This is a genomic window from Ancylobacter sp. GW821-FHT10E12, assembly GCF_058809335.1.
Genome location: NZ_JBXASN010000025.1, coordinates 1 through 56295 on the forward strand (window position 1 = coordinate 1; position 56295 = coordinate 56295).

Sequence of the window (56295 nt, forward strand, 5' to 3'; positions counted from 1 at the left end):
ACGTCCGACCGCGCCAGCGCCCGCACCTCGCCCCGCGCCGCGCCGCCGCCGCCGGTGGTTCCGGCGTCCGACCGGGCGAGTTCGCGCACCATGCCCCGCCCCGCCCCGCGCCAGCCGCTCGTCATTGCCCCGCCCGACCGGGCGAGCGCCCGTACCGCGCTGCGCACCGACGCGCCGCGCCGCCTGGCCGCCCCAGTCGGCAAGGCCGTGCCCGATGCCCCGCCCAAGGCGAGCAGCCGCGTCGCGCCCCGCCCGCGCAAACCCGAGCCGCCGGCGCCGGCGCCGATGATGGCCCTGCCGCCGCCCGAATCGGCGGTCGCCGCGCCGCTCGACCACCCGAGCATCCAGGAGCTGCACGACGCGCTGCTGCGCGACATCGAGGAGACGCTGCTGATCGCCGGCCGCGAACCGGCAACCGAGGCGGAGATCGCGGAGGCGAGCGCCACCGAGCCGACGTCGGCCGAAGCGACCGCCTCGGAAGCGGCCGCCATCTCGGAAGCAGCAATGGCGGCAGTGTCCTCCGCCATCGAGGCGACAGACCCGGCGCCGGCACGCCCGACCGACGAGGCGCCGCCGGCCGCTGCCGGCGGGAGCACGGCCGACGGCGAGACGCAGGAGGCGCCGCATCAGGAGGCGCCGCATCAGGAGGCCTCGCACCGCGAGGCGCTGCATCGCGAGACGCCCGAGCCGGCCAGCGAACGCTTCACCCCCCGCCAGGGTGCCCGCACCGGCGCCCAGCGGCGGGAGGCGCGCAAGGCCACCGGCTCCGCGGAGGACGCCGAGGATGCGCAGGCCGATCCCGACATCATTCCGCCCAAGCGACCTTCGCCGAAGGCCGCACGGGCCAGGCCGGCGGAAGAAAACACCTCGCGCGTCCAGCGGATGGCGCCGGGCGAGACCGCCAGCGGCCGCATCTTCGACGCCGACGCCTTCCTCGACGGACTGGACGACGACATGTTCGGCGGCTCGATCGGCGGCAAGCCCGGCGGCGCGGGGGCGGCGGGCGGCGGCGCCCGGCCCGGCGGCCGCGGCGGCGGAATGGGTGGCGGCTTCGGCGGCATGGGTGGCGGCGGCATGGGTGGCGGAATGGGCGGCGGCATGGGCGGCCGCGGCTTCGGTGGCGCCGGCATGGGTGGCGGAATGGGCGGCGGCATGGGCGGCTTTGCCGGCATGGGTGCCGGGCGCGCCGGCGGCATGGGCGGTGGAATGGGCGGCGGCCTCGGTGGCGGCGGCCTCGGTGGCGGCGGTCTTGGCGGCGGCGGCATGGGCGGCGGCGGCCCCGGCGGTCTTGGCGGCTTCGGCGGCATGGGCGGCGGGCGCGAGGCGCTGATGGCCGCGCTCGCCGGGCGTGGCGGACGCGGCGGCGGCACCCCGCAGGAGAAGGTCCATCACGACCGGGTCACGCTGTTCAACCCGACACTGCTTTTCGCCCTGCTGGGCGTCGTGTTCTGGCCGATGCGGCTGCTGCACTATGCGCTGTGGCCGGTGCTGGCGCTCGCCATCGCGGTCATCTTCCAGCACGGCACGCTCTATGCGGCCGACCTGCGCGCGCTCGGCTTCACCTGGTCGACGGTGGCGAGCATGCTTATCACCCTGTTCGTCGCCAACCTCACCGCGCGATCGGCGCAGGGAACGGTGATCCGCCATTTCGGTGGCGAGGTGAAGCAGTTCGGCATCGTGATCGAGCTCGGCATCCTGCCGCGCTTCTTCATCGACAAGTCGGCCATCCCGCATCTGTCGCGAAAAGGCCAGCTCTGGAGCTATGGCGCGCCGCTGCTGGCCCGCCTGTGGCTGTTCGCCGGCGGCACGCTGATCTGGCTCGCCGCGCATGGCAGCGGCACCACCACCGCGCAATATGCGCTGGTGATCTCGCAGGCGGCGCTGGTCGAGTTCATCATCATCGCCTTCCCGCTGATGCCGGCCGACGGCATGAACTGGATCACCACCTATTTCGGCGAGCCGAACCTGAAGAAGAAGGCGCTGGCCTCGCTGAAGAACTGGTTCACCGGCAAGCCGCGGCCGCCCTTCGTGCGCGAGGAGGAGGAAGGCGGGCTCATCCTGTTCGCCCTCGGCGCCATCCTGTGCTCGCTGGTGTTCATCTTCGGCCTGCTCACCTATTTCGCCATCACCCTGCAGGTGGAGATCGGCGGCGCCGGCATGGGCATCTTCGTCCTGCTGTGCATCTCCTGCGTGCTGTGGTTCGTCAGCATGTGGCGCCATGGCGGCGGCTCGGCCTGGGTGCCGGCGACCGCCAAGATCACGGCCGAGGGCGCCGCCTTCGCCGGCGCCGGGGCAGCTGCCGGGGTCGGGGCCGCGACCGCCGCCGGCCGGGATGCCGGGGGCAAGGACGGCGCCAAGACCCGCACCAGCTACGCCGCCTGGAGCCGGCTCATCTGGTCGCTGCTGATCCTGTTCCTGATCGGCGTCGCCTGCCTGCCCTACGAGTACGAGACCTCCGGCCCGTTCACCATCCTGCCCAACGCCCGCAACCAGGCCAATGCCCGTACCGACGGCGAGATCATGAAGATCCTGGTGCGCGAGGGCATCTGGGTGAAGGAGGACGAAATCCTCGGCGAAATGTCCAACTGGGACCAGGCCCACGATGTGGCGGTGACGACGGCGAGCCTCGCCTCCGCCAAGGCCAAGCTGGCCCAGCTGCAGGAAGGCGCCAAGACCGAGCAGATCACCGTCGCCGAGAAGCAGGTGGATTCCGCCCGCGCCAGCGTCGCCTTCTCCGAGGCGGACATGAAGCGGCAGGCGGAATTGCAGAAGACCGGCACCGCCTCGCAGGCGGCGCTCGACAAGGCCAAGTCGAAATATGACAGCGACGTCGCCTCGCTCGACGTGTCCATCGCCAATCTGGCGCTGGTGCGCAGCGCCGCCACCCAGAGCGAGATCGACGCCGCCCAGGCGGAGGTCGACCGGCTGTCGGCGGAGCTGAAATACCGCGACGACCTGCTGGAGCGCACCCGGGTGCGCGCGCCGGCGGAAGGCCGCGTGATCACCCCGAACCCGCAACTGCTGGTCGGCAAGTGGCTGAAATCCGGCGAAGCGCTGATGGAGACCGAGAATACCCGCAATGTCGACGCCGAGATCGACGTGCCGGAGGCCGACATCGCGCTGGTGCAGGCCGGCGACACCGTGCGCATCAAGGCCTGGGGCTACAGCAACCGCGAGATCGACGGCACCGTGGTCGCCATCGCGCCCGCCGCCGACAAGCGCGACTACGGCATGGTGGTGCGCGTGAAGGCCAACATCGCCAATGACGACGGCGCCCTGCGCTCCGGCATGAGCGGCTATGCCAAGGTCGACGGCGAGAGCATGATGGTCTGGCAGGCCTTCCTGCGCTTCCTGGTCCGGTTCTTCCAGGTGGAGGTCTGGTCGTGGATACCGTGAGCCGGGTCACACTGCCCGGTAGCCCGATCCGGCATCCTGGATCCAAGGCGTGATACCCTGCGCGTCATGAGTCCTGTCTCCGCGTCGAATGGGGGAGCCGCGCCCCCGATTTTCCTGCTGTCCGCCACCCCGGCCGTGCTGCCGCTCGCCGGGGCGATGCTCGGGCGGCATCCCGCCTGCTTCGGCGCCCCCGAGCTCAACCTGCTCGCCGCCGACAGCCTGGAGGACCTCTCCGTCGCGCTCGCCGACCGCGACAAGGCGCAGTTCCACGGGCTGCTGCGGGTGATCGCCCATCTGCATGCCGGCGAGCAGACCATGGACACGGTGGCGATGGCCGGCCGCTGGCTGCTGCGGCGCAATGCCTGGCCGAGCTGGCGGATCTTCGACGAGCTGTGCGCGCAGGTGGCGCCGCTGCACCTCGTCGACCCCAGCCGTGCCTATTCCACCACGCCGGGCAGCCCGGCCCGCATCCTCGCCAGCGCGCCGGATGCCCGGCTGGTGCATGTGGTCGGCAAGCCGGCAGCCGGCGCCGCCCCGGCGGCGGCGGCCTCGCCGGCGAAGCGCATGGCGGACATGCGCAAGCGATCCGAGCGCGCGCAGGCCGAGCTGGAGGCGTTCCTCGCCGCCCAGCCGGACGGGCGGGCGACGGTGCTGGAGATCGAGGCGCTGTCGAGCGATCCGCGCCCCACGCTCAAGGGCCTGTGCCGCGGCCTCGGCCTCTCCGATGCCGACGAGTGCGTGGAGGCCATGCTGCGGCCGGAGGACTCGCCCTTCGCCGGCTTCGGTCCGGCGGGCGCCAATCTCGGCAACGATCCGGGCTTTCTCGACACCGCGACGCGGCGGCGGCGGTCGACCGAGGATGTCGACGCCGCCACGGGCGTTCCCAGCCCCAGCGCCGCCTGACCCCGTCGCGATACCGAGCCTTATTTTTCGCACGCGGCGGCGCTCTCGTGCCGGGCTCCCGCGCGGCAATCCTGGCGGAAGCGATCCTCGCCGCCGCCAGGGGTTCCGGCGCCAGGAGTGCCGCTTCAGGAATGCCGCTTCAGCCTTGCCCGCTGTCGCGCGGCGCCAGCGTGGCCTGCAGCATGTCGAGTTCCTCGGTAAGCACCTTCGACAGCGCGCCCAGCATGTCGAGGCGGTAGCGCAGGTCCGCCATCCGCGCGCCGATCTCCTCGGCGCTGCTCGACGTCATGGTCGAGGCGTCGCGCAGCTCCATCTTCTGCGAATTGTGCAGGAAATCCTGCAGATGCAGCAAATGCTGCAATTTGCCGCTGCCGATCGGCCCGCCGGTCGGAACCACGTCCTCGGACACGTCGTAAGCGAGGCGCGCGGGAAGTGGCGCCCGCCGGCGCGACGGCGCCGGCAGCGCGCCGACAACGTCCTCGCGCCCCGATACCCGTGGATTTGCCTCGGCCAGCGGAGCGGCGGTCGCCCCTGATAGTTTGCGATCGTTGGAAATGACGCTCACCCGGATGAGAATGCGGCCAAGCCGCGTATCACGCTTGGCGAAGCATACGACACCATGCCCCGCCGATTCGGCAGCACCCCCATGCCTTGCACCCTAGTCTAGCCGCGCCGCACGCCGATGCCCAGTCTTCCCAAGCCCCAGTGTGCGTGATAGGTTTCGTGAATTGACAGGAATATGAAAGTTGCCGAGTTTTCTTGTAGATAATAATGAAAGCTTGGGAACGACTTCAAGTGATGCTGCCGGTACCCCACTGCCCGCACATCCGTTTTCCTGCCAAGTCGATCTCCTGCCCATCCGCCCCCACGTAATCCCTGTGTGACGACAGTCCAGAAGAGCCCCGGCAAATGAAGGTTTTGATGATCGGGCTCGACGGAGCCACTTTCACCTTGCTCGATCCGATGGTTGCGCAGGGCGTGATGCCGTATCTGGGTTCCGTCCTCGCGAAGGGCGCCCGCGCCAACCTGATGTCGACGCGAAACCCGCTGACCCCGCCGGCCTGGACCTCGATGATCACCGGCCACAGCCCGGAAAAGCACGGCATCTACGATTTCCTGCGCCCGGTCACCATGCAGGATGGCGGCGTCTTCCTGAAGATCAACGATTACCGCGACAATCACTGCGAGACGCTGTGGTCGATCGCCAACCGCGGCGGCAAGCGCGCCACCAGCCTCAATTTCTACGGCATGGCCCCCGCCCCGGCGATCGACGGCTATGTGATAGCCGGCTTCGTGCCCTGGCGGCACCTGCGCCACGGCACCCATCCCAAGACGTTGTTCGACACCGTCCGCGCGATGGACAAGTTCGACTATCGCGACCTCGGCATGGATATCGGCGAGGAGAAGAAATGCGTGCAGGGCCTGCACGAGGGCGAGCACATGGACTGGATCGATCTCCAGGACCGCCGCGACACCGCCTGGGCCGACCTCACCACCTACCTGCTCAACACCGACCCGACCGAGCTGACCGCCGTGGTGCTGGACGGCCCGGACAAGGTGCAGCACCTGTTCTGGCGCTTCGTCGACCCGGCGCTGGTCAAGACCGATGCCGGCGAATGGTATGACGAGATCCGCGAGAACTGCCTGCGCTTCTACCGCGGCCTCGACAAGAACATCCAGAAGATGATGGAAGCCGCCGGTCCCGATACCGACGTCATCATCGTCTCCGACCACGGTTTCGGTCCGACCACCGAGATCTTCTACGTAAACGAGTGGCTGTCGCGGAAGGGTTACCTCACCTGGTCGAACTCCGCCCATGACGACGCGCTCGGCCAGCTCACCGCCGAGAAGATCAAGGACCATCTCGGCATGGTGCAGTGGCAGGCCACCAAGGCGTTCTGCCCCACCCCGTCGAGCAATGCCATCTACATCAAGAAGGACCTCGGCTCCGGCAGCGGCGTGAAGGAGGAGGACTACCTCTCCTTCGTGATGGAGCTGCAGCGCGAGCTGCTCGACATCCGCGACCCGGCCACCGGCGAGAAGATCGTGCTCGGCGCCGACCTCAACAAGCTGCGCGGCACCAGCTTCGTCGAGCCCTGCCCGGACATCACGCTGCGGCTGCGCGACGGCGGCTTCGTCTCGATCCTCAAGTCGAAGGAGATCGTGGCGCAGCGGCCGGAAGCCGACGGCACCCACCGCCCGGCCGGCATCTTCATCGGCCACGGCCCGAGCTTCAGGAAGGGCGTCAGCCTCGACGCGCTGAACCTGCTCGACGTCGCCCCGCTGATCCTCACCCTGATGGGCCTGCCGGTGCCGAGCGACCTCGAAGGCCATGTGCCGACCGCGGCGCTCGCCGAGAAGCGCGAGGCGGTGATCGGCGCGGCGACGCAGGTGCAGGGCACGGCGGAGGAGGACCGCGCAGAGCCGAGCGAGGAAGAGCGCGAAGCCCTGATGAAGCAGCTGAAGATACTGGGCTACATGGATTGAACGGGCCTCGGCCCAGAAACGCATCGCGTTGCGCCTTGCCATACGCAACGCCACTCGCGGGAATTCGGAACGCCTATCATGCCGATACTCGCCCTGCCTGATTGGAATGTGCACTATCAGCGCATCGGCGAGAGCGTCGGCTCCAGCCAGGACGTGGTGCTGATCCACGGGCTCGGGGCGAACCTCGCCTTCTGGTATCTCGGCGGCGGACGGCATCTGGCGAATTCCCGCCAGCTTCTGCTCTACGACCTGCGCGGCCATGGCCGCTCCTCGATCCCGGCCGGCAATTACGGCCTCGCCTCCATGGCCGACGACCTCGCCCGGCTGCTCGACCATGTCGGGCTCGAGCAGGTGCATCTCATCGGCCATTCCTTCGGCGGCCGGGTGGCATTGGCCTTTGCCGGGCTCCACCCGCACAAGGTGCGCAGCCTCGTCGTCGCCGACACCCAGATCCGTACGCTGCAGCCCTCGATGCGGCTGCGCGACTGGCCGCACTGGGCGACGTGGAAGGCCCAGCTGATGGAGCTCGGGCTGACCGATCCGCCGAGCGACGATTCCATCATCGACTTCAAGCTGCTCTCCGAGCTGAACAAATATGGCGGCGACCTCGCCGGCACCGGCCGCGCCGGGCCGGCGGGTGCAGGACTGCCGGCAGGGGGACTTCCGACAGGGGGACTTCCGGGTGCGGGACTTCCGGCAGCAGGACTGCCGGCGGCGGGGCGAAGGGCCGGCGGGCGCATGGCGGGCGGCGGCGAGGACGGGCCGCGGCGCATCTCGCTGCGCTCGCGCGAGATGAGCCAGCGCGGCCAGCAATCCTGGAAGGACATGCTGGCCAACACCACCGCCAGCGCCGATTTCGAGAACGAGGCGCCGCTGGAGGGCGACTTCTTCGCCCGCGTCACCATGCCGACGCTGCTGCTGTTCGGCGCGCTGTCGCATTGCCTGCCGACCGCACAGGGCCTGCTGGAGCGCCTGCCGCAATCGCGGCTGGTGGAGGTGCCCGGCGCCGGGCATTTCTTCCCGGTGGTCGAGCCGGCGCGCTTCGCCCGCGCGGTCGAGCGCTTCCTCACCATCAACGAGCGGATCGGCCAGGGCGAGACCCCGCGCGCCATCGGCGGCCCGCGGGCGCGGCTGCGGCGCGCCGCGATGGCCCGGCGCGGCGAGCGGGCAACGGCCGAGCGCGAGCCGGGCGAGCGGCCGCCGGCGGAGCGCCCGTTGCTGGAGCGCCCGTTGCTGGAGCGCCCGTTGCTTGAGCGCCCGCTTGCAGAGCCGCTTCAGATCGACCGCGAGCGGGTCGCCGGTGAACGGGTCGCCATCGAGCGGGTCGCAATCGAGCGGGTCGTGCCCGGCCGGAAGGGCGGCCCGTTGTGACCGTGCCGGCAGGTATCTTCGAGCCGGGTCATGTCAGCGTGGTCACCGGCGGCAGCCGCGGCATCGGCGCCAGCCTCGCCCGGCAATTGGCGATACGCGGCAGCTCGGTGGTCATCGTCGGCCGCGACGCCGGGCGGCTCGACGCCATGCTTGTCGAACTCGCCGCGGCCGGCCCCGGCGATCATCGCGCGCTGGCGCTGGATCTCGGCCGGCCCGAGGAGGTCGCGGCGCTGAAGCACGCGCTCGCCGATTACGGCCGCGCCGATCTGCTGGTCGCCTCGGCCGCGCTCGGCGAAGGCCCGGCGAGCGGCGAGAAATTGGCCCGGCCGACGCGGGACCTCGCGCTCGAAACCTTCCAGCGGGTGATCGACGTCAATCTGCACGGCGTGTTCCTGGCGGTGCAGGCGGTGCTGCCCTTCATGCGGGCGCGGGGGTCCGGCGACATCGTCGCGGTGGGCTCCTCCACCACGCCGAACGGGCTGCGCGGCCGGCCGATGGCGCCGGCCTATTGCTCGTCGAAATTCGCGCTGGGTGCCTTCATGCGCACGCTGGCCGCCGAGGTGGCGGAAGAGGGCGTCAGGGTGCATTCGCTGTTCCCCGGCCCGGTCGAGACGCCGCTGATCGCCAATACCATGCTGCACCAGCCCTTCGGCGGCCAGATGGGCCCGGAGAATTTCGCCCGCGCCGTGCTCGATCTGGTGGCGATCGGCGGACGGCTGCAATGGTACGATCCGCATATATTGCCGATGCCGACCCAGCGCGCGCCGCTGGAAGCCGCCGGCTGAGGCGCAGGGACGAAAATGCCGGGAGGGGCAAGCGCATGACCGACCACTGGACCGGCAAGACGGCGATCGTGACCGGGGCGTCCGGCGGCATAGGCGGGGCCGTCGTGCGTTCGCTGCTGGCCAAGGGCGCCAATGTCGTGCTGGTCGACCGCAGCGCCGAGCGCATGGCGCCGCTGGCGGAGGCCGGCGGCACGCGGGCGCTGCCGCTGGTGCTCGACGTGGCGAGCGAGGACGACATGGCGCGGATGGCGCAGGAGACGGTGGAGCGGTTCGGCGCCATCGACGCGCTGGTCGCCTCGGCCGGCATCCTGCGCACCAGCGGCCAGCCGCGCGTCGTCGCCGATACCAGCTTCGAGGAATGGCGCACCATCCTCTCGGTGAACCTCACCGGCACGTTCCTGTCCAACCGCGCAGTGCTGGGCGCGATGATGAAGCGGGGCCGCGGCGACATCGTCAACGTGTCGTCCACCTCCGGCCGGCAGGGCCGCCCCTTCGACGCCGCCTATTGCGCCTCCAAGTTCGGCGTGGTCGGCTTCTCGGAATCGCTGGCGGAAGAGGTCGGCCGGCTCGGCATCCGCGTGCAGACGCTGCTGCCGGACGCGGTCGACACGCCGCTCTGGGACCAGAGCGGCACCGCCGCCATCCGCCCGCAGCAATTGCTCTCGCCCGAGCGGGTCGCCGAGGCGATCCTCTACCTCATGGAATTGCCGCGCGACACCTTCATGCTCAACCCGACCCTGTTCCCCTCACGCCAGCGTGCCCGCCGTAAGGCCGCCGGCGATGCGAAAGAGACGGTCTGATGGTTGCTTCCGCCGCGCTCCGCCGTCCGAGCCATTTCCCGGCCCCCGCGCCGGGCCTGTCGCGCGCCGATTTCACCTGCATCGGCCGCGCCGGCCTCGGCGACGGGCATAATAACTACGCCCACTCGATGGCGTGGTTCAACGGCAAGCTGTATCTCGGCACCACCCGCTCCAATCTCGCCATGCTACGCCTGCAGACGGCGTACAAGGAGGTGCCGTTCACCACCTGGCCGATCGAATGCCCGGAAAATCTCGACGAGCTCTACAAGCTCGACCGCCGCGCGCAGATCTGGTCCTACGACCCGGCGACGCGGGAATGGGAGATGGTGTTCCGCGCCCCGCTGGTGGACAGCATCGCCGGCGCCGGCCAGGTGGCGCGCGAGATCGGCTACCGCTCCATGCAGGTGTTCCAGGCGCCGAACGATCCCTCGCCCGCCCTCTATGTCTCGGCCTGGGCGCCGGGACGGGCGCCGGGCGGGCTGATCCTGCGCTCCTATGACGGGCGCAGCTTCGATCCGGTGACGCCCTACGGCATCCTGCCCGACACGCCGATCTCCACCACCCGCACGCTGACCGAGTTCAAGGGCCGGATGTTCTTCGCCCCCACCGCGCGGCGCGGCTCCGACGGCTCGCAGCAGAACACCGCCGGCCTGCCGGTGGTGTTCGAATCCGTCGATCCCGCCGCCGGCCACTGGACCGCGGCCAGCGAATTCGGCTTCGGCGAGGAGGGCAATCTCGGCGTCTTCACCCTCTGCGCCACCCGGGACCGGCTCTATGCCGGCACCTTCAATCTCGACGGCATGCAGGTCTGGGCGACCGACGGCGAGGGCGAGGCGCCGTATCGCTGGAAGAAGGTGCTCGACCGCGGCGGCGGGCGCGGCGGCCTCAACCAGGCGGTCGCCAGCATGGTCGGCTTCAAGGACGCGGTCTATGTCGGTTCCGGCATCCAGGGCGGCGGCCACGACCGGGTGAACAATGTCGGCCCGGCCGCCTCCGAGCTCATCCGCATCAACAAGGACGACAGCTGGGACCTGATCGTCGGCGAGCCGCGCGACACCCCGGACGGGCGGCGCGAGCCGCTCAGCATGCTGCGCTCGGGCTTCGGCAACCTGTTCAACGGCTATTTCTGGAACCTCGGCGTCCATGACGGCTGGATCTATCTCGGCACCTATGACTGGAGCATCATGCTGCGCTGGTCGTCGATGGAACAGGCGGCGCCGACGGTGCGGCGCATGTTCGCCCTGCTCGACCCCGAGAACCTGATCACCTATGAGGGCGGCGCCGACCTCTGGCGCTCCAGCGACGGCGAGAACTGGCTGCCGGTGTGCCGGCGCGGCATGGGCAACCCGTATAATTTCGGCATCCGCAACCTGGTCTCCACCGAGATGGGGCTGTTCGTCGGTATGGCCAACGTGTTCGGCCCGCGCGTCGCGGTGCGCGACGGCGACGGCTGGCGCTACGAGGACAATCCGGGCGGCGGGCTCGAGGTCTGGCTCGGCAGCAAGGAAGCGGCATGATCCAGCGCCACCCCTTCCTGGTCGTCATTCTCACGCTGCTGGTCATCCTGTTCCTGTGGATGCGCCGGCGCCAGCGGCTCGGCCGGCCGTTCCCGCGCTTTCGCGGCTTCGGCCGGCGGCTCGCCTCGCTCAGCGTGCCGGTGCGCGGACGCACCCGCACCGCGCTCATCCAGCCGCCGACGGCACAGAAGGGCGCGCCGCTGCTCATCTGCTTCCATGGCGGGCTCGGCCGGGTCGAGCGGTTCGCCCGCACCAGCGCCCTCGCCGGGCGGGCCAAGGAGCGCGGCTATGCCGTCGTCTTCCCGGCGGCGCCGAACGGCTGGGTCGACGGGCGGCCGGAAAAGGGCCGCGGCACCGAGGATATCGACTTCATGGCGGCGCTGGTCGCGATGATGGTGCAGCGCCACGGCATCGATCCGGGCCAGGTCTTCGTGGTGGGGGCCTCCAATGGCGGCATGTTCGCCCAGCGCCTCGCCAGCGAGCGGCCGGACCTGATCGCCGGCGCCGCCTCCGTCGTCGCCTCCACCCCCGCGGCCATCGCCCGCGAGGTAGGGGCCGGCCCGCCGGTGCCCTTCCTGCTGATGTGCGACCGCAACGACGCCGTCATGCCGTGGGCGGGCGGCGACATCAAGCGCGGGCAAACCGTCGGCGCCGGCGGCCAGGTGGTGCCGGTGGAGGACGCGCTGGCGCTATGGATCGAGCGCAACCATGCCGGATCGCCGACGCCGCCGCGGCACCTGAAGGGCCCCGGCGACTTCCATGCCGAGATCACCGACCATCTGCCGGCAGCGGGCGGCGCGCCGGTGCGTTTCGTCGACGTCACCGGCTCCGGCCATGGCTGGCCGCGCTGGCCCGGCACGCGGGGTGCCGACGCCTTCGACGCCGGCGATACCGTTCTGGAATTCTTCGACGCCATCCGGCAGCACTTTCCACAGCGCCGCCGGTGATATCTTTTGGGGGGAAGGGACTTTCATGGCCAAGATCGAGGTCAACACCACATACGAGCTCTATGCGGACGAGCCGGAATATATCGAGACCAACAAGGCGCTGATCGCGCAGATCGACCTCGACGGCGTCGCGCGCGTCGCCGATCTCGCCTGCGGCACCGGCCTGCTCTCGCGGCTGCTGCTTGAGCGCGCGCCGCATCTCGCCACCTGCGGCATCGATCTCGATCCCGAGCAGATCGGCATCGCCCGGCGCCAGTTCGCCGAGAAGGGCCTGCTGCTGGACAGCCTCGACGCCTGGCGCCGGCCCGGCGCCCATGGCGCGCATTTCCAGACCGGCAGCGCGATGGAACTGCCGCTCAAGGACGGCGAGGCCGACCTCGTCATCATGGGCAATGCCATCCACCTGATGCCGGACAAGGACGTGTTCATGAAGGAGGTCGCCCGCGTGCTGAAGCCGGGCGGGCGCTTCTACTTCAACTCGGTGTTCTTCACCGGCACCTTCCCGGAAGGCAGCGAGCCGCTCTACAACGAGTGGCTCAAGCAGGCCGTGATCGTGCTCGGCGAGATGAACACGGCCCGCGCCGCCAACGGCGAGCCGCCGGTGCCGCGCGTGCGCAACACCCGCGCCGGCGGGCGCGCCTTCAACAAGGGCTGGCTGTCGGCGGACGGCTGGAGCGAGAAGCTGGTCGAGGCCGGCTTCAAGGTGGAGCTGGCCGACCGGCGCGAGATGCTGATCTCGCGGCGCGGCCTGCAGCTGGTCGGCGCCTATGGCGGCCTCGCCGAGGTGCTGATGAGCGGCTATCCCGTCGAGATCGCCTCCGAATGCCTGATCGAGGGTGCCGACCGCGCCTTCGACCTGATGCAGGTCGAGGCGGTGCCGCGCTACTGGCTGGAGGTCAAGGCGTCACGCCTCTAGACATGTCCGTTACCCCGCCGCTCCAGCGCGCGGCGGGTGGTTTTTTCGAGAACGTGCGAACTTTCAATCTACAGGGGGACTAGTCACATGAGCCTTTCGACACGTGCGGATGTCGAGACCACCGTCATCACCGTTGCCAACGACACGGTCAGCGGCTGGGACATCGACCTGCCGGGCGGCATCACGCTCGACACCAAGCTGATGGAGGACCTGTCCTTCGAATCGATCGACGTGGTGCAGTTCGCCGTCGCCATCGAGCAGGCGGTGGATCGCAAGGGCCTGCCCTTCGAGAAGCTGTTCATGAAGGAAGGCGAATATGTCGACGACGTCCAGCTCGGCGAAGTGAGCACGTTCCTGTGCAAGGAACTCGGCGTCGCCTGAGCGGTTAGTCCGGGTGAGGGCGGACCGTGCGGCGGTCCGCCACTGCCGCGACATATTTATTCGATGCCATCGGTGGCGGGCGGCGCGGAACGCGCGCGCCGGAATATGTCGCCCCCCATCGACCTCGCGTCAGACCAACCGGAGGATGAAATGCGCAAGACCCTTACCGTCGGCGGCCTGTTCGCCGCAGTTCTTCTCACCGCCGCTCCCGCCTTCGCCCAGAACGCCGCCAACATGGCGGTGATGCAGAACTGCCGCAACGACATCGCCCAATACTGCCCGAATTCCAAGCCGGGCGACGGCACCATCAAGGACTGCATGAAGGCGAATTTCCGCAGCTTCTCCGACGTGTGCAAGAAATCGCTGCGCGACATGATGGCCGCCAAGCAGGGCCAGTAACCCGCCCCGCCGACGGCGCGGCCGACCCCGGCGACGCGGCCCTCCGGCGGGCGGCGTCGGAGCGGCGGGATCTTTCCGCCGCCGCGGCGAGCGCGCCGTCCGACATCGAGCCGGGCTTTCGAGGCCGCCGCCGTTCATTCGCGTGACGAAGGACGGCTGCCGGCATCGCCCTGCGCCCCGTAACCGACGGCTCGCACGCGCGCCCCGCACTCGTGCCTCGAACTCATGCGCGCGATATGCTACCCGAAGCCGGATTTCCGAGCCTCCGAACGAGCATGAGCGACCCGTGAACGGCAATGCCAATCTCTATGCGGCGATCGAGGCGAGTGCCCGGCGCGCAGCCCTCTCCACCGCTTTCTCCCGGCCGGGACGGCCGCCGGTCACCTATGCCGGGCTGCTCGACCTCGTCGGGCGCTATGCCGACGCGCTGGTGCATCTCGGCGTTGGCCGCGGCGCGCGCGTCACCACGCAGGTGGAGAAGTCGCTCGGCAATGTGGCGCTCTATCTGGCGGCGCTGAAGATCGGCGCGGTGTTCCAGCCGCTGAATACCGCCTACACCGCCACCGAGCTCGACTATTTCATCGGCGACGCCGAGCCGGCGCTGCTGGTCGTCGACCCGGCGAAGGCCGAGGCGCTGCGCCCGGTCGCCGCCGCGCGCGGCGTGCCCCGCGTCGAGACGCTGGACGCCGAGGGCGGCGGCTCGCTGGACGATCTCGCCCGCACCCTGCCGGGAACGACGCCCACCGCCGTCTGCGCGCCCGACGACCTCGCGGCGCTGCTCTACACCTCCGGCACCACCGGCCGCTCCAAGGGCGCGATGATCACCCATCGCAACCTCTCCTCCAATGCGCGGGCGCTGCTGGAGATCTGGGCCTTCCGGCCCGGCGACGTGCTGCTGCACGCGCTGCCGATTTTCCATGTGCACGGGCTGTTCGTGGCGTTGAACACCGCGCTGCTCAACGGCTCGGAGATGATCTGGCTGCCGCGGTTCGATGCCGGCGAGGTGATCGCCGAGCTGCCGCGCGCCACGGTGATGATGGGCGTGCCAACCTTCTACACCCGCCTCATCGCCCATGCGGGCTTCACCCGTGCGCTCTGCGCGGGCATGCGGCTGTTCGTGGCCGGCTCGGCGCCGCTGCTCGCCGAGACCCACCGCCAGTTCGAGGCGAGGACCGGCCACGCCATTCTCGAGCGCTACGGCATGACCGAATGCGGCATGATCACCTCGAACCCCTATGACGGCGCCCGCCTTCCCGGCTCGGTCGGCTATGCGCTGCCCGGCGTGTCGGTGCGCATCGTCGGCGAGGACGGCGCGGCGCTTCCGCCCGGCGAGGTCGGCATGCTGGAGACCGACGGGCCGAACCGCTTCGCCGGCTATTGGCGAATGAAGGAGAAGACCGCGGCCGAGATCCGGCCGGATGGCTTCTTCATCACCGGCGACCTCGCCAGCATGGCGGCCGACGGCCGCGTGACCATTGTCGGGCGCGGCAAGGACCTGATCATTTCCGGCGGGCTGAACATCTACCCGAAGGAGATCGAGATGGAGATCGACCAGTTTCCCGGCGTGGTCGAATCCGCCGTGGTCGGGGTGCCGCATGCCGATTTCGGCGAGGCGGTGGTCGCGGTGGTGGTCCGCAAGCCGGGCACGCCGCTGGAGGCGGCGGCGCTTTCCGGCTGGCTCGGCGGCCGGCTGGCGCGCTTCAAGCTGCCCAAGCATGTCGAGGTGGTCGACGACCTGCCCCGCAACGCCATGGGCAAGGTGCAGAAGGCCGAGCTGCGCGACCGCTTCAGGCGGCTGTTCGCGCCGGTCGAGACGGCTCGCTGACCCCGAGGGAACGCGTCCGGTCCAGCCGGGCAGGTTCCGGCGCGATGTCTTCCGTTCGGCGGTGGCGGATCACCGGCTGGCGAGGAATGGTGGAAGACGCTGGAACGCACGACTTTCCGGTGCGTTCTTGATTCATCGCCAATCACGCAAGGGCCCTCGACGGCCCGACAGGGAGACATGCGCCATGGGCCTCCTATCCCGAGACATCAAGTCGCTCGGCGACCTGCTCGTGCAGGCGCTCGGCGAAGCGCTCTATGCCGAACGCCGCTTCGCCCGCGTGGTGCCGACGCTGATCGTCAAGGCGTCCGACATCCAGCTGCAGGGCGAGCTGAAAGCGGCGCTGGCGGCCAGCGCCGAGAACATCCAGCGGCTGGAGCGGCTGTTCCGCCTGCTCGACCGCGCCCCCAAGGCCACCGAATGCCCGGCGATCGACGGGCTGTTCATCAGCGCCGAGGAGATCAATGGCGAGATCGACGATCCCCATGTCCTCGACGCCGCCATCGCCGCCGCGGTGCAGGATGTCGGCACCTTCAAGGGCGCGCGCTACGCGACGCTGATCGGCTGGCTGCGCCAGCTCGGCCGCAGCGACGGCGCGCGGCTGATCCAGCCGAACCAGCTCGCCAGCCAGCGGCTGTCCGACGCGCTCTTCATGCTGGCCGAGCGGCGGCTGAATCCGCGCGCCGGTGACGGAGGCGAGGCGGACCGGCGGCTCGCCGGCTGACATCCCTCCGATATTCCGCGCGGCTCAGATAGTCTGCGCGAGTCAGACTTTCCGCGCGATTCAGACTTGCCGCGCGACCAGGAAAGGACGGCGGCTCGGCAGGGCCAGCTGCCCCGCGTCCATGCGCAGCGGCGCGCCGTCGAGATCGCACCATTCCCCGTCCCAGCCGGCGTCGAGCGTCAGTACCGCCTCGCCCGGTGCCAGCGGCGACAGGTCCGGCAGCCGCGTCGCCACCGCCACCCGCACCGCCCGCCCCCCGACCCGCCGCTCGAAGGCGAACCAGCGCCAGAACGACGGCTCGGCCTCCAGCGGCGCATAGCCGCCGCGCGTCAGGCAGGGATCCTCGCGGCGCAGCGCGAGCAGGGCGCGGGTCAGCGCGAATTTCTCCAGATCCGCCGGATCGCCCAGCCCTTCGGCACGGGTCAGCGCGGCGGCGCGGGCGTTCCAGTCCACCGGCCGGCGGTTGTCCGGGTCGACCAGCGAGAAGTCCGGGAATTCGGTGCCCTGGTAGATATCCGGCGTACCGGGCAACGTGTGCTGCAGCACCACCTGCGCCAGGCCGACCAGCCGCGCCGCCGGGGCCAGCGCTTCCAGCAGCCGGGCCAGCGCGGCGCGGAACGGCTCGCCCTCCGGCGCGCCGACCAGCGCGGCGGCGAAGGCGCGGGCGGCCTCCTCATAGCCGGTGTCGGGCGTCTCCCAGAACGTGTGGCGCTTGGCCTCGCGCAGCGCCTTTTCCAGATAGGTGGCGATGCGTTGCGCCGAAACCGGCCAGGCCGAGGCCAGCACCTGCACGATCAGCATCTGGTCGAGCGGATCGGGACGGATTTCGCCGTTCTCATGCACGGCGAGCCGGTCCAGCACCGGCTCCACCTGCCGCAGGAAGTCGAACCAGGCGTCCGGCTGGAAGCTCAGCGCATCGAGCCGGGCGCGGGTGTCGGGGCCGCGCTTGGTATCGTGGGTGGCGAGCGGGATGAGGTCGCGCAGGCCGGCGGCGGCGCGTTCGGCCGAGAGCGCATGCAGCTCGGCACGGGTGCGGGCGGGATGCTCCAGGCTACCGCCAACCTCGTTGACCGAGAGCAGCACCGGCACGCGGTAGAGCTCGGTATCCTCGAAGCCCTTGGCCATGGCCGGGCCGCTGAGCTGCTGGAAGCGGGCGCGGAACGCGACGTCGCTCGGTGCCCGCGGATGCTCCAGCCGGTCGAGCAGCAGCGCTGCGGCCGCCGCCGTCAGCGGGTCCTCGTTGGCGGCGATGGCGTCGCGGATGATCGTCCAGACCGCGACATCCTCCGCGCCGTGGCCGCGCGCGGGGGCGTAGGAACGATAGACCGGGCAATGGGTGAGCATCGCCACCACCGCCGCGCGGATCGCCGCCTCGGTGAGGTCGCCCTGCGCCATGGCGGCATCGAGCCCGTCGCGGGCGAGGCGGGCGAGGATGTCGACCTCGGCCTTGAGGCTGGTCTCCAGCACCTGCCGCTTGGCGCTCGCGAGGCGCGCCGGCAGCGCGCCGACCAGGATGCGGCGGTAGCGCAGGTCCTCCTCCAGCGCCTGATAGCCGCGCGGATCGACGAACAGGCCGTTGATGTCGTTGAGCCGCTCATAGCCGGTGGTGCCGTCGACCGGCCAGTCGCGCAGCCGCTCGCCGGGCTGCAGGATCTTCTCGACGAGGATCGGCACCCCCTCCCCGGCCGCCGCGCGCAGGCGCACGCAATAGGAGGCCGGGTCGACGAGGCCGTCGATATGGTCGACGCGCAGTCCGTGGATGAGGCCGCGCCGCAGCAGGTCGAGCGGCAGGCGGTGGACCAGCTCGAACACCGCCTCGTCCTCGACCCTGACGCCGACCAGATCGGTGATGTTGAAGAAGCGGCGATAGTTGAGGTCGTGCGCGGCGGTGCGCCACCAGGCGAGGCGCCAGTGCTGCGCCTCCATGAGCGCCGGCAGGTCGGCACGTTCGAGCGCCGCGTCGAGCGCCACCCGCCCGGCGATGCCGATCCCCCGCAGGCCTTCGCGGGCGGCGGCGAGCGCGGCCGGCGCGGGCGCCTCCCCGAGCGCGCGCCATGCCGCCGCCAGCGGCGCCAGCGGCGACCGGATGCCGGCGGCCGCCTCGATGAGGGCGGCGACGCTCGCCGGGCAGAGCGGAAAAATGTGGTCGGCATGGGCGACCACCACGCGGCCGCTGTCGAGATCGGCGCGCAGCGACAGCGAGCCGGCCTCCAGTGTCGCCTGCAAGGGATCGCCCAGCACCGGCAGCAGCAGCCGGCCGGAATCCCAGATGACGTCGAAGATGCGGGCGGCGGACGAGGCCGGGCCGAGCTCCAGCATCTCCAGCCAATAGGGATTGTGGCCGGAGGCGGCCATGTGGTTCGGCACGATGTCGACCAGCATGCCCATGCCGTGTGCGGCGAGGGCCTCGGCCAGGCGCTCGAACCCGTCCTCGCCGCCGAGCTCGGGATTGATCCGCGTCGGGTCGGCGACGTCGTAGCCATGGGTCGAGCCCGGCACCGCGAGGGTGATCGGCGAGGCGTAGAGATGGCTGATGCCGAGCTCTTTGAGATAGGGCACCAGCGCCTCCGCCGCCGCGAAGGGGAAGTCGCGGTGGAACTGCATCCGGTAGGTGGCGCGAAGATCCGGCGGGTGCGCGGCGAGGTTCATGGCGCGTCTCCTGCGGGCAGGCTCCAGAAGGCGGCGGCGAAGGGAGCGAGGGTGAGGCGGCCATCGCCGGCTTCGGCGCCGCCGACGGTCGCGTCGGGCGGCGCGGCGGCCGGCGCCGCCAGCCCGGCCTCGCCCCCGGACGGGTTGAGCGCCATCGCCAGCGTGCCGGCGGCGTAGCGCCAGCGCGCGAGGATCGCCGGCCCGTCGCGCTCGCCCGTCGCGCCGAGAAAGGCGCCGGCGGCCAGAGGCCAGACGAGGCGGGCGCGGGTGGCGGCAAGGGTGCGGAACGCCTTCAGCGCCGCCTGCGCATCCTGCGTCTCATAATCTTCAGGCGCCAGCACCGCGGAGCGGAACGTCGCCTCCTGCAGCGGATCGGGGAAGTCGGCGTCGCTGCGTCCGGCGAAAAAATCCGCGAACTCGCGGCGGCGGCCATTGCGCACCGCCGCGGCGAGGTCGCCCTCGAAATCGCAGAAGAACGGGAACGGGGTCGGCAGCAGCGCTTCCTCGCCCTGGAACAGCAGCGGGATCTGCGGGCAGAGCATCAGCACGAAGCGCAGGAAGGCGAGGCGTTCAGGGGAAAGGGTGGCGGCGAGGCGGTCGCCGAGCGGGCGGTTGCCGATATGGTCGTGGTTCTGCGCGAAGCTGACGAAGGCATCGGGCGGCAGGCCGGCGCAGGGCGTGCCGCGCGGGTGCCCGTCGGCGCCGGGATAGGGCTCGCCCTGGAAGACGAAGCCCTCGGCCAACGCGCGGGCGGCTCCCCCGACCGGATCGCCCGCATAGGGGGCGTAATAGCCGCCGCGCTCGCCGGTCGCCAGCACATGGAAGACATGGTGCCAGTCGTCGTTCCACTGGGCGGTGAACAGCCCGTCCTCGCGGGTCATCCAGCCGGAGACGTTGTCGTGGTTCTCCAGCACCAGCCAGGCATCCGGCCGCACCGCGCGGCAGGCGGCCGCGATCTCGCGCAGGAAGGTCTCGGCGCCATCGGTCGCCAGCGCGTGCACGGCGTCGAAGCGCAGGCCGTCAAAGTCGAAATCGGTGAGCCAATAGGCGGCGTTCTCGATGAAGAAGGCCCGCACGGCGGGATTCTCCAGGTCGATGGCCGGCCCCCACGGGGTGGCGACATCCTCGCGGAAGAACGATTTCGCGTAGGCCGGCAGGTCGTTCCCGCTCGGGCCGAAATGGTTGTAGACGACGTCGAGCATCACCCCGAGGCCGCGCGCATGGGCGGCGCCGACCAGCGCGCGCAGCTCCTCCGGCGTGCCATAGGCGCGGTCGGGAGCGTAGAGCAGCACGCCGTCATAGCCCCAGTTGCGCCGTCCCGGAAAATCGGCGACCGGCATCAGCTCGATCGCGGTGAAGCCGGCGTCGCGGTAATGGTCCAGCCGGTCGATCAGCGCGCGGAACGTGCCCTCTTGCGTCGCGGTGCCGACATGCAGCTCGGCGATCACCGCCTCGTGCCAGGGCCGGATCGTGCCGGCGGAGGCGGCGGGCGGAGCCTCCACCAGCACGCTCCAGCCATCGGCATCCCCGGCCTGCATGCGCGAGGCCGGGTCCGGCACCTCCAGCCCGTCGGCCCGGAAGCGGTAGAGCGCGCCGGGCGCCACCCCGGCGACATCGACGGCGAAGAAGCCCTCCGCCCCGCGTACCATCGGCAGCGGCGGCGCGCCCCGGACGACGAGCTCGACATGGCGCGCCGAAGGGGCGTAGAGGCGGAAGGTCACGCCCCGTTCGGTGACGAGCGGACCGAAGCGGCGGGCCGGCGTGCTCATGCGCGCCATTCCCACACCACGAGGGTGCGTGCCGGCATGGCGACGGTCTTGCCCGATCCGACGCGCGCGCCTTCGAGATCGTTGCCGGTGGCAAGGATCGCCTCCCAGCCGCCGGACTGCACCGGCGGGGCGAGGAAATCGACGTCGACATGCGAGGCGTTGAGCATGACGAGCAGCGAATGCTCGCCGTCCAGCGCCGGGGCGAGGCGCACGGTGATGCATTTGGAATGCGGATTGTCCCAGTCCTCCTCGCTCATGCGGCCGCCGCCATTGTTGAACCAGGCGACATCGGGCTGGCCCATCTCGTTGCGGGCGCCGGTGAGGAATTCCGGGCGCGACAGCGAGGCGTGGCGCTTGCGCAGCTCCGCGAGGCGGGCGACGAATTCCGGCAGTTCCGGGTCTTCGTCCGACCAGTCCACCCAGCCGATCTCGTTGTCCTGGCAATAGGCGTTGTTGTTGCCGCCCTGCGAGTTGGAGCGCTCGTCGCCGGCCAGCAGCATCGGCACGCCCTGCGACAGGAACAGGGTGGCGATGAGGTTGCGCTTCTGCCGGCGGCGCAGCTCGTTCACCCCTTCATCGTCGGTCTCGCCCTCGACGCCGCCGTTCCAGCTCTTGTTGTCGTCATGGCCGTCGCGGTTGTCCTCGCCATTGGCCTCGTTGTGCTTGTCGCTATAGGTGACGAGGTCGTGCAGGGTGAAACCGTCATGCGCGGTGATGAAGTTCACGCTCGACCACGGCCGGCGGCGGCCTTCCGAGAAGATGTCCTGCGAGGCGGCGAAGCGGGTGGCGAAGCTCGGCAGCAGCCCTTCCGAGCCGCACCAGAATTCGCGCACCGTGTCGCGGTAGTCGCCGTTCCATTCCGAGAAGCCGGGCGGGAAGGCCCCGAGCTGGTAGCCGCCCGGCCCGACATCCCACGGCTCGGCGATGAGCTTGAGGCCGCCGAGGACGGGATCCTGAAGGATGGCGTTGAAGAAGGCGTGGCCGGGATCGAAGCCGGTCGGCCGGCGCCCGAGCGTGGTGGCGAGGTCGAAGCGGAAGCCGTCTATGCCATAGGTGCCCGCCCACAGGCGCAGGCTGTCCATCACCATCTGCAGCACGCGCGGGTGATCGGTGTTCACCGCGTTGCCGCAGCCGGTCATGTCGTCGTAATAGCGCGGGTTGCCCGGCAGCGTGCGGTAGTAGGAAGCGCTGTCGATGCCCTTGAAGGACAGCGTCGGGCCGAGATGATTGCCCTCGCAGGTGTGGTTGTAGACCACGTCGAGGATGATCTCGATGCCGGCCTGATGCAGCCGGTCCACCGCCTCGCCGATCGCCTCCAGCCCGTCCTCGCCGAGATAGCGCGGCTCGGGGGCGAAGAAGGACAGCGTGTTGTAGCCCCAGTAGTTCGACAGGCCGCGATCGACCAGGTGGCGGTCCTGCGCGAAGGCGTGGATGGGCATCAGCTCCAGCGCGGTGACGCCGAGCTTGGCGAGATAGTCGACGAATTCCGGCTGGCCGAGCGCGGTGAAGCTGCCGCGGATCGCCTCCGGGATCAGCGGATGGCGCATGGTGAGGCCGCGCACATGGCCCTCGTAGATCACCGTCTTCGGCCAGGAGACGCGCGGATGGACGGTGGAGGCGAGCGGCGTGCCGGCCACCACGCGGGCCTTGGGCATGAAGGCGGCGCTGTCGCGCGCGTCCATGACGAGATCGGCGTCCTCGCCGGCGCCGATCGTGTAGCCGTAGAGCGCGTCGTCCCACGTGATGCCGCCGACGAGGACGCGGGCATAGGGGTCGAGCAGCAGCTTGCTGGGGTTGAAGCGATGCCCCGCCTCCGGCGCCCACGGCCCATGGACGCGCCAGCCATAGACCTGCCCGCGCCCGACGCCGGGCAGATGGCAGTGCCAGACGCCGTTGGTGCATTCGTGAAGATCGATGCGTTCCAGCTCGGTCTCGCCGTAGCGGTCGAACAGGCAGAGCGTGACGCCGCTGGCATTGTCGGAGAACAGCGCGAAATTGGTGCCCGTGCCGTCGACCGTGACACCGAGCGGAAAGGCCGAGCCGGGAAGGACCTGTCTCATGCGGGGCGCGGTACTCGTCTGAGAAGGGAGGGTGCCTTACAAACGGTCCCGCCCGGCCGGCGTTCCGGCGCCGGGCGTATTATTTTGCGGTGCGGAAGGCGCTGCCCGCGCCCATGGTGGACAGCCCCACGCCGCTGCGGCAAAGCTTGGACGCCGCCGCGCCCCAGCTTCGGCGCTTCCATCCAGGCGCTCCCGCCCGCGCCGCGCGACATCCGGTATCGATGCCCTCGTTCAAGTTCCTCCACGCCGCCGACCTGCATCTCGACAGCCCGCTGATCGGCCTTGCCCGGCGTGGGGAAGCCGGCGGTGCCTTCGTCGAGGCCTCGCGGCGGGCGCTGGAAAACCTGGTGGCGGCGGCGATCGCCGAGCAGGTCGCCTTCGTGGTGATCGCCGGCGACGTCTATGACGGCGACTGGCGCGATTACGCCACCGGCCATTTCTTCGTCCGGCAGATGGGCCGGCTGGCCCGTGCCGGCATCCGCGTCTTCACCATCCGCGGCAACCACGACGCCGAATCGGTGGTCACGCGCAGCCTGGAGCTGCCCGCCAACGTGCATGCCTTCTCGGTGCGGGCGGTGGAGAGCGTGCGCATCGACGAGATCGGCGTCGCGCTGCACGGGCGCGGCTTCGCCAGCCGGCACGTGGCGGAGAACATCGCCCACAGCTTCCCGCCGGCGGTGCCGGGCCTGTTCAATATCGGCGTGCTGCACACCTCGCTGAACGGGCGCGAGGGCCACGCTACCTATGCGCCCTGCGCCGTCGAGGACCTGGAGCGCACCGGCTACGACTACTGGGCGCTCGGCCATGTTCACCAGCGCGAGGTGATCGCCGCCCGCGGCACCACCCTGGTCTTTCCCGGCAACATCCAGGGCCGCCACGCCCGCGAGACCGGGCCGAAGGGGGCGACGCTGGTCACCGTCGCCGACGGCCATGTCGCCGGGCTGGAGGCGCTGACGCTGGATGTCGCCCGCTTCGCCCATGCGGTGATCGACCTCGCCGACGTCGAGAGCGAGGCCGGGATGATGGCCCGCGCCCGCGCGGCGATCGGTACGGAGCATGGCGAGGCCGGGGGCCGGCCGCTGGCGCTGCGCCTCACGCTCGCCGGCCGCACGCCGATCCACGCCGCGCTCGCCGCCCGCGCCGAGGCGCTGGCGCAGGACCTGCAGGCCGTGGCGTGGGAATTCGGCACCGACCTGCTGATCGAGAAGCTGCGCATCCGCACCAGCGGGCCGGGCGGGACGGAGCTGGCGGTGATCGGCTTCGACGCGGTGCTGGAGGAGACGGCCGCCGATCCCGCCTTCCATGCCGAGATCGCCCGCACGCTGGCCGAGCTGCACGGCAAGACCCCGGCGGAGGCGCTGCGCCTCATCGGGCTCGATGCAACTGGGGCGGAGGCTCGCGTTGCTGCCGCCATCGCGGCGGCCCGCGAGGCGGTGAGCACCGTCCTCGGCGCCGACGAGACGGAGCGCGCGCCGTGAAATTGCGCACGCTCGGGCTCGACCGCTACGGCCCCTTCACCGACCGCCGGCTGGATTTCGATCCGGCCGCCAGGGTCGCCGTGGTGCTCGGCGCCAACGAGGCCGGCAAGACCACGGCGCTGGCGGCGGTGACCGATGTGCTGTTCGGCATCGAGCAGAAATCGCGCTACGGCTTCCTGCATCCCTATCCGAGCCTGCGGATCTCCGCCGGCATCGAGGCGGCGGACGGACGCACCCTCGCCTTCGCGCGGCTGAAGCGGCTGAAGGCGGCGCTCATCGATCCTTTGAGCGAGGCGCCGCTGCCGGAGGACAGCCTGGCGCCCTTCCTCGGCGCGCATGACCGGGCGGCATTCCTCGACATTTTCGGGCTCGACCAGGCGCGGCTGCGCGCCGGGGGCCGCAGCCTGATCGCCGGCGGCGGCGACCTCGCCGAGACGCTGATCGCCAGCGCGCCGGGGCTCGGGCGCATCGCCGCGCTGCGCGACCGGCTGCAGGACGGTGCGGCGCAGATCTTCAATCCCGACCGCAGGAACGCCAACCACGCCTTCTACAAGGCGCTCGACCGCCGCGCCGGCGCCGACCGCCGCCGCCGCGACGCCGAGCTGAAGGTGGACGAGGTGCGCCGGCTGCGCGAGGGCGCCGAGGGTGCCGCCGAGGCCCGCCGCGCCGCCGAACGCGAGGAGACCGAGGCCGCCCGCCGGCGCAGCGAGGCGCTGACCCTCGGCCGCGCGGCGCGCGAGTTGCGCGGGCTCGACGCGCAGATCGCCGGCCGCGCGGCTTTGGGCGAATTGCCGGCGGTGCCGGCCGGATTCGTGGCGCTGGCGCGCGCAAGGCTGGCGGCGCTGGAGGCCGCCACCGCCGCCGCCGGCACCGCGGCGCGCGAGCATGCCGCCGCCGAGGCGGCGGTGCGCGCCATCGCGCTCGACCGGGCGGTGCTCGACCTCGCCGACGCCGTCGAGGCCGCCGACGAGGCCCGCGCCTCGGTGCAGACCGAGCTGCGCAGCCTGCCGAACCGCCGCGCCGAAGCGACCGAGGCGCGCGCGGGCCTCACCCGCATCGCCGTCGGGCTCGGGCTGGAGGCGGCCGAGGCGGTGCGCACGAGGCTGCCCGGCGCGCCGCTGCTCGCCCGCGCCGACAACCTCACCGCCCGGCTGGCCGAGGTGGAGGTGCGGCGCGCCGGGCTGGAAGAGGAGCGCCGCGCCCTCGCCGCCCGCCGCGCCGAGCTGGAACGCGGGCAGCCCGGCGAGGCACCTGACGACCCGGCGCCGCTGCGCCGCCAATTGGCCGCGCTCGACGGCGCCGAGGCGCGCGAGACGGCGCTGCGGGCGCTGGAGGTCAGGCTTGCCGCCGCGCAGGCCGATCTCATGGAAAAGCTGGCGCGGCTCGGCTGGGGCATCGGCGGCATCGAGGCGCTGGCCGCCCTGCCGCTGCCGCCGCCCGCTGCCGCGGAGGCGGCGCTGCGGCGGGTCGGCGAGGCGCGGGAGGCCTTGCTGCGGCAGGAGGAAGCGCACGCGGCGCTCGCCGAGCAGATGGCGCAGGCCACGGCCCGGCTCGCCGCGCTCACCGCCGGCCGGCCGGCGCCGACCGAAGCGGCGATCGCCGCCGCCCGCGCGGCGCGCGACGCCCTCTGGGCCGGACTGCGCCCGCTCGCGCTCGGCCAGCGGCCGGCCGTGGCGGAGGATGCCCGCGCCGCCTCCGAGCTCGAAAGGGCGCTGGCCGATTCAGACCGGCTGGCCGACGAGCGCCAGAGCGAGACCAAGCGGCTCGCCGACCTCGCCCGCGCCGAACAGGACCTCGCGGCGCTGGAGATTTCCCACGCCGCCGCGCGGGAGCGGCAGGCGCAGGCCGGCGGCCGGCTCGCGGCGGCGATCGGGGAGTGGCGGGCGCTGTGGGCACCGAGCGGGCTCGACCCGACGCCGGCGCTGCAGGCGACCGAGCGGCTGCGCGAGGCCGAGACCATCCGGGCCGCCCGCGAGGCCCTGCGCCGCGAGGCGCTGGAGGCCGACCGCCTCGGCGCCGAGGCGCAGCGCACCCGCGCCGATTACGAGACGCTGCGCGCCGGGCTCGACCTGCCCCCGGCCGGCACCGCGCCGCTGCGCATGGCCGAGCTGCGCGACGCGCTCGCCCGGCGCGAGGCGGCCCATCAGGCGGCGCGCGACCGGGCCCGCGACCTCGCGGCGCTGGCGCGGCGGCAGGCCGAGCTCGACGCCCGCCGGGCCGAGAGCATCGAGGAGGGCGAGGCGCTGGCGCCGGAGATCGCCGAGCTATTCCCGGCCTTGGCGATCCGCGCCGCGGCCCGCGCGCAGGAGGCCCGCGCCGCGCTGGCCTTATGGCGCGAGGCGGTGACGCTGGACGCCGCGCTGGCCACCGCCGAGCGGCGCATGGCCGGCATCGCCGCCGACGAGGCCGCGTTCCTCGCAGAAATGACCGAGCTGTCGGCCCGCGCCGGCGGCGAGACGCCGGACGACGCCTTCGCCGCCGCACGGGCGCTGCGCGGCCGGCTGGAAACGGCGCGGCAGGTGCAGGCGCGGGCCATCGAGGCCGCGGCCGCGCTGGAAACCCGTGCGGCCGCGTTGACGCAGGCGCAGGGCACGCTCACCGAGGCCGAGAAGGCGCTGGCCGGTCTGCTCGCGCCCGGCTTCCTCGCCCCCGGTCTCCTCGCGCCCCTGGCCGAAGCGGCGGCCGGGCCGCTGCCGGACCTGCTCGACCGGCTGGAGCGCGCCGCCGGCCTCACAGGGCGGATCGCGGAAGCGCGCGACCGGCTCGCCGATATCGGCGGCGGCCGCGACGAGGCGGCGCTGCGCATGGCGGTGGACGGACGTGACGACGCGGCGCTGGCCGGCGCGCTCGCCGAGGCCGAGGCCGTTCACGAGGCGGCACGGGCGGCGCGCGACGCCGCGGTCGAGCAGGATACGCAGGCGCGTTCCGCGCTGGAGGCGCTCGACCGCCGCGAGGGCGCGGCCGGGGCGGCACAGGACGAACAGGACGCGACGGCGGAAATCGCCGAGGCGGTGGAGCGCTTCACCCGCGACCATGTGGCGGCGCGCCTGCTCACCCTCGCCATCGAGCGCTACCGCCAGCAGCACCAGAGCCCGATGGTCGAGCGCGCCTCATTGCTGTTCGTGGCACTGACCGCCGGGCGCTGGGACGGCATCGGCGTCGACTACGACGCCGACCCGCCGCGGCTCGCCGCCCGGCGCGAGGGCCGCGCCGTCGCCGTCGACGCGCTGTCGGAAGGCACCGCCGACCAGCTGTTCCTGGCACTGCGCATCGCCGCCATCGAGGAGCACGCGCGGCGGACGACGCCGCTTCCGTTCATCGCCGACGACCTCCTGGTGAGCTTCGACGAGGCGCGCACGCGGGCGGCCTTCGAGGTGCTGGCGCAGCTCGGCGCCACCACGCAGGTGATCCTGTTCACCCATCACGAGCATGTCGCCGAGAGCGCCGCGCGCACCCTTGGCGACCAGGCGCAGACGATCCGCCTGTGAGGCCGGCGCGGCGATGACGCCGCACCGGCCGAGAGAGGATGGGCGGGCTCAGCCCCAGCCGACCACGCCCTTGATCTCCACGAAGTCGTGGATCGCCCAATCGGCATATTCGCGGCCGTTGCCGGACTGCTTGTAGCCGCCGAACGGCGCGAACGTGTCCCATTCCGGGTAGTTCAGATAGACCGAACCGGCGCGCATGCGCTTCGACACCGCGCGGGCGTGGCGGATGTCGGTCGACTGGATATAGGCGGCGAGGCCGTAGACCGTGTCGTTGGCGATGGCGACCGCCTCGTCCTCGTCGGCATAGGACAGCACCGAGAGCACCGGGCCGAAGATCTCCTCGCGGGAGACGGTCATGTCGGGGGTGACATGGCCGAACACGGTGGGGCGGATATAGTAGCCGCGGTTCAGCCCTTCCGGCCGGCCGGGGCCGCCAGTGACCAGGGTGGCGCCCTCGGCGATGCCGGCCTCGATCAGCCGCTGGATCTTGTCGTACTGGATCTGGCTGACCACCGGGCCGAGATCGGTGCCCTCGCCCTTGGGATCGCCGGTATGCATCGCCTCGGCGGCCTCCTTGGCGATGGCCAGCGCCTCGTCATGGCGGTCGGCCGGCACCAGCATGCGGGTCGGCGCGTCGCAGGACTGGCCGGAATTGCCGAAGCAGGAGCGCACGCCCTGCGCCACTGCCTCGCTGAAATCGGCGTCCGGCAGGATGATGTTGGCCGACTTGCCGCCGAGCTCCTGCGCCACCCGCTTCACCGTATCGGCCGCCGTCTTGGCGACGATGATGCCGGCGCGGGTCGAGCCGGTGAAGGACACCATGTCGACGTCCTTGTGGCCGGCCATGACCTGGCCGACATCCGGCCCGGTGCCGTTGACGAGGTTGAACACCCCTTTCGGCGTGCCGGCGGCCTCCATCACCTCGGCGAAGATGATGCCGCTGATCGGGGCGATCTCGGAGGGCTTCAGCACCACGGTGCAGCCGGCGGCGATCGCCGGGGCGACCTTGCAGGCGATCTGGTTGAGCGGCCAGTTCCACGGGGTGATCAGCGCGCAGACGCCGATCGGCTCCTTGATCACCATGGTGGTGCCGCGGGGCTCGGTGAATTCGTAGGTCTCGAACGCCTTGATCGTCGCCTCGATATGGGCGCGCCCGGCCCAGGCCTGGGCGTCGCGCGCAAAGGCGAGCGGAGCGCCCATCTCCTGGCTCACCGCCAGCGCGATGTCCTCGAAGCGCTCGTTATAGGCGGCGAGGATCCGGTTGAGCAGCGCGAGGCGCTCGGCCTTCGGCACCAGCGAGAAGCTCTCGAACGCCGCCTTGGCGGCCGCGACGGCCTTGTCGACATCCGCTGCCGAACCGATGGCGATCTGGGTGTAGGCTTCCTCGGTCGAGGGATCGACGACGTCGAGCAGGCGCGGCTCGACCGGGTCGACCCAGGCGCCGTCGATGTAGAATTTCTGGTGGTGGCTCATCTGCGCTCTCGCTTGAACGGATCGTTGGCCGGCTGCATGGCGAGAAGGCCCCGCCGCGCCGGCCGCGCTGATTTATGCATGTCGCGCGGCGGATGAACATGCCGCCAAGCGGATGAGGTGGCGAAGTCGGGGACGGCCCGGCCGCTTGCCGGCCCGCCGGCACGCCGATACCCCGCCCGCCGGCACGCCGCCGCGGGGGGAGCCGGCTCGTGGCCGCCCTTGGGAAAGGCCGCCCGCTTCAGGGCGGCGGCGCGTCAGCCGGTCCAGCGGCCGCGAGCTTCTGCTGCGCCGCCTGAACAAGCGTCTGCAGCGCCGGGCGCGCCGGCGCGAAGAAGGTCGTGCCGGTGTGCGGCGTCGAGAAGTCCAGCAGCCGATCGTAGGCGCCCGGCGGATCGCCGACATACATGCGCTGCAGCATCTTTTCGATCACCCAGAGATACCGGGAATAGCCGATGAAATAGGTGCCGAACTCCCGCTGTCCCGGCCGGCCGAACGGCATGTTGTCGCGCAGGATGTCATGCTCCCTGCCGTCGGCATCGACGATGGTGGCCAGCGACTTGTGCGACTTGCGCGGCGCAGCGTCGTCGTCGATCTCGACATTGTCGATCTTCGTACGGCCGATGATCGCCTCCTGGAGCGGCGTCGGGGTCTGCGCCCACGCGGCGAGATCGTGCAGATATTTCTGGACGACGACGTAGCTGCCGCCCAGGAAATCGACATCCTCGCCACCGACAAGCGCCGAATCGGGCAGGTCGAGGCCGGTCGGGTTAGCCGTGCCGTCGACGAAGCCCAGAAGGTCGCGCGCATCGAAATAGCGGAAGCCTGACACCTCGTCGACCACCGTCACGCCGTCGCCGAGGCCGTCGAGCAGAAGGCGCTCGAACTCGAAGCACAGATCGGGACGCTCGGCCCGGATATGGAAGAGAAGGTCGCCCGGTGTCGACGGCGCCGCATGGACCGCCCCCGCGACCGGCGCAAACGGTTTCAGTTCCTGCGGTCGCGTGTCGCCGTGGAGACGGTCCCACAGATCGCGGCCGATTCCGACGATGCAGGACAGGCGACCGGCCAGATCGCGGAACCCCACGGTCTTGACGAGATCGTCGAGCCCGTCGAGCACCGAGCAGGCCTTTGCCAGAGCGGCCTGCTCGTTCGCGACGGTGACCACAAGAAAGACGGCCGCCCGCGACAGGGGCGCATCGATGCTCTGCGCGTCGATCGGCACCCTGTCCCAATTCTTCCCCGACATCCCGGCTGCTCCAGCTTTTCCCTGGAAGGATTACAAGCGCGATGCCGGCATCCCGTCCAGAGCTCATGTCATCGCCTGCACCCGTATCGGCCCGCCGGCGGCGGCCCAGGGTTGCCGCCCCCCGTCCGAACGCGCCATTCGCAGCAAGGGGACCGTGGGACCGGCGAACATCTTGAGTTTGAAGTCGGGCAATGGCGGCTGTAAGCCCGGCCTGCAGGCAGGCGGGGCCGAGCTTCCGCTCTCCATCCACGCGTCAACGAGCCTGCGACCGAGGAGCCCTCACCCCATGCCCACCGTCCATATCGACCCCGCCCGCATCGAACATTACGTGATGGCCCTGGGCCGCCACGGCGCCCATTCCGGCACCGGGGTGTGGCGCACGGTCTATTCGCCGGAATGGGTGGCGGCGGCCGATCAATATGCCGGATGGTGCGGGGAGGCCGGGCTCTCCGTCACCCGCGACGCGGTCGGCAATGTCTGGGGACGGCTGGAGGGCACCGAACCGGGCAAGGCGATCGTCACCGGCTCGCATATCGACACCCAGTGCCCCGGCGGGCGCTATGACGGCGCGCTCGGCGCGCTGGCCGGGCTGGTCGCGCTCGAAGCGCTCAAGGAACAATTCGGCCCGCCGCGCCGCACGCTGGAGACGGTGGCGCTGTGCGAGGAGGAGAGCAGCCGCTTCCCCACCGCCGAATTCTGGGGCTCGCGGGCCGTCACCGGCCGCATCCCGCCCGACCTGCCGTCGCGGATGACCGACTATGACGGCATCACCATGGAGACGGCGATGCGCGAGGCCGGGCTCGACCCGGCGCGCATCGGCGAGGCCAGGCGCGACGACATCGCCGCGTTTATCGAGCTGCATATCGAGCAGGGGCCGATCCTGGAGGTGGCGGGACTGCCGGTCGGCGTGGTCGACGCCATTACCGGCATCCGCCACACGCGGGTGGAGCTGACCGGGCAATCCAACCATGCCGGCGCCTTCCCGATGGACCGCCGCCGCGACCCGATGGCCGGCTTCGCCGAGATCGCGAGCGGCGTCATCGACACCGCCCACCGCATGGGAAGGCCGGCGGTGACCACGATCGGCCGGGTGATCGCCGAGCCGAATGCCCCCGCCATCGTGCCGCGCAAGGTGACCTTCACGATCGACGCCCGCCACCCCGATCCGGCCGAAGGGGCGAGGCTCCATGAGCGCCACGAGGCGCTGATGCGCGAAGTGGCGGCGCGGCGCGGGCTCGATCTCGCGCTCGACGTCTATTTCGAGCTGCCGCCCTGCGCCGCCGATCCCGGCCTCGTCGCCCGCTTCCAGGAGACGGCGCGCGAGCAGGGCCTTCCCTTCGCGACATTGCCGAGCGGGGCGGCGCACGACGCGCAGCAGATGGCCCGCATCGCGCCGATGGTGATGCTGTTCGTGCGCTCCCGGGACGGGCGCAGCCACACGCCGGAGGAGTTCTCGTCGGTCGAGGACATGGCGGCCGGCATCCGCCTGCTGGCGGCGGGACTGCACGCGCTGGCCTACTGAACTGCGGCGCGCCTAACCTGCGGCGCGTCTAACCACTGTTATGGCCGCGTCTGCCGCATGGAGGGGCGGACGGCGATGCGCGACCACCACGCCGCCAGGCCGGGATAGCGCCCGATCATGTCCCGTCCCTCCGGCGCCATGAGGAAATAGTCCATCATCGGCGCGAGATGGAGATCGGCCAGCGACAATTCCCCGCCGGCCAGCCACGGCGCGTCGCCGAGAAGGCGCGACAGCGCGGCAAGGCAGGTTTCCGCCTTCGGAACCGCAGCCGCAATGACGGCTTCATCGGCCGGCGCAGCTTCGGTCGGCGCAGCTTCGGTCGGCTTGGCGACCCGCTCGACATAGATGCCCCATACCAGTTGCGGATAGGCATAATTGTCGGCGATGCCGATCACCTGGTTGCAGCGCGCGCGGGCGCGGATGTCCGGCGGCTGCAGCCGCGGCCCGGCGAAGGCGTCGTCGACATAGCGCGTGATGGCGCCGGTCTCGTAGAGCGCGAAGCCGGCATGGTCGAAGGCCGGGATGCGGCCGAACGGATGCCGGTCGAGATAGCCGGGCGGCAGGCCGTCCGGCGCGAAGACGTCGACCGGCACCAGCCGGTAGTCGACGCCCTTTTCGGCGAGCACGAGCCGGACGATCCGCACATAGACGCTGTACGGCGCTCCGAACAGGCGCGGCGTGCCCGTCATGACGGCCGGCTCGCGTCGAGCATGCGCTATTTCTCCGCGCGCAGGATATATTCCATGCCCTGCTCGATATCCGAGCGGATGGCGGCGACGAAGCGCTCGCCGTCGCGCGCCGCCAGCGCGTCGGTGGCGATGCGGTGATGGTCGACCGCGAAGGACGCCGCGCCGTACTGGCTGGAAATATAGCGCATGGACGGGCCGGATTGCAGCCACAGCATCTCGATGATCCGCATCAGCGTCGGGGCCCTGGCCCGCCGGTAGATGAGGAAGTGGAAGTCGAAATTGCTCTTCATGTAGAGCCGCCGGTCGTCGCCCTCGATGGCGGCGTTGACCAGCATGTCGTGGCGGACCAGCTCGTTGAGATCGGCCTGCGTCAGGTGCTCGAAGGCGCGGCGCGCCGTCTCCGGCTCGATCTGCATGCGCGCGAACACCACGTCGCGGTGATTGGTGAAGCTCAGCCGCGGCACCTCGATGGTGCGACTGTCGGCAAAGCGCAGCGCCCCCTCCGCCACCAGCCGGCGCACCGCGTCGCGCACCGGAATGACGCTCACCCCACGCTTTTGCGCGAGCGCCCGGATCGACACGCGCTCACCGGGCATGAACTCGCCTTCCCATATCTGGGTGCGCAGATCGCGGTGTAGCACGTCTGCCACAGTGTCCGGCTGATAGTCGCCGCTGGCGTCGTTCATGAGGCGTCCCGTTCTCGATCGCTCTTTGTTATATGACATGGGCATGTATTATAACATGTAGCGAAACACCACCGGAAACGACCTTGCGATGCGCCCGACCGCCGAGCCCAGCACCCAGCCGGACGACCCGCGGTTCCTGCTCGCCGCGCATTGCGACCTCAACGGCATCTTTCGCGGCAAGCGGGTGCGTGCGGCCGGCGCCGACAAGATCCTGAAGGCCGGCATCCGCATGCCGATGTCCTCGATCGGCGTTGACATCTGGGGCACCGACGTGCTCGGCAACCACCTGTTCGACCGCGGCGACCTCGACGGCATCGTCGAGCCGACCGGGCGCGGGCCGATCCCGCTCGCCTGGACGCCGACACCGGCGCTGCTGATGCCGATGTGGATGCGGCTCGAATCCGGCGCGCCGTTCTTCGGCGATCCGCGCCGGGTGCTGGCCGATGTCGCGGCGCGCTTCCAGGCGCGTGGCCTCGTCCCGGTGGCGGCCACCGAGCTCGAATTCTACCTCGTCGACCCGGCGCGGACGGACCGCGCCCGTCCGCTGACCGCGCTGCCGGAGGCGCATGACGGTGCCGGCGATACCATCTATTGTCTGCAGGAACTGGCGAATGTCGGGCCCTTTCTCGACGACGTCTACGCGATGGCGGAAGCCTGCGGCGTCGCGGTCGATGCGGCGATCTCCGAGAGCGGCCCCGGCCAGTACGAGTTCAACCTCGTCCACGGCCCCGATGTGCTGCGCGTCGCCGACGATACCGTGTTCTTCAAGCAGATTGTCAGGAACGTCGCCCGCCGTCACGGGCTGGCGGCGAGCTTCATGGCCAAGCCCTACCCGAACCATTCCGGCAGCGGGCTGCATGTGCATTTCAGCCTGCTCGACGCCGACGGGCGCAACGTCTTCGACGACGGCACCGCGGTCGGCACCGAGCTCATGCGCCACGCGGTGGCCGGGCTGCTGGGGGCGATGCACGACTGCACGCTGATCTTCGCGCCGCACCGCAATTCCTCGCGCCGGCTGCGGCCGGGCACCCTCGCCCCGACGACGGCGGCGTGGGGCTATGAGAACCGCACCGCGGCGGTGCGCATTCCCGGCGGGCCGCCGGCGGCAAGGCGCATCGAGCACCGGGTCTCCGGCGCCGACGCCAACCCGTATCTGGTGCTGGCCGCCATCCTCGCCGCCGCGCTGGACGGCATCGAGGCCGGCGTCGCCCCGTCCGAGCCGGTCGCCGGCAATGTCTACAAGGAGGCCGGGCGCTCGATCCCGCCCGACTGGCGGCAGGCCATCGAGGCCTTCGAGGCGAGCGCGCTGGTCGCCCGGCTGTTCCCGCCGGATTTCATCTCCATGTTCGCCACCTGCAAGCGGCAGGAACTGGCGGTGTTCGAGACGGAAATCTCCGAGCTCGAATATCGCAGCTACCTCCACAGCGTGTGAGGCGGGCGAGACCGTGCTGCTGCTGAAGCCCGGCGTCAGCTTCGTCATGCAGCCCGGCTTCCGCGGCGTGTGGCGGGTGCCGGAGACCACGCGCAAGGTCTGGGTCACCGATCTGGGTCACCGATCTGGGTCACCGATCTGGGTCACCGATCTGGGTCACCTACGCGGCATGAATCGCCGGCCGGCAGGCGGCGCCCAACAATTGGGCGGCCGGCCCGCTCCGGGACCGCGGCGCGACGTTGGGGAAGGTCGCGAACGGCGAGCCGTCAGGCTTGGCGGCGGATTTGCATGCCGCTTGACCTCCCCGCCGGGCGGCTCCCCGCCGCCGGCGCGGGGATCCCGTCCCGTCCCCGACCGGAGGTGTCCGCCCAATGATCCGCGCCACGACCAACCTGATGCGCCGCCTCAAGGCCCGCTTCGTCCCGACCCGCGAGAATGCGCCCGAAGCCTCGACGGCCGCCTCCCCCCTGCGCCTCGCCGGCGTCATGGGGCTGGCCACGGCGATCGCGCTCGCGGCGGCGGCCGGCGCGCAGGCGCAGACCCAGGCTCCCACGCCCGTGAAGTTCACCCTCGACTGGGTGTTCCAGGGCCCGACCTCGCCCTTCCTGGTGGCGCTGGACAAGGGCTACTACAAGGCCGAGGGCCTCGACGTGACCATGGACCCCGGCCAGGGCTCGGCCGGCGCGGTGCAGCGGATCGCCTCCGGCGCCTACGATATCGGCTTCGCCGACGTGAACTCGCTGATCGAATACAACGCCAAGAATCCCGGCAAGGAAGTGCTGTGCGTGTTCATGGCCTATGATTTCCCGCCCTTCGGCGTCTACGCGCTGAAGAAGACCGGCATTGCCAAGCCGGCCGACCTCGCCGGCAAGAAGCTCGGCGCGCCGGTGTTCGACGCCTCGTTCCGGCTGTTCCCGGCCTTCGCCAAGAAGGTCGGCATCGACCCGAAGAGCGTCGAGCACGTCAACCTCACGCCGCAATTGCGCGAGCAATCGCTGGTGCAGGGCACGGTCGACTTCATCTCCGGCCACTATTTCTCGTCGATCCTCGACCTGAAGGCGCGCGGGGTGAAGATGGAGGACATCGTCGCCTTCACCTATAGCGACGCCGGCATGGACGTGTACGGCAACGGCATCATCGTCTCGCCGGCGATGGCGGCCAGGCCGGAGGTGGTCAAGGGCTTCCTGCGCGCCACCGCCAAGGCGTGGAAGGAAGTCGCCGCCGACCCCGCCATCGGCATCGCCGCCGCCAAGAAGCGCGATCCGCTGATCGACGACAAGCTGGAGACCGAGCGGCTGAACATGTCGCTCAAGATGAACGTGCTGACACCCTATGTGAAGGAAAACGGCATGGGCGACGTCGACCCGGCCCGCTTCGCCCGCTCGGTGAGCGACGTCGCCGAGGCGTTCGGCCTGCCGAGCGCGCCGGCGCCGGACAAGGTGTTCACCAACGCCTATCTGCCGCCCAAGGCCGAGCGGATGGTGGCGCCCTGAGGGGGCGCTGCCGTCAGAAGCTGACCTCATGTCATGATGGAAGTCTCCCTCTCTCCATTGGGGAGAGGGTTGGGGCGAGGGGCTCTTCGGCTCCGCAGCCGCGTCCCCCTCACCGACCCTCTTCACGGGCCACCTCTCCCCGACGGGGAGAGGAAAATGATCAACCGGGCCTCCCTCCGGTGAACCAGCCTCCGAGACCTATATGCCCCCTCTCGACGCCTCCCCTCCCCTCGTCGAACTGAACCAGGTCAGCCTCGCCTATGGCGAGGGGCGCGAGCGCATGCCGGCGCTGGGCGACGCCACCATGCAGATTGCGCAGGGCGAGTTCGTCGCCGTGGTCGGCCCCTCCGGCTGCGGCAAGTCCACGCTGATGAAGCTGGTGACCGGCCTCATCCCGCCGACCTCCGGCGAGGTGCGGGTGCGCGGGCAGCGCGTCGCCGGGCCGATCAAGGGCGTCGGCATGGCGTTCCAGAACGCCACGCTGATGCCCTGGCGCACCACCCGCGACAACGTCATGCTGCCGCTGGAAGTGGTCGAGCCGCACAAGCGGCGCCTGCGCGCCAACCGGGCCGAGTACATTGCCCGGGCGGAGGCGCTGCTCGCCTCGGTGGGGCTCGGCGGCTTCGGCGACAAATATCCCTGGCAGCTCTCCGGCGGCATGCAGCAGCGCTCCAATGTCTGCCGGGCGCTGATCCACGAGCCTGAGATCCTGATGCTCGACGAGCCGTTCGGCGCGCTCGACGCCTTCACCCGCGAGGAGCTGTGGGGGATCATGCAGGCGCTGTGGATGGAACGGCGCTTCACCGCCGTGCTGGTGACGCATGACCTGCGCGAGGCGGTCTATCTCGCCGACACCGTCTATGTGATGAGCCGGCGGCCGGGCCGGATCGTCAAGATCCGCAAGATCGGGCTGCCGCGCCCGCGCACGCTGGAGACCACCTTCCAGGCCGGGTTCGTCGACATCGTGCACGAGCTGCGCGAGCGCATCCAGCTGGAGCACGCCTGATGACGGCCCGCCAGCTTCGCTATGCCCGCCTCGCCATGCCGTGGCTGACGCTTGCGGTGCTGCTCATCGCCTGGGAGGCGGCCTGCCTCGTCTTCGAGGTGCAGGAGATCGTGGCGCCGCGCCCGAGCCGGGTGTTCGCGGTGATGGTCGAGCGCTGGGACCTCCTGCTGCGCTTCTGCCTGGAGACGCTGTGGACGACGATGATCGGCTTCGTGCTCGCCATCGGCTTCGGCCTGCTGCTCGGCCTCGCCATCGGCGCCTCGCCCTTCGTCTATGCCGGGCTGTATCCGCTGCTGATCGCCTTCAACGCCATTCCCAAGGTGGCGATCGTGCCGATCCTGATGATCTGGCTCGGCATCGGCGCGCTGCCGGCGGTGATCACCGCCTTCGTCATCTCCTTCTTCCCCATCGTGGTGAACGTCGCCACCGGCCTTGCCACCATCGAGCCGGAAATGCGTGACCTGATGCGCTCGCTCGGCGCCAGCAACTGGGAAATCCTCACCAAGGTCGGGGTGCCGCGCGCCATGCCCTATCTGTTCGCCAGCCTGAAAGTGGCGGCGACGCTGGCCTTTGTCGGCTCGGTGCTGGCCGAGACGGTGGGCGGCAATCGCGGCATCGGCTTCCTGATGCTGTCGGCGAGCGCCCGCAACGATTCGGCGACCACGTTCGCCGGGCTGTTCGCCATCGCCATCATGGGCGTCGGCGTCTATGCCGCCTGCGCGCTGATCGAGCGGCGCATGACCCGCTGGGCGTTCCGCGGCGAGCTGGTGCGCTGAAGCGGCGGCGGAGCGTCTTCCGGGGTCGTCGTCCGCGCCAGTGCCGCCTCAGCGCTGGAACACGTAGGTGCCCGGCGCCTCGGCGAGACCGGCTCCCATGACGGGCGGCACAGCCTCGCCCGAGGAGTGCATGACGAGCCACTGCGCCCAGTCGGTCCACCAGGAGCCGGTGCGTGCCTCCACCGCCTCGACCCATTCCTCCGGCCCGAGGCAGATATCGGCGGCACGCTTGGTGGCGAGGCGATAGGAACGGCCGCCGTGACCCGGCTCGCTGACGATGCCGGCATTGTGGCCGCCGCTGGTCAGCACGAAGGAGATATCGGTGTCGGTCAGCTGGTGGATCTTGAACACCGAGCGCCACGGCGCGACATGGTCGCGCTCGGTGCCGACGGCGAATAGCGGCACGCGGATATTGGGCAGCGCCGCCGGGTGGCCGTCGACCATGAAGCGGCCGACGGCAAGCTCGTTGTCGAGATACAGCCGGCGCAGATATTCCGCGTGCATGCGATAGGGCATGCGGGTGGTGTCGGCGTTCCACGCCATCAGGTCGATCATCGGCGTGCGTTCGCCCATGAGATAGTCATGCACCAGCCGTGACCAGACGAGATCGTTGCTGCGCAGGAGCGCGAAGGCGCCGGCCATCTGGTCGGCGGAGAGATAGCCGCGATTCCACATCAGGCTGTCGAGGAAATTGGTCTGGCTAGTGTCGATGAACAGGGCGAGCTCGCCCGGCTCCGAGAAATCGGTCTGCGCCGCAAACATCGACAGCGAGGCGAGCCGCGTGTCGCCCGCCCGCGCCATGGCGGCGGCGGCGATCGACAGCAACGTGCCGCCGAGGCAATAGCCCGTCGCATGCACCCTGGCGCCCGGCAGGATGCCGCCAATGGCGTCCAGAGCCTCCATCACCCCCTGCCGGCGATAGTCGTCCATGCCGAGGTCGCGGTCTTCCGCCGTCGGGTTGCGCCAGGAGACGCAGAACACGGTGAAGCCCTGCGCGACCAGGAAGCGCACCAGCGAGTTCTGCGGCGACAGGTCGAGGATGTAATATTTCATGATCCAGGCCGGCACGATCAGCACCGGCTCGGCCCGCACCATCGGCGTGGCGGGGGAATACTGGATCAGCTCGATCAGGTGATTGCGGAACACCACCCTGCCGGGGGTCGCCGCCACCTCGCGGCCGGGAAGGAAGCGCTCGCTGCCCTCCGGCGGATGATGGCCCGCCTGGCGGGCGGTGTCCTCGACGAGGTTGCGGAACCCCTGCACCAGGTTGGCGCCGCCGGTCTCGACGGTGCGCGCCACCACGTCCGGGTTGGCGAAGGGAAGGTTGGTCGGCGACATCATGTCGAGCAGCTGGCGCATGACGAAGGAGACCACCTCCTCGTGATGCGGGCTCACCCCCGGCACGCCATGGGTGGCGCCATGCCACCATTGCTGGCCGAGCAGGAAGCACTGCGCCCACAGCGCATAAGGCGGCCGGCTCCAGCCCTCGGAGCTGAAGCGGTTGTCGCCGGGCGGCGGCTCGATGCAGGCCGGCGCGTCCGGGGAGACGGCACTGGCGGCGAGATAGGTGGCGAAGCGGGTGGTCGTGCGCGCCGTCCTGGCGGCAAGCTCCATCCGCTTGCCGGGCGCGGCAGCCAGGTGCAGCGACCAGTCGAGGAAGGCGAGCGACAGCGCCATCGGCGAGATGCCGCCGGTGAACTGGCCAATGAAGCAATCCCGCAGCTGGTCGATGGCGCGGAAGGCTGCCTCGCCGGCAGTGTCGTCGGGATCGATCGGCATCGGCGCCGCGAACAGGGCCGATGCCGAACGGCTGGTCGCGTCCATGATCTCGCTTTCCTTCTTGCTGCACCGCACGCAAACTAGTGCTCCATTGCGGCGAGATATATGCGGGGCATAGCGGATCCTCCGCCTTCATCCGCCTGACACATGATCCGGCTAACCAGCGGACGCAATGATCGCCCTCGCCCCGCGGCACCGGGCGAGGCGGCCACCCGAAGGAGCCGCATCCATGCCGAGCCTTTCACCGGCGCATCCCGTGTCGCGGCGCCATCTCCTGCTCGCGGCCATCGGCCTGACCGCCGCCGCGCGCCCGGCGCAGGCGACCGCGACGCTGGGCTTCGACGAACTCTATGGCCGGCAGGGCGTGTTCGGCCTGACCTTCTCCGACAAGACCAGGGCGCTCGCCGGCAAGACGGTCGCGATGCGCGGCTTCATGGCGCCGCCATTGAAGGCCGAGGCCGACTTCTTCGTGCTCACCGAGATTCCGATGGCGCTCTGCCCATTCTGCTCCTCCGATGCCGACTGGCCGGACAATATCGTGGTGGTGCGGCTCGACCGCGCCCAGACCTTCGAGCAGGCCAATGCGCTGATCGAGGTGACCGGCACGCTGGAGGTCGGCTCCTGGACCGATCCCGAGACCGGCTTCGTCAGCCTGCTGCGCATCGTCGGCGCCCGCTTCGGACGGGCCTGAGCGTGCCGGCGCTGACGCTCGAGGATGTGGAGGTCCGCTATCCGGGACTGGCGACGCCGGCGCTCGCCGTTCCCCATCTGGCGCTGCCCGCCGCGGCGCGCATCGGTCTCGCCGGCCCGTCCGGCTCCGGCAAGACCACGCTGATCAACCTGATCACCGGGCTGGAGCGCGCGCCGAAGGGTCGGATCCTCTGGGACGGCATCGACATCGCCCGGCTGGCGGAGGGGCGGCGCGACCGCTGGCGGGCGCGCCATGTCGGCCTTGTGATGCAGGATTTCCACCTGTTCGACGGCCTGTCCGCCCGCGACAACGTGCTGCTGCCGCTGCGCCTGTCGCATTTCGCGCTGCCGGCCGGCGCCGGCAACGAGGCCGACCGGCTGCTGGCCCGCGTCGGCATCGACCGGCGCGACCAGAAGGTGGAGACGCTGTCGCGCGGCCAGAAGCAGCGTGTCGCGGTCGCCCGCGCGCTGATCGCCCGCCCCGGCATCCTCGTCTGCGACGAGCCCACCGCCAGCCTCGACGCCGAGGCCGGTGCCGCCGTCGGCGCGCTGCTGACCGAGCTCGCCATCGAGGCGGGTGCGACGCTGATCGTCGCCAGCCACGATCCGCGCCTGCTGGAGCGGCTCGACCTTGTGCTGCGGCTCGAGGCCGGCCGCCTCGGCGACACCGAACACATGAAAGGCTGAGCGATGTTCCGGCTCGTCCTCGCCGATCTGCGGCGCAACGCGCTCGGGGCGTTCGCCATCGTGCTGATCGTCGGGCTCGCCACCGCGCTCGGCGTTGCGGTGACGCTGCAGGAGCGCGCGTTGCGGCTCGGCAGCGCCCGCGCGGCCGCGGCGTTTCCGGTGATCGTCGGCGCGGCGGGCAGCGAGACGCAGCTGATGCTCTCGGCGGTGTTCCTGCAGCCGGCCCCGCTTGCCCTGCTGCCCGGCAGCGCGCTGGCGAGCCTCGCCGCCGATCCGCGCGTCGCCTGGGCGGCGCCGGTAGGCTTCGGCGACTTCATCGAGGACTATCCGCTGGTCGGCACCACCACGGCGCTGATCGACGGGCTCGGCGGCATGCGGCAGGGCCGCAGCTTCGCCCGGCTCGACGAGGCGGTAGCCGGCGCGGCGGTCGAATTGCGGCCGGGCGACCGTTTCCACCCGCTGCACGGCCAGGCTTCGACCGGCGGCCATGTCCATGGCGGCGTCACCTACGAGATCGTCGGGCGCCTGGCGCCGACCGGAACCCCCTGGGACCGCGCCGTGCTGGTGCCGATCGAGGCGGTGTGGCGCACCCATGGGCTGGAGGAGGCGGGCGAGGCGGGCGAAGGCGGCCCTGCCGCGACGCCTCCTCCCGCTGCGCCGATGCCCTCCGACGCGGCCCCGCATGACGAGGCGAACGGCCCGCATGGCGAGGAGCACGGCCCGCACGCCCCGATCGACCCGGCGCGGGTGAATTCGCCCGGCGCTCCGGGGGTGCCGGCGATCGTGGTGAAGCCGCGCAGCATCGCCGACGCCTACAAGCTGCGCCAGGCGTGGCGCACCGACACCACGCTGGCGCTGTTCCCGGCCGAGGTGCTGACCCGGCTCTATGCGACGCTCGGCGATGCGCGCCGCGTGCTCTCGGCGGTCGCCACCGGCGCGCAGGCGCTGGTCGCGGCGGCGATCCTGTTCGTCATCCTCCTGCATGTCGGCCAGCGCCGACGGCAGATCGGCGCATTGCGCGCCTTCGGGGCGCCGCGGCTCGCGGTGTTCGCGCTGGTATGGATCGAGGGCTTCGCGATGCTGGGGCTGGGCCTTCTCGCCGGGATAGGCCTCGGCTACGGCGCGGCGCGGGCCATCGCGGCACATCTGTCCGCCCAGAGCGGGGTGGCGTTGCCGGTGCTGTTCACCGGCGACGACCTGTTGCCGCTGCTGGTGCTGGCCGGCGCGACGGCGCTGATGGCGACGATCCCGGCGCTGCTCGCCTATCGCCAGTCCCCGGCCGCCGCCCTGCGCAGCTGACCGCCCCCGCCATCGGCGGTGGCCTCCCGGAAGGGTCAGCCCTTCGGGGGCCTACTCAATGGCTTGCGTCGTCTAACTCCGCCATTGTGCTAATTGATAATTCAGCGCTTTTCGCCCTTTTGGCGAACCGTGCCCCGGCTTCGGGGGGCGCCTCATGAGCCCATTTGCACAAGGCGCCCGCGCCTCGGGCGAGGCCGCAGCCCGCGCTCTCTTTGAAAAGCTGCGGCGGGATTGGGCGAACGCTGTCTCCGGCCTCGACAGTCTCGTGGAGAGCCGTGCCACCTACCGGGGCGCCAGCGAGCGGATACTCACTGAAGCGCAGGCCGCCGCGCTCGACGGGCTGGAGACCACCTTCGACATCCTGTTCGAAGAGTGGGCATCCGGCACGGCCGAGACACGGGAGACCGCCTCTTGAGCGATTCTCCTCCCATCAACCCGGCGCTCCGAAAGATCGCCGCCATTGTCGACCCGGAGGAGTGGGTCTCACCTAGTCGGTCGAACTGGCCGGTAATCTGCCCCAGCGAGCTGTTCGGCAAGGAAATCCCCGAACGGCGCTGGTGCGTACCGGGCTGGTTTCCTGATGGCTATGTGTCGCTGCTCTCGGGCGATGGCGGCACCGGCAAGAGCCTGCTCGCCATGCAGCTCGCCACCTGCGCCGCGACCGGCACGGCGTTCTTCGGCATCGAGATGGCGCCGCGCAAGGTGCTTTACCTCGCCTGCGAAGACGATCGTGACGAGCTGCATCGTCGGCAGGCGGATATCAACGCCTCGCTCGGCCTCGACTGGCCGGACCTCGACGGACGTCTGTTCTGGAAAGTCGTCGTCGGCGAAGAAACCACGCTGATGGGGCCGGACAAGAGCGGTAGGCGGCTGGGCACGACAACCCTCTATAGCAACCTGCGCACCCACTGTCGCGATCATGGAATTCAGCTCCTCATCGTCGACACGTTGGCCGATACGTTCGGTGGCCTGGAGATCGACCGCCAGCAGGTGACGCGGTTCGTCCGCTCGTTGCAGGCGATTGCCCGTGAGTGCAACGGCGCGTGCATCCTTGTCGGCCATCCGAGCGTCGCCGGCATTCAAGACAACACCGGCATTTCGGGCAACACCGCTTGGCGCAATGCCGTGCGCTCCGTCGTGCAGATGCGCCGTCCTACTGGCGACGAGGCCACGGGCCCGAACGCCCGCGATATGCGCCTCATCGAGCGCCTGAAGGGCAATTACGCGCCGACCGATCTGCCCCTCACCGTGCGGTATTTCGCGGGCGCGTTCATGCTCGACGGCGATCCTGTCCAGTCGACCGGCTCGCTCGATATCTTCGCCACCGAGGTCAAGGTAGAGGGAGCCTTGAAGGCTGCGCTCAAAGCGGGCCGACAGCCCTCGCCGGCCAAGAACTCGGCCGATTACGCCGTGTCGATGTTGATGGACTACGGCGAGACCAAAGGCCTTACCCGCAAGATTATCGAGGCCAGCATTGATCGCATGCTGGCGGGCGGGCGGCTGCGCGTGGCCAAGCTCGGCCGGGCATCGCGGCAACGCCAGGTGCTTGTGCCGGCGGACTTCCCTCCCTTGCCCGATGAACGTGACCCGACCTCCGGCGACTTGCTCGGAGATCCCTCATGAGCAGGGCCGTCAGGGTTCCCGTCAGGGTGTCTGGGTCACCTGCTAACCCATTGAAATCATTATGTGTCGCAGTGTCCCGTCAGGGTGTCAGGGTCATTTGCAAACCCTTGGAATATAAGGGAAATTTCATGTGTCGCAGTGTTCCCTTATCTAAAGATAAGGGGGCTGTTAGCGCCCCCCTATCTGATAAGCTCAAGGATCTCGCCGGCCGGGTCCGTCATCTCTCGCCAAGCCATCGCGACCCGGAGGCCTTCCACCTCGCCAAGTCCGATATCGAGGCCGAGCTCCGCCGCCTTGCCCGCGAGGTGCGCCATGGCTGACTGGCCGTACAACACGGCGGCATGGCAGCGGCTCCGCCTCGCCAAGCTCGCGTCCAACCCGCTGTGCGAGCCCTGCGAGATGGGCGGGCGTCTCACTCCGGCGAACACCGTCGACCATGTGCGCAGCATCGCCAGCGGTGGCGATCCGTTCCCGCCTCTCGATGGCCTGATGTCCATGTGCCCAAGCTGCCATGCGGTGAAGACGGTTGCCGTCGACCGCGCCGGCGGCAAGGGCGTTCGGTTCAAAGGGACGCGGGCTGACGGCATGCCGGTCGATCCAGCGCATCCCTTCTTCGGAGGGGATACCCCCTCAAAGGACGAGGAGCCGGGGAGCATGGACCGGCGTGGGAGACACGGCTTTAGTTAGTTGAAAATTTGAAAAATCAATGGGTTAGGAGAGGTTAGAGAGAATGGGACGTCGCGGGCCGGGAGCAAAGCCGATCAGGGATCCGCAGGCGGAGCCCGATGCGGGGCTGTTCGCCGGCATGCTTGCGCCCCGCGCCAAGCCGGAGCCGCCGCCATGGCTCGCCGAGGGGCTCTCCCGCGCCGGCCGCGTCATCGCCTTCTGCGAGACGCTGGAGGTGACGGCCGGCAAGCTCGCCGGGCAGAAGATCCGGCTGCGCCCATGGCAGTGCTCGATCATCGAGGAGGTCTATGCCACCGACGATGCCGCCGGCCGTCCGGTTCGCACCGCCATCATTTCGATGGGCCGCAAGAACGGCAAGACGGGTCTTGCTGCCGCGCTTGCTCTTTGCCACCTCTCGGGACCGGAAGCCGAGGCGCGCGGCGAGTGCTACAGCGCCGCGAACGATCGCGAGCAGGCCGGCAAGCTGTTTTCCGAAATGGCCGCCATGGTGGCCCGTAGCCCGTTCCTGAACGAGCGCATCAACATCAAGCGCTTCACCAAGGAAATGGAGGATGTGCCGACCGGCTCGATCTACCGCGCCCTCTCGGCGGATGTCGCCGGCAAGCACGGCCTGTCACCGTCCTTCGTGGTCTATGACGAGCTCGGCCAGGCCTCGAACCGCGAACTGTTCGACACGCTCGACACGGCCATGGGCGCCCGCGAGAACCCGCTGATGGTAGTGATCTCGACGCAGGCGGCGACCGATGTCGCTCCGCTCTCCGACCTGATCGACTACGGCCAGCGGGTGCGCGACGGCGTGGTGGAGGATGCGAGCTTCCGGCTGTTCTTCTTCACTGCGCCGATGGATGCCGACCCGTGGGAGCCGGAGACCTGGGCGCTGGCCAACCCGGCGCTGGGCGATTTCCTGTCGCTGGACGAGGTGAAGCGCCAGGCCAGCCAGGCGCGGCGCATGCCGGCGAAGGAACCGGCCTTTCGCAACCTGATCCTGAACCAGCGCGTCGCCTCCGAGCGGCATTTCCTGACCGCGACGGAATGGATGGCCTCGGCGGCGCCGGTCGACCTTGCCGCGCTTGCGGGCCGCACCTGCTACGCCGGGCTCGACCTCTCGGCCGTGCGCGATCTCACCTCGCTGGTGCTGGCGTTCCCGCAGGATGACGGCACGGTGGACGTGGTGCCGTTCTTCTGGCTTCCCGGCGATAGCCTGCGTGAGCGAGAAGAAGAGGACCGGGTGCCCTATTGGGCGTGGCGGCAGTCCGGCTTTCTGGAAACGACGCCCGGCGTGACGATCGATCCGGCCTTCATCGCGGCGAAGGTGGCGAATCTCGCCATGGTCTACGATCTGCGCTTCCTCGCCTTCGACCGCTGGCGCATCGACACCTTCCAGAAGGCGCTGGCCGAGACCGGCGCGACGATCGAGATGGCGCCGTTCGGTCAGGGCTACAAGGACATGGCTCCGGCCGTCGACACGCTGGAGCGCCTGGTCGCCGAGCGCCGGCTGCGCCATGGCGGCAACCCGATCCTCACCTGGTGCGCGGCGAACGCGGTGGCAACCGCCGACCCGGCCGGCAATCGCAAGCTCGACAAGGCACGCTCGCGCGGACGCATCGATGGGCTGGTGGCGCTCGCCATGGCGCTGGCGACGATGGGAAGGTTCGGCGGCGAGGTGGCGTGGGAGCCGATGATGGAAGTGGTGTGAATGTCGGTCTATTGGTCACATATATCCAAGTACATGGGCTTTTTCTTGCCATATACTTTTAATTCCATTATCATTTTTTTGTCTTTTCGATATTCTTGTGGCATAAATATTTTGCCTTCATCGTCTATGTTTAACTTTATACTTGTCCTTCCAGACAATTCGAACCCACCCTCAAGACTATCTGGAGTCGCGTCAATGATCTCGGGGTCAAGTTCAATATTTCTCGGTAATGCTCTGTAAGAATTTGGAACCCATGCAATGCGCCAATAGGCCACTACAACATTCTTGCGGGAACAGTTGTAAAGTTCAATCGTGTCGGGCTCTCCTCGCTGACCTGTCCATGAGTAGCTTGTTTCAAATCTTATCCGGTCGCCAACTACCTCATATATTTTGAGGCAGCCAAGCAAAGTCGATAGGGCCGCTCCCCAATATGTAAGCCCGTCTGTCAGGCTAACTGGCATCGTTGGACTTTCTCAAACGCACTCCGGCGCCGCCGCCATTTTCGGCGATGAATTCAACGCCTGCAACCTCCAGTGCGCGCTGCACCGCAGCTGCATTCGGCGCAGTCATTGATGTCACGCCATCCTCAGCTTCGGCCCGCCGAACGGTTGCAACTCCGACACCCGAAGCCTTAGCCAGATCTTCGGCTCGCCAGCGCACGAGCGCCCTCGCAGCGCGAATCTGTGCACCTGTGATCGCTGACATATCGTTTGATTTCCAGTTGATCATTCATCGATCTAATGATAGTTAACATATCACAAGATCGTTGAACAACCAACAGGAGCACGCGCATGGGCACTCATGTCCGCGATCGGCGGAGTTATGTCCGAGAATTCGTCATGATCGAGCGCTTCGCCCTGCGCGAGCGCATGGAGGCGGCTGTCGAGACCATGCTCGCCCTTCTCGACGAGCTGGAGGGCGATCCCGACCTTGAGCCGGCCAATGACGACGAGCCCAATCTCGGCTGGGAAGACGGCCGGCCCGAACGGCATTTCTTCGTGGCGCCATGGGATGACAGCATCCGCCGTTACGACGATACCGACCTTGAACAGGACGCCGGCGACGAGCCGGAAGGGCCGGACACCGACCGCGAGTATACGGCGCTGGAGCGCCACGGCATGGGCTTCGCCTATAGCGGCCCGGACGACGCCGAAGAGCAGCACGACGCCGAGCAGGACCACGCAGAGGCTGGTCAGTGCAACGGTTCGGAAGCGATCGTTCAGCGGCCGGTCTTCATCGGAGGCGCGCCACGATGATCGGGCGTCGTGCTCTTCTCACGCGTGCCATTCCATCGCTGGCGTTGCCTTTGATAGGCCTCCCGGCAGGCGCAATGGTAACGGTCGCCGCCCCGCCCGTGATCGAAGATCCGATCGTGAAGCGCTATGCCGCATTCCTCGGCCAGGAATACATGGCACTGATGCGGGAACTGGGCGCCCAGAGCGATCCGCAGCTGTGGACACCGCTGGACCGCGACATCAACTGCCTGTTGCAAAGCGAATGGCGTAAGCCGTTCCACCGGGCTCGCGGCGTGCTGCATGGCGCCGGCATCTGCATCCCTCCGCAGACCTGGTTCGGTGAGGATAGTCGATTTTAAGATCGGGGTGGTTGCACCGATGTAAAATTCGGGGTAATTACTCCGATATGGAACAGATCGCACTCACCGCCTTCACGCCCGCCGAAGCCGAGCACATCACCGGGCAGTCGGTGGCGATGCAGCGCGACTGGCGCAAGCGCGACTTCCTCCCGCGCCTCGAGGGCGGGCACGCCCGCTTCGATCTATTCGCCCTCGCCCGCCTCACCTTCCTGAAGGTGATGTCGGATCGCGGCATCGGGCCGGCGACGGTCGGTGCCGGCACAGAGAAGCCGGCGATCCCCGACATCAGCGCCATGCGCATCATGTTTCACGTTCTCATGAGCGCAAAGGCTTACGGCAACAACGTCTCCGATTTGGCGCCTTGGCAGTTCGCGAATGTTGCACGTTCCATCGTGTTTGAAGGTCGGCCACGCCTGCTGCCCGGCTCCGTCTTCATCTGGTTCGCTAATGGTGAAGAGCGGTGGGTCGAAGACGTGGCCACCGAGATCACTGCCGCCAAGGGCACTCCGCGAGCGGATGGTCCGATCGTGATCGTCTACCTCGACCAGCTGGCCGATCTGATCCTCAAGCGCACGAACAAGCCATTCGTGACCCTCTCTCCCTGATTGAACGTCGCGATGACAGTCCAGTCCCTTAGATGGAGCCTAATTCAATGTCGAACCTGAATGACCTTCGCGAGACCCGTGCGACCAAGGTCGCCGAGATGAGCCAGATCGTGGCCGGTGCCGAGGGCGCCGGCCACGATTTCACCGCTGACGAGACGACGCGCTTCGATGCCCTCAAGGGCGAGGTGCGCGGCCTCGATACCCGTATCGGCCGCGCCGAGCAGGTTGCCGAGATGGAGCGCCAGGCCGATGGCGAGCCGGTTGGCGGCCCGGAACTGCGTCGCGAGCTGCGCAATTATTCCTTGGCCTCCGCCATCCAGGGCGCGGCCTCCGGCCGCCTCACTGGCCGCGAGGCCGAGGTGCACCAGGAACTGAGCAAGGGCCGTGAGACCCGCGCCGGCGTCGGCTTCCACCTCGCCGTACCCTCCGAGATCCTGCTTGGCGAGACACGCTCGCAGACGGTGAACAGCAACCCGGCCGGCGGCTACCTCGTCCCGACCTCGGTTGCCGCCGTCGCCGACCGCTTCCGCCCGGCGCTCCGCGTGGAGAGCATGGGCGCCACGGTGATGCGCGGCCTGACCGGCTTTCTCGATCTGCCGAACCTCGCCTCCTCCGGCTCGGCGAGCTGGGTCAACGAGAACGGCAACGCCACCCGCTCCGCCGTCGCCTTCGAGGCGGTCTCGATGGGGCCGAAGACCGTGGCCGGCGAGTACCAGCTCTCCCGTCGCCTGATGCTCCAGTCCGGCCAGTCGGTGGAGGATATCCTGCGCCGCGACCTCGGCTTCCTGCTGGCGCAGGCGCTCGACAAGGCGGCGATCGTCGGCACCGGCGCCAGCGGCCAGCCCCTCGGCCTGCTGGGCAGCGGCATCGAGAAGGTGACGACCGAGACCGCGCTCTCCGACACCAACGCCAACCTCATCGCGGCGCTGGAGCTGGACGACGTCACCGGCACCCGCGCCTTCCTCACCAACCCGACCGTCATGGCGCTGGCCCGCAAGATTAAGGACGCCGATGGCCACACCATCCCGCTCGCCGAGCTGTTCCACGGCGAGCGCGTCGAAACCACCACGCAGGTGCCGACCAATATCGGCGCCGGCACCAACAAGTCGGCGCTCATCTTCGGCCAGTGGTCGGAGCTGATCGCCGGCTACTGGTCGGCGGTCGACATCCTCGTCAACCCCTACCATCCCGATGTCGCCTCGAATGGCGGCGCTCTTCTCCATGCCTTCCTCGACGCCGACGTGGCGGTCCGCCACACCGAGGCGTTCGCCTACGCGGAGATCTGAGGGATGGAGACCGAACGCCGCTCCGTCGAGATCGAGGTGCGGGCCAAGGGGCGCCGCCTCGAAGGTTACGCCGCCAGCTTCGGCGTCGAGGCCCGCATCGGCTCGTTTCGCGAGACGATCCGCGCGGGGGCGTTCGGGCCGTCCCTATCCGGCAAGGGCGATATCCTCGCCCTCGTCGACCACAACCCCGGCCAACTGCTGGCGCGCACCCGCTCCGGCACCCTGCGCCTCTCCGAGGATACACGCGGACTCGCCTTCGACCTCGACGTGCCGGACACGGCGGCGGGCCGCGACGTACTGGCGCTGGCCGAGCGCGGCGACCTTGGCGGCATGTCGTTCGGCTTTACCGTGCCGGCCGGCGGCGAGCAGTGGGACGGCGAGCGCCGCGAACTGCGCCAGGTGGAGTTGCACGAGATCAGCGTCGTGATGAGCTGGCCGGCCTATGCCGGCACCGCCATCGCGGCGCGCTCGCGCATCTCGGTTCGCCCGCAGCGACTTGCGCTCGCCATCCGCCACCTCGAATTGATGGGAGCACGCTGATGAGTCTTCTCGATCGCCTCCTCGGCCGCGAGACGCGCGCGTCCATCAAATCCTCCGACCCCTACCTCGCCGAATGGTTCGGCCTGCGTGGGATTGGCGCCGGCGCGGTGAACCCCGACGCGGTGCTCTCCAATCTGGCGGTGGCCGCCCGCTGCGTCTCGCTCCGTTCCGAGATGCTGGCGAGCGTGGGCTTATTTCTGTTCCGCCGCACCACCGATGGCGGCCGCGCCCGCGCGGACGACAATCCGCTTTATGGGGTACTGCACGACCTCGCCAACCCGCAGATGACGGCCTTCGAGTTTCGCGAGTTTCTTGGCCGCCAGCTCGACACCACCGGCAACGCCTTTGCCCGCGTCGAGCGCAATGCGCGCGGGCAGGTGGTGGCGCTCTGGCCGGAGCCGTGGGGCAATGTCAGCGTCGAGCGGCTCGCCTCCGGCCGGCTGCGTTACAAGGTCATGGATCCGCGTGGCGGTACGGCCGTGCTGCTGCAGGAGGAGGCGCTGCATGTGCGCGGCCTGTCGCGCGACGGCATCATCGGCCAGGCGCCGCTGCATATCGCCCGCGGCGCCCTCGGCCTCGCCCTCTCCCAGGCGGAAACGGCGGGCGCTCTGATGGAGAATTCGCTGCGTCCCTCTGGCGTGTTCATCTATCCTGACAAGCTGAGCCCCGATCAGAAGAAGTTGGTCGCCTCGCACGCTGCCGAGCGCTTCACCGGCCAGAGTGCGGGCAAGGCCATGGTGATGGACGGCGGGGCCAAATTCGAGCGCATCACCTTCACCCCGGAGGATGCCGAGTTCCTCGACAGTCGCAAGCTGGCCAATGAGGACGTCGCCCGCATCTTCGGCGTGCCGCCGACCTGCGTCGGCATCACCGACAAGGCGACCTATTCCAACGTCGAGCAGGAGGCGACGGCGCTGGTGCGCAATGCGCTCGGGCCGCTCGCCGTGCGGATCGAGCAGGCTATGGCGCGCGGGCTCCTCACGGAGGCTGGCCGCCGCTCCCTCTACATCGAGCATGATATGTCGGCGCTGCTGCGCGGCGACGTGCAGGCCCGTTTCGAGGCGTACCGCATCGCCCGTGAGATCGGCGCCATGTCGCCGAACGACATCCGCCGCCGCGAGAACGAGCCGCCGATTCCGAACGGCGACAGCTACCACATGCCGGCGAACTGGGTGCCGCTCGGCACGGTGCCGACCGTGAAGTCGGAGGCGAAGTGATGGCGCGGCGCCACCCCTCCATCATCACTCAGGCGACGATCTCGCGCGCTGTGAAGGGCGTGATCAAGGGCGGCGTCGACCTCGGGCGCATTGCTGGCGTCAAGGTCACGGCTGATGGTGTTGTGGTCCTCTTCGGCGAGCAGCAGGCCGCAGATGTCGTGAAGAACGAGTGGGACGAGGTGCTGCCGCAATGACTGGCCGGCGCTTGCCCAAATGGTGCTCTGAATTCAAGGACCGGCACGGCAAGCTGCGCGTGCGGTTCCGTCGCAAAGGGCAGGAGGCCTATTACTTCAAGGCGGTGCCGTGGTCGGCCGACTTTATGCGGGAGTATCAGGCATGCCTTGAGAAGACGACGGCGCCCGTGGTGGAGCCGGGCCTCGCGCGTACCAAGTCCGGCACCGTCTCGGATCTCATCGCGCGGTACTATCGCTCGCCGGAGTTCATGGGACGGGAGCCGAGCACGAAGAAGAACTACCGCGCACAGATTGAGCGCTTCCGCCAGAAGCATGGCGACAAGCGGGTGCGGATGCTGGAGCGGCGCCACATCAAGGCGATCATCGGGGCCATGGCCGAGACGCCGGAAGCGGCCAACGGCCTGCTGGACCGCCTGAAGACGCTGATGGCCTTCGCCGTTGACGACGGCATGCGCCGTGACAACCCGACGATTGGGCTGCGTGGCTTCAAGCCAAGCGGGGAGGGACTGCACACCTGGTCCGAGGAGGAGATCGCGGCTTTCGAGGCGCGCCATCCGATTGGCACAAAGGCTCGGCTGGCCATGGCGCTCATGCTCTACACCGGGCAGCGTCGTTCCGATGCGATCCGCATGGGCTGGCAGCACGTCGCCGGCGGAAGGCTCAAGGTTCAGCAGAAGAAGACGAAAAGCCTGTTGGAAATCCCCGTTCATGAGGAACTGGCGAAAGTGCTCGCCCAGGCTCCCAAGGAAAACCTCACATTCCTCATGACGCAGTACGGCCGCCCATTCACTGTGGCGGGCTTCGGCAACTGGTTTCGCGACCGCTGCAACGAGGCCGGGCTGCGGCAGTGCTCGGCTCATGGGCTGCGCAAGGCTGCGGCGCGCCGTCTGGCGGAGGCGGGTTCGACCAACCAGCAGATCAAGGCGATTACCGGTCATCGCACCGAGGCGGAGGTGTCGCGATACACCAAGGCGGCTGACCAGCGCCTTCTCGCCGATCAGGCAATCCAGAACATCGGAGGGCGCAAAACAGGAACGGATTTGGCTAACCCCGCGCCGGAGGTTAGCCAGAATGAGGACTGACACCATTAACCCTCAGTCGCTTAGCGACCGAGGTGGCCTCCCGGAAGGGAATCGAACCCCTGACCCCAGGTTTAGGAAACCTGTGCTCTATCCTGCTGAGCTACCGGGAGGTGGCAGCCGGAACGGGCGCCGATGACGGCGACCCGAGCAAGCGTATGGTCCGAACGGACGCCGGTTTCAAGGGGCCGTCGCCAGTTTCCTCCCGCAGCGTCCGGCTGCAGCCCGGCGCCGCCGCCATGTTCCTGCGATAACCCCGGCGAGGTGCCGGCGATGTCCTTGCCGCGCCTCCGGCCGGCGCGAGGCGCGCCTGTCACGCACGCGTGACGGGAACCTTCAGCGTTTACGCGGATTCACCCTACGAACCGCATTGACCTCATCAACAGATGTTCTAACTTTGTTCTCATGATGACCATGTTCCCTCCCCTTCGGGGCGATTCGCTGCACGACGACGGTCCGTTGACCGTCGCCGATGGCGCACTCGCCCGACGCTTTCGGCTCTGGCGCGGCCCGGACGGGCGGCGGCAGGTCTATTCCGTCTATGCCGCCGAGGATGCGCCGGACTATCCCGACGCCGTCGCCATGGCGGTGCGCCGCATCGGCGGCCAATGCGTGGCACTATGGAGCGGTCCGGCCGGGGCGAAAGCCCGTGCCGCCGCCCAAGCCACCGGCGCGCAGGAAATCCATCTGCGCATCATGCCCGAGACCGACAGCGGACCGCTGGCACCGGAGTGACCGGCCGCGCCGCCATCCCGCCGAGCCTCCCGGCGGCGATGCCGGGATCGGCCGCATGTCCGCCATAGGGGGCATGGTCCATGGTCGGCAACCGGAAGCCTCCGCAGGTCGGCGCGCTCACAGCCGTGCGGCGATCCAGTCGAGTTCCGTGTCCGCGATGCCGAGATCGGCCAGATGCCGCGCCGTGGCGCGTACGTAATCGACATTCGGACCGCCGATGCCATGGCCCTGCCGCACCAGGTGCAGCCGCGCCTCCGGGCTCAGGGCGCCGGCATATTGCGCATGACCGCGATCGACCAGGAAGGTCAGGGCCGGCACGGCACGCTGGCTACCATCGCGCAGCCACACCCGCCGCGTGCTCTCGCGATAGATATTGGTCACCTGCTCGCGCTCGCGCAGATAGGCGAGCGTCGTCGATGCCTGCGCCGCCGCGACGCGGAAGGCGATGCCGATGCAGCTGCCGCCCTGGTCGAGGCCGAGCACCAGCCCCGGCTTCTCGGCAGTGCCGCGCCAATGCACCGACAGTACGCAGAGCGACCGATGCGCGCCGAGGAGGCGGGCCGGCACGCTCTCCTCATGATCGAAGCCGGGATTCCACATCAGCGAGCCGTAGCCGAACACCCAGAGGTCGGCGCCTGCCGCGTCCGGGCCGGAAGGAGGAGGAGAAATCATGAACCGTACCGTCTGCCGGCGCCCGCAGGCGCGCCTGATTCGCCAATGCTCGCATCGTCGCGGGCACGCAGGAAGCGCTCATCCGTGGCGGGACAAGGGCGGAAGAGGTTGAGCGGCGTACCCCCGACCGCGGCACCGATGGCATGCGGCGAAGGGAGCCCTGCCCCACCGGCGCCAGACGACAGGGCAACGGCTGCCGCTCGGCCGCATCTACGGCAAGCCGGCCGTCATGCCCCGCTCATTTGCGGAAGACCGGATAGAACTGCCGTCCGCCGATGCGGGCGCCCATTGAGGGGGGAAAATCGCCGTGGCGCAGATGCGGCCGGGCGGGCCGGGATGTCCGATCGAAAGCTGAAAGCGGATTGCAGGCGGCTTGTTCGTCGATCAAGGACCCAGATTTGACGTCGTCACCGATCGGGCGGCAGGACCTCGGACCACGTCCATCGGCGCCGTTGGCCGACCGCCGCGAGGTTCCGGTTCGCCGTCGGCTTCCGGCCTCGGACCGGCATCCGAACCGGCCGCGCATCGGGGACGAGCCGCCGGCCGGCCCATCTTTCTGCGCCCCGGCAGCCATGAGGCCCTTAACGCGCCAGCCAGAACGCGATATCCGGTCGGGCGTGCCATATGCGAGCGGGGGCGCCGCGTATCGGCACCGGCGGCCGTCCGAGCGGGCGGTCGTCACCCCGCCCGCCGCATCCGCGACGCAATGGCGATCCAAAGGAAGACCGTCCTGGAGATGCCCCGATGACCGTGCCCGATTCCGAAGCCGTCCCCAGCTCCACCGCGACACCGCGGCGGCGCTCGTCGCTCTGGGTGGCGGTGCCGCTCGCGCTGTTCGTGCTCGCCGGGCTGGGCTGGACCGCCGCGTGGTTCTACGCCGCCGGCCGCGCCGAGCAGGAGATCGACAGCTGGATCGCCAACGAGGCCGCGGCCGGGCGGGTCTGGACCTGCGCCGACCGCCGGCTCACCGGCTTTCCGTTCCGCTTCGAGCTCGCCTGCGCCCAGCCGAGCCTGGCTTTCACCGGCGCCGACCCGTGGCAATGGACGGCCGCACGGGTGCATGCGGTGGCGCAGGTATGGGATCCCCAGCACATCATCGCCGAATTCCAGGGGCCGTCGGTGCTCAAGGAAGCATCGAGCGGGCGCGCCATCGAGGCCAACTGGTCGCTGCTGCAGGTCAGCGCCGTCGGCGTCGGCGGCCAGGTCGACCGCGTCTCGGTGTCGGCCAATGACTACGTGCTGAGCGAAGGCGGCAGCGCGCTGTTCTTCGCCCGCCATGCCGAACTGCATGCCCGCCACCATCCCGGCGAGACGGGCAACACGCTCGACCTTGCCCTCGGCGTCAAGGGCGCCGGCAGCGGCGCCCTGGGCGGCGCGACGCAGGCGGCGGCGGATGGCGAATTGCAGGCGACGATCTCGCAGGTGCCGCCCTTCCAGGCGATGCCGGTCGCCGAACGGCTGCAGCTCTGGCAACAGGCCGGCGGCAAGATGACGATCGCCGTCGCCAAGCTCAGCGCCGGCGGCGGCACGCTCAATGCCACCGGCGATATCGGCCTCGACGGCGCGCGCCGTCCCACGGGTGCGGTGACGCTCGCCGTCGCCAATCCGCAGGCGCTCATGGGCGCGCTCGGCGGCTCCGGCCTGATGCCGGACACGGCCGCCTCGCTCGCCCCGCTGCTGATGGCGGCCGGCATGCC

49 protein-coding genes and 1 tRNA gene (1 of these 50 only partly in view) are annotated in these 56295 nt (G+C 69.8%); 37 read left to right on the plus strand and 13 right to left on the minus strand.

Annotated elements, in window-relative coordinates; genetic code table 11:
• The first annotated feature begins 90 nt into the window (after positions 1-90).
• Complete coding sequence (locus tag AC1RU4_RS24465) at positions 91-3396, plus strand: HlyD family secretion protein (RefSeq protein ID WP_492894165.1); 3306 nt, start codon at positions 91-93, stop codon at positions 3394-3396.
• Between the two features lie 66 nt (positions 3397-3462).
• Entirely contained in the window at positions 3463-4299 is an 837-nt protein-coding gene (locus AC1RU4_RS24470; protein WP_492894167.1) for a sulfotransferase, read from the plus strand.
• Between the two features lie 139 nt (positions 4300-4438).
• On the opposite strand, the gene AC1RU4_RS24475 is transcribed toward AC1RU4_RS24470, so the two are convergent.
• Positions 4439-4708 carry a hypothetical protein gene (locus tag AC1RU4_RS24475; RefSeq protein WP_492894169.1) on the minus strand — a complete coding sequence of 90 codons (270 nt, stop codon included), beginning with the start codon at positions 4706-4708 and terminating at the stop codon, positions 4439-4441.
• Positions 4709-5208: 500 nt separating this feature from the next.
• Between AC1RU4_RS24475 and AC1RU4_RS24480 the strand changes: the two genes are divergently transcribed.
• From AC1RU4_RS24480 to AC1RU4_RS24530, 11 genes are all read left to right on the plus strand, one after another.
• On the plus strand, positions 5209-6786 hold the full coding sequence (locus AC1RU4_RS24480) for an alkaline phosphatase family protein (RefSeq protein ID WP_492894171.1): 1578 nt from the start codon (positions 5209-5211) through the stop codon (positions 6784-6786).
• A 78-nt stretch (positions 6787-6864) separates the two neighbouring features.
• Positions 6865-8157: an alpha/beta fold hydrolase gene (locus AC1RU4_RS24485; RefSeq protein ID WP_492894173.1), complete on the plus strand. Its 1293-nt coding sequence runs from the start codon at positions 6865-6867 to the stop codon at positions 8155-8157.
• Positions 8154-8942: an SDR family oxidoreductase gene (locus tag AC1RU4_RS24490; protein ID WP_492894175.1), complete on the plus strand. Its 789-nt coding sequence runs from the start codon at positions 8154-8156 to the stop codon at positions 8940-8942. Before AC1RU4_RS24485 ends, AC1RU4_RS24490 begins: the two co-directional genes overlap by 4 nt.
• Before the next feature lie 35 nt (positions 8943-8977).
• Positions 8978-9742: an SDR family oxidoreductase gene (locus AC1RU4_RS24495; protein WP_492894177.1), complete on the plus strand. Its 765-nt coding sequence runs from the start codon at positions 8978-8980 to the stop codon at positions 9740-9742.
• Complete coding sequence (locus tag AC1RU4_RS24500; protein ID WP_492894179.1) at positions 9742-11259, plus strand: hypothetical protein; 1518 nt, start codon at positions 9742-9744, stop codon at positions 11257-11259. The genes AC1RU4_RS24495 and AC1RU4_RS24500 overlap by 1 nt, the downstream gene beginning before the upstream one ends.
• Positions 11256-12206 carry a CE1 family esterase gene (locus AC1RU4_RS24505; protein ID WP_492894181.1) on the plus strand — a complete coding sequence of 317 codons (951 nt, stop codon included), beginning with the start codon at positions 11256-11258 and terminating at the stop codon, positions 12204-12206. Before AC1RU4_RS24500 ends, AC1RU4_RS24505 begins: the two co-directional genes overlap by 4 nt.
• 25 nt (positions 12207-12231) lie before the next feature.
• Positions 12232-13122, plus strand: a complete 891-nt coding sequence (locus AC1RU4_RS24510; protein ID WP_492894183.1) for a class I SAM-dependent methyltransferase — start codon at positions 12232-12234, stop codon at positions 13120-13122.
• Positions 13123-13209: 87 nt separating this feature from the next.
• Positions 13210-13503 carry a hypothetical protein gene (locus tag AC1RU4_RS24515; protein ID WP_492894185.1) on the plus strand — a complete coding sequence of 98 codons (294 nt, stop codon included), beginning with the start codon at positions 13210-13212 and terminating at the stop codon, positions 13501-13503.
• Positions 13504-13653: 150 nt separating this feature from the next.
• Positions 13654-13902 carry a cysteine rich repeat-containing protein gene (locus AC1RU4_RS24520; RefSeq protein ID WP_492894187.1) on the plus strand — a complete coding sequence of 83 codons (249 nt, stop codon included), beginning with the start codon at positions 13654-13656 and terminating at the stop codon, positions 13900-13902.
• Positions 13903-14188: 286 nt separating this feature from the next.
• Positions 14189-15727 (plus strand): malonate--CoA ligase, encoded by a 1539-nt coding sequence (locus AC1RU4_RS24525; protein WP_492894189.1) that lies wholly within the window; start codon positions 14189-14191, stop codon positions 15725-15727.
• A 184-nt stretch (positions 15728-15911) separates the two neighbouring features.
• Positions 15912-16448 (plus strand): YciE/YciF ferroxidase family protein, encoded by a 537-nt coding sequence (locus AC1RU4_RS24530; protein WP_492894191.1) that lies wholly within the window; start codon positions 15912-15914, stop codon positions 16446-16448.
• A 60-nt stretch (positions 16449-16508) separates the two neighbouring features.
• Here AC1RU4_RS24530 and treY read toward each other — a convergent pair whose 3' ends face one another.
• The 3 genes from treY to glgX are packed head-to-tail and all read right to left on the minus strand — an operon-like array spanning position 16509 to position 22926.
• Positions 16509-19097 (minus strand): malto-oligosyltrehalose synthase, encoded by a 2589-nt coding sequence (gene treY / locus AC1RU4_RS24535; protein ID WP_492894193.1) that lies wholly within the window; start codon positions 19095-19097, stop codon positions 16509-16511.
• A complete protein-coding gene (treZ, locus tag AC1RU4_RS24540) occupies positions 19094-20866 on the minus strand; it encodes a malto-oligosyltrehalose trehalohydrolase (protein WP_492894195.1) in 1773 nt (590 codons plus the stop codon). Before treZ ends, treY begins: the two co-directional genes overlap by 4 nt.
• Positions 20863-22926, minus strand: coding sequence for a glycogen debranching protein GlgX (gene glgX, locus AC1RU4_RS24545; RefSeq protein WP_492894197.1), 2064 nt, complete (start codon positions 22924-22926; stop codon positions 20863-20865). Before glgX ends, treZ begins: the two co-directional genes overlap by 4 nt.
• Before the next feature lie 221 nt (positions 22927-23147).
• Here glgX and AC1RU4_RS24550 point away from each other — a divergent pair, with 221 nt between their 5' ends.
• Positions 23148-24404, plus strand: coding sequence for a metallophosphoesterase family protein (locus AC1RU4_RS24550; RefSeq protein ID WP_492894199.1), 1257 nt, complete (start codon positions 23148-23150; stop codon positions 24402-24404).
• Positions 24401-27892, plus strand: coding sequence for an AAA family ATPase (locus tag AC1RU4_RS24555; RefSeq protein WP_492894201.1), 3492 nt, complete (start codon positions 24401-24403; stop codon positions 27890-27892). The genes AC1RU4_RS24550 and AC1RU4_RS24555 overlap by 4 nt, the downstream gene beginning before the upstream one ends.
• A 48-nt stretch (positions 27893-27940) precedes the next feature.
• Here AC1RU4_RS24555 and AC1RU4_RS24560 read toward each other — a convergent pair whose 3' ends face one another.
• Together AC1RU4_RS24560 and AC1RU4_RS24565 are read right to left on the minus strand one after the other, a co-directional pair.
• Positions 27941-29365 carry an aldehyde dehydrogenase family protein gene (locus AC1RU4_RS24560; RefSeq protein WP_492894203.1) on the minus strand — a complete coding sequence of 475 codons (1425 nt, stop codon included), beginning with the start codon at positions 29363-29365 and terminating at the stop codon, positions 27941-27943.
• A 238-nt stretch (positions 29366-29603) separates the two neighbouring features.
• The gene (locus AC1RU4_RS24565) at positions 29604-30611 is read right to left on the minus strand and encodes a Dyp-type peroxidase (RefSeq protein WP_492894205.1); all 1008 of its coding nucleotides are present in this window, start codon (positions 30609-30611) and stop codon (positions 29604-29606) included.
• Positions 30612-30897: 286 nt separating this feature from the next.
• Between AC1RU4_RS24565 and AC1RU4_RS24570 the strand changes: the two genes are divergently transcribed.
• Entirely contained in the window at positions 30898-32133 is a 1236-nt protein-coding gene (locus tag AC1RU4_RS24570; RefSeq protein ID WP_492894207.1) for a hydantoinase/carbamoylase family amidase, read from the plus strand.
• 38 nt (positions 32134-32171) lie between these two features.
• Here AC1RU4_RS24570 and AC1RU4_RS24575 read toward each other — a convergent pair whose 3' ends face one another.
• Both AC1RU4_RS24575 and AC1RU4_RS24580 read right to left on the minus strand, forming a co-directional pair.
• Positions 32172-32822 (minus strand): glutathione S-transferase family protein, encoded by a 651-nt coding sequence (locus AC1RU4_RS24575; RefSeq protein ID WP_492894209.1) that lies wholly within the window; start codon positions 32820-32822, stop codon positions 32172-32174.
• Positions 32823-32848: 26 nt separating this feature from the next.
• On the minus strand, positions 32849-33508 hold the full coding sequence (locus AC1RU4_RS24580) for a GntR family transcriptional regulator (RefSeq protein ID WP_492894211.1): 660 nt from the start codon (positions 33506-33508) through the stop codon (positions 32849-32851).
• Between the two features lie 88 nt (positions 33509-33596).
• Here AC1RU4_RS24580 and AC1RU4_RS24585 point away from each other — a divergent pair, with 88 nt between their 5' ends.
• The 4 genes from AC1RU4_RS24585 to AC1RU4_RS24600 all read left to right on the plus strand — a co-directional run bounded on the left by AC1RU4_RS24585 (position 33597) and on the right by AC1RU4_RS24600 (position 38215).
• Complete coding sequence (locus tag AC1RU4_RS24585) at positions 33597-34940, plus strand: glutamine synthetase family protein (protein WP_492894213.1); 1344 nt, start codon at positions 33597-33599, stop codon at positions 34938-34940.
• A 371-nt stretch (positions 34941-35311) separates the two neighbouring features.
• A complete protein-coding gene (locus AC1RU4_RS24590; protein ID WP_492894215.1) occupies positions 35312-36433 on the plus strand; it encodes an ABC transporter substrate-binding protein in 1122 nt (373 codons plus the stop codon).
• 202 nt (positions 36434-36635) lie between these two features.
• Positions 36636-37439 carry an ABC transporter ATP-binding protein gene (locus AC1RU4_RS24595; RefSeq protein WP_492894217.1) on the plus strand — a complete coding sequence of 268 codons (804 nt, stop codon included), beginning with the start codon at positions 36636-36638 and terminating at the stop codon, positions 37437-37439.
• Entirely contained in the window at positions 37439-38215 is a 777-nt protein-coding gene (locus AC1RU4_RS24600) for an ABC transporter permease (protein WP_492894219.1), read from the plus strand. The genes AC1RU4_RS24595 and AC1RU4_RS24600 overlap by 1 nt, the downstream gene beginning before the upstream one ends.
• A gap of 48 nt (positions 38216-38263) precedes the next feature.
• Here AC1RU4_RS24600 and AC1RU4_RS24605 read toward each other — a convergent pair whose 3' ends face one another.
• Entirely contained in the window at positions 38264-40039 is a 1776-nt protein-coding gene (locus tag AC1RU4_RS24605) for a PHA/PHB synthase family protein (protein WP_492894221.1), read from the minus strand.
• 184 nt (positions 40040-40223) lie between these two features.
• Between AC1RU4_RS24605 and AC1RU4_RS24610 the strand changes: the two genes are divergently transcribed.
• The 7 genes from AC1RU4_RS24610 to AC1RU4_RS24640 all read left to right on the plus strand — a co-directional run bounded on the left by AC1RU4_RS24610 (position 40224) and on the right by AC1RU4_RS24640 (position 46676).
• The gene (locus AC1RU4_RS24610) at positions 40224-40685 is read left to right on the plus strand and encodes a hypothetical protein (protein WP_492894223.1); all 462 of its coding nucleotides are present in this window, start codon (positions 40224-40226) and stop codon (positions 40683-40685) included.
• 2 nt (positions 40686-40687) lie between these two features.
• The gene (locus AC1RU4_RS24615) at positions 40688-41371 is read left to right on the plus strand and encodes an ABC transporter ATP-binding protein (RefSeq protein WP_492894225.1); all 684 of its coding nucleotides are present in this window, start codon (positions 40688-40690) and stop codon (positions 41369-41371) included.
• 3 nt (positions 41372-41374) lie between these two features.
• Positions 41375-42670: an FtsX-like permease family protein gene (locus tag AC1RU4_RS24620; protein ID WP_492894227.1), complete on the plus strand. Its 1296-nt coding sequence runs from the start codon at positions 41375-41377 to the stop codon at positions 42668-42670.
• A gap of 154 nt (positions 42671-42824) precedes the next feature.
• Positions 42825-43085, plus strand: coding sequence for a hypothetical protein (locus tag AC1RU4_RS24625; RefSeq protein WP_492894229.1), 261 nt, complete (start codon positions 42825-42827; stop codon positions 43083-43085).
• Positions 43082-44293, plus strand: a complete 1212-nt coding sequence (locus AC1RU4_RS24630) for an AAA family ATPase (RefSeq protein ID WP_492894231.1) — start codon at positions 43082-43084, stop codon at positions 44291-44293. Before AC1RU4_RS24625 ends, AC1RU4_RS24630 begins: the two co-directional genes overlap by 4 nt.
• Before the next feature lie 312 nt (positions 44294-44605).
• Entirely contained in the window at positions 44606-44980 is a 375-nt protein-coding gene (locus AC1RU4_RS24635) for an HNH endonuclease signature motif containing protein (RefSeq protein WP_492894233.1), read from the plus strand.
• A gap of 43 nt (positions 44981-45023) precedes the next feature.
• The gene (locus tag AC1RU4_RS24640) at positions 45024-46676 is read left to right on the plus strand and encodes a terminase large subunit (protein WP_492894235.1); all 1653 of its coding nucleotides are present in this window, start codon (positions 45024-45026) and stop codon (positions 46674-46676) included.
• A gap of 8 nt (positions 46677-46684) precedes the next feature.
• Here the strand turns inward: AC1RU4_RS24640 and AC1RU4_RS24645 are convergent, their stop codons facing one another.
• Both AC1RU4_RS24645 and AC1RU4_RS24650 read right to left on the minus strand, forming a co-directional pair.
• Positions 46685-47137, minus strand: a complete 453-nt coding sequence (locus AC1RU4_RS24645) for a hypothetical protein (protein WP_492894237.1) — start codon at positions 47135-47137, stop codon at positions 46685-46687.
• A complete protein-coding gene (locus AC1RU4_RS24650; RefSeq protein ID WP_492894285.1) occupies positions 47127-47381 on the minus strand; it encodes a transcriptional regulator in 255 nt (84 codons plus the stop codon). Before AC1RU4_RS24650 ends, AC1RU4_RS24645 begins: the two co-directional genes overlap by 11 nt.
• An 86-nt stretch (positions 47382-47467) precedes the next feature.
• On the opposite strand from AC1RU4_RS24650, the gene AC1RU4_RS24655 reads away from it, so the two are divergent.
• Genes AC1RU4_RS24655 through AC1RU4_RS24690 form a run of 8 tightly spaced genes read left to right on the plus strand, consistent with a single transcriptional unit; the run spans position 47468 to position 53194 of the window.
• A complete protein-coding gene (locus tag AC1RU4_RS24655) occupies positions 47468-47932 on the plus strand; it encodes a hypothetical protein (protein WP_492894239.1) in 465 nt (154 codons plus the stop codon).
• Entirely contained in the window at positions 47929-48270 is a 342-nt protein-coding gene (locus AC1RU4_RS24660) for a hypothetical protein (RefSeq protein ID WP_492894241.1), read from the plus strand. Before AC1RU4_RS24655 ends, AC1RU4_RS24660 begins: the two co-directional genes overlap by 4 nt.
• A 47-nt stretch (positions 48271-48317) precedes the next feature.
• Positions 48318-48875: a hypothetical protein gene (locus AC1RU4_RS24665; RefSeq protein WP_492894243.1), complete on the plus strand. Its 558-nt coding sequence runs from the start codon at positions 48318-48320 to the stop codon at positions 48873-48875.
• Between the two features lie 47 nt (positions 48876-48922).
• Positions 48923-50161: a phage major capsid protein gene (locus AC1RU4_RS24670; protein WP_492894245.1), complete on the plus strand. Its 1239-nt coding sequence runs from the start codon at positions 48923-48925 to the stop codon at positions 50159-50161.
• Between the two features lie 3 nt (positions 50162-50164).
• Positions 50165-50701, plus strand: coding sequence for an HK97 family phage prohead protease (locus AC1RU4_RS24675; RefSeq protein WP_492894247.1), 537 nt, complete (start codon positions 50165-50167; stop codon positions 50699-50701).
• The gene (locus AC1RU4_RS24680; protein ID WP_492894249.1) at positions 50701-51918 is read left to right on the plus strand and encodes a phage portal protein; all 1218 of its coding nucleotides are present in this window, start codon (positions 50701-50703) and stop codon (positions 51916-51918) included. The genes AC1RU4_RS24675 and AC1RU4_RS24680 overlap by 1 nt, the downstream gene beginning before the upstream one ends.
• Positions 51918-52112: a hypothetical protein gene (locus AC1RU4_RS24685; RefSeq protein WP_492894251.1), complete on the plus strand. Its 195-nt coding sequence runs from the start codon at positions 51918-51920 to the stop codon at positions 52110-52112. Before AC1RU4_RS24680 ends, AC1RU4_RS24685 begins: the two co-directional genes overlap by 1 nt.
• A complete protein-coding gene (locus AC1RU4_RS24690) occupies positions 52109-53194 on the plus strand; it encodes a tyrosine-type recombinase/integrase (protein WP_492894253.1) in 1086 nt (361 codons plus the stop codon). The genes AC1RU4_RS24685 and AC1RU4_RS24690 overlap by 4 nt, the downstream gene beginning before the upstream one ends.
• A gap of 33 nt (positions 53195-53227) precedes the next feature.
• On the opposite strand, the gene AC1RU4_RS24695 is transcribed toward AC1RU4_RS24690, so the two are convergent.
• Positions 53228-53304: transfer RNA gene (locus tag AC1RU4_RS24695), tRNA-Arg, on the minus strand.
• 301 nt (positions 53305-53605) lie between these two features.
• Between AC1RU4_RS24695 and AC1RU4_RS24700 the strand changes: the two genes are divergently transcribed.
• Positions 53606-53926, plus strand: coding sequence for a hypothetical protein (locus AC1RU4_RS24700; RefSeq protein ID WP_492894255.1), 321 nt, complete (start codon positions 53606-53608; stop codon positions 53924-53926).
• Between the two features lie 117 nt (positions 53927-54043).
• On the opposite strand, the gene AC1RU4_RS24705 is transcribed toward AC1RU4_RS24700, so the two are convergent.
• On the minus strand, positions 54044-54598 hold the full coding sequence (locus AC1RU4_RS24705) for a gamma-glutamylcyclotransferase (protein WP_492894257.1): 555 nt from the start codon (positions 54596-54598) through the stop codon (positions 54044-54046).
• Between the two features lie 744 nt (positions 54599-55342).
• Between AC1RU4_RS24705 and AC1RU4_RS24710 the strand changes: the two genes are divergently transcribed.
• Positions 55343-56295, plus strand: the 5' portion of a protein-coding gene (locus AC1RU4_RS24710; RefSeq protein WP_492894259.1) for a DUF2125 domain-containing protein. 106 nt of this gene lie beyond the right edge of the window; the window shows 953 of its 1059 coding nt (coding positions 1-953); it begins with the start codon at positions 55343-55345; the stop codon falls past the right edge of the window.

Excerpts from the sequence above, each read along its gene's own strand:
- AC1RU4_RS24705 (WP_492894257.1), bottom strand. The coding sequence starts at position 54,598 with ATGATTTCTCCTCCTCCTTCCGGCCCGGACGCGGCAGGCGCCGACCTC.
- AC1RU4_RS24675 (WP_492894247.1), top strand. The coding sequence starts at position 50,165 with ATGGAGACCGAACGCCGCTCCGTCGAGATCGAGGTGCGGGCCAAGGGG.
- AC1RU4_RS24585 (WP_492894213.1), top strand. The coding sequence starts at position 33,597 with ATGCGCCCGACCGCCGAGCCCAGCACCCAGCCGGACGACCCGCGGTTC.
- AC1RU4_RS24515 (WP_492894185.1), top strand. The coding sequence starts at position 13,210 with ATGAGCCTTTCGACACGTGCGGATGTCGAGACCACCGTCATCACCGTT.
- AC1RU4_RS24510 (WP_492894183.1), top strand. The coding sequence starts at position 12,232 with ATGGCCAAGATCGAGGTCAACACCACATACGAGCTCTATGCGGACGAG.
- AC1RU4_RS24500 (WP_492894179.1), top strand. The coding sequence starts at position 9,742 with ATGGTTGCTTCCGCCGCGCTCCGCCGTCCGAGCCATTTCCCGGCCCCC.
- treZ (WP_492894195.1), bottom strand. The coding sequence starts at position 20,866 with ATGAGCACGCCGGCCCGCCGCTTCGGTCCGCTCGTCACCGAACGGGGC.
- AC1RU4_RS24590 (WP_492894215.1), top strand. The coding sequence starts at position 35,312 with ATGATCCGCGCCACGACCAACCTGATGCGCCGCCTCAAGGCCCGCTTC.
- AC1RU4_RS24480 (WP_492894171.1), top strand. The coding sequence starts at position 5,209 with ATGAAGGTTTTGATGATCGGGCTCGACGGAGCCACTTTCACCTTGCTC.
- AC1RU4_RS24645 (WP_492894237.1), bottom strand. The coding sequence starts at position 47,137 with ATGCCAGTTAGCCTGACAGACGGGCTTACATATTGGGGAGCGGCCCTA.
- AC1RU4_RS24655 (WP_492894239.1), top strand. The coding sequence starts at position 47,468 with ATGGGCACTCATGTCCGCGATCGGCGGAGTTATGTCCGAGAATTCGTC.
- AC1RU4_RS24470 (WP_492894167.1), top strand. The coding sequence starts at position 3,463 with ATGAGTCCTGTCTCCGCGTCGAATGGGGGAGCCGCGCCCCCGATTTTC.
- AC1RU4_RS24485 (WP_492894173.1), top strand. The coding sequence starts at position 6,865 with ATGCCGATACTCGCCCTGCCTGATTGGAATGTGCACTATCAGCGCATC.
- AC1RU4_RS24565 (WP_492894205.1), bottom strand. The coding sequence starts at position 30,611 with ATGTCGGGGAAGAATTGGGACAGGGTGCCGATCGACGCGCAGAGCATC.
- AC1RU4_RS24465 (WP_492894165.1), top strand. The coding sequence starts at position 91 with ATGCCCCGCCCCGCCCCGCGCCAGCCGCTCGTCATTGCCCCGCCCGAC.
- glgX (WP_492894197.1), bottom strand. The coding sequence starts at position 22,926 with ATGAGACAGGTCCTTCCCGGCTCGGCCTTTCCGCTCGGTGTCACGGTC.
- treY (WP_492894193.1), bottom strand. The coding sequence starts at position 19,097 with ATGAACCTCGCCGCGCACCCGCCGGATCTTCGCGCCACCTACCGGATG.
- AC1RU4_RS24665 (WP_492894243.1), top strand. The coding sequence starts at position 48,318 with ATGGAACAGATCGCACTCACCGCCTTCACGCCCGCCGAAGCCGAGCAC.
- AC1RU4_RS24530 (WP_492894191.1), top strand. The coding sequence starts at position 15,912 with ATGGGCCTCCTATCCCGAGACATCAAGTCGCTCGGCGACCTGCTCGTG.
- AC1RU4_RS24640 (WP_492894235.1), top strand. The coding sequence starts at position 45,024 with ATGGGACGTCGCGGGCCGGGAGCAAAGCCGATCAGGGATCCGCAGGCG.
- AC1RU4_RS24595 (WP_492894217.1), top strand. The coding sequence starts at position 36,636 with ATGCCCCCTCTCGACGCCTCCCCTCCCCTCGTCGAACTGAACCAGGTC.
- AC1RU4_RS24690 (WP_492894253.1), top strand. The coding sequence starts at position 52,109 with ATGACTGGCCGGCGCTTGCCCAAATGGTGCTCTGAATTCAAGGACCGG.
- AC1RU4_RS24605 (WP_492894221.1), bottom strand. The coding sequence starts at position 40,039 with ATGGACGCGACCAGCCGTTCGGCATCGGCCCTGTTCGCGGCGCCGATG.
- AC1RU4_RS24610 (WP_492894223.1), top strand. The coding sequence starts at position 40,224 with ATGCCGAGCCTTTCACCGGCGCATCCCGTGTCGCGGCGCCATCTCCTG.
- AC1RU4_RS24520 (WP_492894187.1), top strand. The coding sequence starts at position 13,654 with ATGCGCAAGACCCTTACCGTCGGCGGCCTGTTCGCCGCAGTTCTTCTC.
- AC1RU4_RS24700 (WP_492894255.1), top strand. The coding sequence starts at position 53,606 with ATGTTCCCTCCCCTTCGGGGCGATTCGCTGCACGACGACGGTCCGTTG.
- AC1RU4_RS24575 (WP_492894209.1), bottom strand. The coding sequence starts at position 32,822 with ATGACGGGCACGCCGCGCCTGTTCGGAGCGCCGTACAGCGTCTATGTG.
- AC1RU4_RS24560 (WP_492894203.1), bottom strand. The coding sequence starts at position 29,365 with ATGAGCCACCACCAGAAATTCTACATCGACGGCGCCTGGGTCGACCCG.
- AC1RU4_RS24550 (WP_492894199.1), top strand. The coding sequence starts at position 23,148 with ATGCCCTCGTTCAAGTTCCTCCACGCCGCCGACCTGCATCTCGACAGC.
- AC1RU4_RS24495 (WP_492894177.1), top strand. The coding sequence starts at position 8,978 with ATGACCGACCACTGGACCGGCAAGACGGCGATCGTGACCGGGGCGTCC.
- AC1RU4_RS24660 (WP_492894241.1), top strand. The coding sequence starts at position 47,929 with ATGATCGGGCGTCGTGCTCTTCTCACGCGTGCCATTCCATCGCTGGCG.
- AC1RU4_RS24650 (WP_492894285.1), bottom strand. The coding sequence starts at position 47,381 with ATGTCAGCGATCACAGGTGCACAGATTCGCGCTGCGAGGGCGCTCGTG.
- AC1RU4_RS24685 (WP_492894251.1), top strand. The coding sequence starts at position 51,918 with ATGGCGCGGCGCCACCCCTCCATCATCACTCAGGCGACGATCTCGCGC.
- AC1RU4_RS24680 (WP_492894249.1), top strand. The coding sequence starts at position 50,701 with ATGAGTCTTCTCGATCGCCTCCTCGGCCGCGAGACGCGCGCGTCCATC.
- AC1RU4_RS24670 (WP_492894245.1), top strand. The coding sequence starts at position 48,923 with ATGTCGAACCTGAATGACCTTCGCGAGACCCGTGCGACCAAGGTCGCC.
- AC1RU4_RS24580 (WP_492894211.1), bottom strand. The coding sequence starts at position 33,508 with ATGAACGACGCCAGCGGCGACTATCAGCCGGACACTGTGGCAGACGTG.
- AC1RU4_RS24505 (WP_492894181.1), top strand. The coding sequence starts at position 11,256 with ATGATCCAGCGCCACCCCTTCCTGGTCGTCATTCTCACGCTGCTGGTC.
- AC1RU4_RS24570 (WP_492894207.1), top strand. The coding sequence starts at position 30,898 with ATGCCCACCGTCCATATCGACCCCGCCCGCATCGAACATTACGTGATG.
- AC1RU4_RS24635 (WP_492894233.1), top strand. The coding sequence starts at position 44,606 with ATGGCTGACTGGCCGTACAACACGGCGGCATGGCAGCGGCTCCGCCTC.
- AC1RU4_RS24600 (WP_492894219.1), top strand. The coding sequence starts at position 37,439 with ATGACGGCCCGCCAGCTTCGCTATGCCCGCCTCGCCATGCCGTGGCTG.
- AC1RU4_RS24625 (WP_492894229.1), top strand. The coding sequence starts at position 42,825 with ATGAGCCCATTTGCACAAGGCGCCCGCGCCTCGGGCGAGGCCGCAGCC.
- AC1RU4_RS24620 (WP_492894227.1), top strand. The coding sequence starts at position 41,375 with ATGTTCCGGCTCGTCCTCGCCGATCTGCGGCGCAACGCGCTCGGGGCG.